This is a genomic window from Lysobacter antibioticus, assembly GCF_001442535.1.
Taxonomy (GTDB): Bacteria; Pseudomonadota; Gammaproteobacteria; order Xanthomonadales; family Xanthomonadaceae; genus Lysobacter; species Lysobacter antibioticus.
In genome coordinates this window covers 3,442,857-3,500,527 of the sequence record NZ_CP013141.1, presented here as the reverse complement: position 1 = coordinate 3,500,527, position 57,671 = coordinate 3,442,857, and the positions used below count along the sequence as shown (strand labels likewise).

The 57,671-nt window shown below is 67.3% G+C and carries 40 protein-coding genes and 8 tRNA genes (1 of these 48 only partly in view); 30 read left to right on the top strand and 18 right to left on the bottom strand.

Annotation, left to right across the window (positions count from 1 at the left end; all coding sequences use genetic code 11):
* Together GLA29479_RS14090 and GLA29479_RS14085 are read right to left on the bottom strand one after the other, a co-directional pair.
* Positions 1-187, bottom strand: partial view of a M13 family metallopeptidase gene (locus GLA29479_RS14090; RefSeq protein WP_057917424.1) — the beginning only. 1,829 nt of this gene lie to the left of the window's left edge; 187 of the gene's 2,016 nt are visible here — the first part of the coding sequence; it begins with the start codon at positions 185-187; its stop codon lies off the left edge, out of view.
* A gap of 307 nt (positions 188-494) precedes the next feature.
* A complete protein-coding gene (locus GLA29479_RS14085) occupies positions 495-2,603 on the bottom strand; it encodes a M13 family metallopeptidase (protein ID WP_057917425.1) in 2,109 nt (702 codons plus the stop codon).
* A gap of 329 nt (positions 2,604-2,932) precedes the next feature.
* Here GLA29479_RS14085 and GLA29479_RS14080 point away from each other — a divergent pair, with 329 nt between their 5' ends.
* Both GLA29479_RS14080 and GLA29479_RS14075 read left to right on the top strand, forming a co-directional pair.
* Complete coding sequence (locus GLA29479_RS14080) at positions 2,933-4,306, top strand: MBL fold metallo-hydrolase RNA specificity domain-containing protein (protein WP_057971967.1); 1,374 nt, start codon at positions 2,933-2,935, stop codon at positions 4,304-4,306.
* 586 nt (positions 4,307-4,892) lie between these two features.
* Positions 4,893-7,178, top strand: coding sequence for a prealbumin-like fold domain-containing protein (locus tag GLA29479_RS14075; protein WP_057971966.1), 2,286 nt, complete (start codon positions 4,893-4,895; stop codon positions 7,176-7,178).
* A 241-nt stretch (positions 7,179-7,419) separates the two neighbouring features.
* On the opposite strand, the gene GLA29479_RS14070 is transcribed toward GLA29479_RS14075, so the two are convergent.
* The 3 genes from GLA29479_RS14070 to GLA29479_RS14060 form a co-directional block, all read right to left on the bottom strand.
* A complete protein-coding gene (locus GLA29479_RS14070; protein ID WP_082638672.1) occupies positions 7,420-9,804 on the bottom strand; it encodes a prealbumin-like fold domain-containing protein in 2,385 nt (794 codons plus the stop codon).
* 1,026 nt (positions 9,805-10,830) lie between these two features.
* Positions 10,831-12,039, bottom strand: a complete 1,209-nt coding sequence (locus tag GLA29479_RS14065) for a low temperature requirement protein A (protein ID WP_057971964.1) — start codon at positions 12,037-12,039, stop codon at positions 10,831-10,833.
* Positions 12,040-12,067: 28 nt separating this feature from the next.
* Positions 12,068-12,340 carry a hypothetical protein gene (locus GLA29479_RS14060; protein ID WP_057971963.1) on the bottom strand — a complete coding sequence of 91 codons (273 nt, stop codon included), beginning with the start codon at positions 12,338-12,340 and terminating at the stop codon, positions 12,068-12,070.
* A gap of 283 nt (positions 12,341-12,623) precedes the next feature.
* On the opposite strand from GLA29479_RS14060, the gene GLA29479_RS14055 reads away from it, so the two are divergent.
* The 4 genes from GLA29479_RS14055 (at position 12,624) to GLA29479_RS25330 (ending at position 20,758) form a co-directional block, all read left to right on the top strand.
* Positions 12,624-13,520, top strand: a complete 897-nt coding sequence (locus GLA29479_RS14055) for an ABC transporter ATP-binding protein (protein ID WP_057971962.1) — start codon at positions 12,624-12,626, stop codon at positions 13,518-13,520.
* A gap of 13 nt (positions 13,521-13,533) precedes the next feature.
* Entirely contained in the window at positions 13,534-17,103 is a 3,570-nt protein-coding gene (locus tag GLA29479_RS14050; RefSeq protein WP_057971961.1) for an ABC transporter permease/M1 family aminopeptidase, read from the top strand.
* A gap of 1,322 nt (positions 17,104-18,425) precedes the next feature.
* Entirely contained in the window at positions 18,426-19,754 is a 1,329-nt protein-coding gene (locus tag GLA29479_RS14040; RefSeq protein ID WP_031372480.1) for a DEAD/DEAH box helicase, read from the top strand.
* A gap of 533 nt (positions 19,755-20,287) precedes the next feature.
* Positions 20,288-20,758, top strand: a complete 471-nt coding sequence (locus GLA29479_RS25330) for an avidin/streptavidin family protein (RefSeq protein WP_169795665.1) — start codon at positions 20,288-20,290, stop codon at positions 20,756-20,758.
* 175 nt (positions 20,759-20,933) lie between these two features.
* On the opposite strand, the gene GLA29479_RS14030 is transcribed toward GLA29479_RS25330, so the two are convergent.
* The 4 genes from GLA29479_RS14030 to GLA29479_RS14015 form a co-directional block, all read right to left on the bottom strand.
* Positions 20,934-22,568, bottom strand: coding sequence for a CHASE2 domain-containing protein (locus tag GLA29479_RS14030; protein ID WP_169795664.1), 1,635 nt, complete (start codon positions 22,566-22,568; stop codon positions 20,934-20,936).
* Between the two features lie 20 nt (positions 22,569-22,588).
* A complete protein-coding gene (locus GLA29479_RS14025) occupies positions 22,589-24,289 on the bottom strand; it encodes a FecR family protein (RefSeq protein WP_082638668.1) in 1,701 nt (566 codons plus the stop codon).
* Positions 24,290-24,778: 489 nt separating this feature from the next.
* A complete protein-coding gene (locus GLA29479_RS14020) occupies positions 24,779-26,641 on the bottom strand; it encodes a DUF885 domain-containing protein (RefSeq protein WP_057971958.1) in 1,863 nt (620 codons plus the stop codon).
* Between the two features lie 132 nt (positions 26,642-26,773).
* Positions 26,774-27,679, bottom strand: coding sequence for a TolB family protein (locus GLA29479_RS14015; RefSeq protein WP_057971957.1), 906 nt, complete (start codon positions 27,677-27,679; stop codon positions 26,774-26,776).
* 146 nt (positions 27,680-27,825) lie between these two features.
* On the opposite strand from GLA29479_RS14015, the gene GLA29479_RS14010 reads away from it, so the two are divergent.
* The gene (locus GLA29479_RS14010) at positions 27,826-28,902 is read left to right on the top strand and encodes a sensor histidine kinase (protein WP_057971956.1); all 1,077 of its coding nucleotides are present in this window, start codon (positions 27,826-27,828) and stop codon (positions 28,900-28,902) included.
* Complete coding sequence (locus tag GLA29479_RS14005; protein WP_057971955.1) at positions 28,899-29,669, top strand: LytR/AlgR family response regulator transcription factor; 771 nt, start codon at positions 28,899-28,901, stop codon at positions 29,667-29,669. The genes GLA29479_RS14010 and GLA29479_RS14005 overlap by 4 nt, the downstream gene beginning before the upstream one ends.
* 37 nt (positions 29,670-29,706) lie before the next feature.
* Here the strand turns inward: GLA29479_RS14005 and GLA29479_RS14000 are convergent, their stop codons facing one another.
* The 6 genes from GLA29479_RS14000 to GLA29479_RS13975 all read right to left on the bottom strand — a co-directional run bounded on the left by GLA29479_RS14000 (position 29,707) and on the right by GLA29479_RS13975 (position 36,373).
* Positions 29,707-30,531: a queuosine precursor transporter gene (locus GLA29479_RS14000; RefSeq protein ID WP_057971954.1), complete on the bottom strand. Its 825-nt coding sequence runs from the start codon at positions 30,529-30,531 to the stop codon at positions 29,707-29,709.
* Positions 30,528-31,718, bottom strand: a complete 1,191-nt coding sequence (locus GLA29479_RS13995) for a PQQ-dependent sugar dehydrogenase (RefSeq protein WP_144436523.1) — start codon at positions 31,716-31,718, stop codon at positions 30,528-30,530. Before GLA29479_RS13995 ends, GLA29479_RS14000 begins: the two co-directional genes overlap by 4 nt.
* Positions 31,715-32,398 (bottom strand): DUF502 domain-containing protein, encoded by a 684-nt coding sequence (locus GLA29479_RS13990; RefSeq protein WP_057971953.1) that lies wholly within the window; start codon positions 32,396-32,398, stop codon positions 31,715-31,717. Before GLA29479_RS13990 ends, GLA29479_RS13995 begins: the two co-directional genes overlap by 4 nt.
* 222 nt (positions 32,399-32,620) lie before the next feature.
* A complete protein-coding gene (locus GLA29479_RS13985) occupies positions 32,621-34,645 on the bottom strand; it encodes a bifunctional serine/threonine-protein kinase/formylglycine-generating enzyme family protein (protein ID WP_169795663.1) in 2,025 nt (674 codons plus the stop codon).
* A gap of 250 nt (positions 34,646-34,895) precedes the next feature.
* The gene (locus GLA29479_RS13980) at positions 34,896-35,372 is read right to left on the bottom strand and encodes a DUF4442 domain-containing protein (RefSeq protein ID WP_057971951.1); all 477 of its coding nucleotides are present in this window, start codon (positions 35,370-35,372) and stop codon (positions 34,896-34,898) included.
* A 131-nt stretch (positions 35,373-35,503) separates the two neighbouring features.
* A complete protein-coding gene (locus tag GLA29479_RS13975; protein WP_057971950.1) occupies positions 35,504-36,373 on the bottom strand; it encodes a tetratricopeptide repeat protein in 870 nt (289 codons plus the stop codon).
* A 100-nt stretch (positions 36,374-36,473) separates the two neighbouring features.
* Here GLA29479_RS13975 and GLA29479_RS13970 point away from each other — a divergent pair, with 100 nt between their 5' ends.
* A complete protein-coding gene (locus GLA29479_RS13970; RefSeq protein WP_248842735.1) occupies positions 36,474-37,148 on the top strand; it encodes a DUF998 domain-containing protein in 675 nt (224 codons plus the stop codon).
* A gap of 205 nt (positions 37,149-37,353) precedes the next feature.
* Here GLA29479_RS13970 and GLA29479_RS13965 read toward each other — a convergent pair whose 3' ends face one another.
* On the bottom strand, positions 37,354-37,653 hold the full coding sequence (locus GLA29479_RS13965) for a hypothetical protein (protein WP_057917444.1): 300 nt from the start codon (positions 37,651-37,653) through the stop codon (positions 37,354-37,356).
* Positions 37,654-37,929: 276 nt separating this feature from the next.
* Positions 37,930-39,231 (bottom strand): metal-dependent hydrolase family protein, encoded by a 1,302-nt coding sequence (locus GLA29479_RS13960; RefSeq protein ID WP_057971949.1) that lies wholly within the window; start codon positions 39,229-39,231, stop codon positions 37,930-37,932.
* Between the two features lie 181 nt (positions 39,232-39,412).
* On the opposite strand from GLA29479_RS13960, the gene GLA29479_RS13955 reads away from it, so the two are divergent.
* From GLA29479_RS13955 to rsfS, 7 genes are all read left to right on the top strand, one after another.
* Complete coding sequence (locus GLA29479_RS13955) at positions 39,413-39,610, top strand: hypothetical protein (RefSeq protein WP_031372497.1); 198 nt, start codon at positions 39,413-39,415, stop codon at positions 39,608-39,610.
* Positions 39,611-39,838: 228 nt separating this feature from the next.
* Positions 39,839-42,628, top strand: a complete 2,790-nt coding sequence (gene leuS / locus GLA29479_RS13950; protein WP_057971948.1) for a leucine--tRNA ligase — start codon at positions 39,839-39,841, stop codon at positions 42,626-42,628.
* Positions 42,629-42,972: 344 nt separating this feature from the next.
* Complete coding sequence (locus GLA29479_RS13945) at positions 42,973-43,626, top strand: glutathione S-transferase family protein (RefSeq protein ID WP_057971947.1); 654 nt, start codon at positions 42,973-42,975, stop codon at positions 43,624-43,626.
* 132 nt (positions 43,627-43,758) lie between these two features.
* The gene (locus GLA29479_RS13940) at positions 43,759-44,280 is read left to right on the top strand and encodes an LPS-assembly lipoprotein LptE (RefSeq protein ID WP_057917448.1); all 522 of its coding nucleotides are present in this window, start codon (positions 43,759-43,761) and stop codon (positions 44,278-44,280) included.
* Positions 44,281-44,308: 28 nt separating this feature from the next.
* Positions 44,309-45,355 carry a DNA polymerase III subunit delta gene (gene holA, locus GLA29479_RS13935; RefSeq protein ID WP_031372501.1) on the top strand — a complete coding sequence of 349 codons (1,047 nt, stop codon included), beginning with the start codon at positions 44,309-44,311 and terminating at the stop codon, positions 45,353-45,355.
* Positions 45,356-45,365: 10 nt separating this feature from the next.
* On the top strand, positions 45,366-46,019 hold the full coding sequence (gene nadD, locus GLA29479_RS13930) for a nicotinate-nucleotide adenylyltransferase (protein WP_057971946.1): 654 nt from the start codon (positions 45,366-45,368) through the stop codon (positions 46,017-46,019).
* A 37-nt stretch (positions 46,020-46,056) separates the two neighbouring features.
* Positions 46,057-46,491 (top strand): ribosome silencing factor, encoded by a 435-nt coding sequence (rsfS, locus tag GLA29479_RS13925; RefSeq protein WP_057917450.1) that lies wholly within the window; start codon positions 46,057-46,059, stop codon positions 46,489-46,491.
* 205 nt (positions 46,492-46,696) lie between these two features.
* Here rsfS and GLA29479_RS13920 read toward each other — a convergent pair whose 3' ends face one another.
* Positions 46,697-47,455, bottom strand: a complete 759-nt coding sequence (locus tag GLA29479_RS13920) for a Bax inhibitor-1/YccA family protein (protein ID WP_031372504.1) — start codon at positions 47,453-47,455, stop codon at positions 46,697-46,699.
* A gap of 187 nt (positions 47,456-47,642) precedes the next feature.
* Here GLA29479_RS13920 and GLA29479_RS13915 point away from each other — a divergent pair.
* The 14 genes from GLA29479_RS13915 (at position 47,643) to GLA29479_RS13850 (ending at position 57,565) form a co-directional block, all read left to right on the top strand.
* Positions 47,643-47,719, top strand: a tRNA-Pro gene (locus GLA29479_RS13915).
* A 40-nt stretch (positions 47,720-47,759) separates the two neighbouring features.
* Positions 47,760-47,836 (top strand) — tRNA-Arg (locus tag GLA29479_RS13910).
* 62 nt (positions 47,837-47,898) lie between these two features.
* Positions 47,899-47,975, top strand: a tRNA-His gene (locus tag GLA29479_RS13905).
* A gap of 51 nt (positions 47,976-48,026) precedes the next feature.
* Positions 48,027-48,102, top strand: a tRNA-Lys gene (locus GLA29479_RS13900).
* Positions 48,103-48,466: 364 nt separating this feature from the next.
* A tRNA-Leu gene (locus tag GLA29479_RS13895) sits at positions 48,467-48,552 on the top strand.
* A gap of 364 nt (positions 48,553-48,916) precedes the next feature.
* Positions 48,917-49,501 (top strand): hypothetical protein, encoded by a 585-nt coding sequence (locus GLA29479_RS13890; RefSeq protein WP_248842734.1) that lies wholly within the window; start codon positions 48,917-48,919, stop codon positions 49,499-49,501.
* A gap of 532 nt (positions 49,502-50,033) precedes the next feature.
* Positions 50,034-51,335 (top strand): trigger factor, encoded by a 1,302-nt coding sequence (gene tig, locus GLA29479_RS13885; protein ID WP_057971945.1) that lies wholly within the window; start codon positions 50,034-50,036, stop codon positions 51,333-51,335.
* 155 nt (positions 51,336-51,490) lie between these two features.
* Complete coding sequence (gene clpP, locus GLA29479_RS13880; RefSeq protein ID WP_031372506.1) at positions 51,491-52,117, top strand: ATP-dependent Clp endopeptidase proteolytic subunit ClpP; 627 nt, start codon at positions 51,491-51,493, stop codon at positions 52,115-52,117.
* Between the two features lie 179 nt (positions 52,118-52,296).
* Positions 52,297-53,586 (top strand): ATP-dependent Clp protease ATP-binding subunit ClpX, encoded by a 1,290-nt coding sequence (gene clpX, locus GLA29479_RS13875; RefSeq protein WP_031372507.1) that lies wholly within the window; start codon positions 52,297-52,299, stop codon positions 53,584-53,586.
* Between the two features lie 580 nt (positions 53,587-54,166).
* Positions 54,167-56,599, top strand: coding sequence for an endopeptidase La (gene lon, locus GLA29479_RS13870; protein WP_057971944.1), 2,433 nt, complete (start codon positions 54,167-54,169; stop codon positions 56,597-56,599).
* A 220-nt stretch (positions 56,600-56,819) separates the two neighbouring features.
* A complete protein-coding gene (locus GLA29479_RS13865) occupies positions 56,820-57,092 on the top strand; it encodes an HU family DNA-binding protein (protein WP_031372509.1) in 273 nt (90 codons plus the stop codon).
* A gap of 51 nt (positions 57,093-57,143) precedes the next feature.
* Positions 57,144-57,218 (top strand) — tRNA-Val (locus GLA29479_RS13860).
* 91 nt (positions 57,219-57,309) lie between these two features.
* A tRNA-Asp gene (locus tag GLA29479_RS13855) sits at positions 57,310-57,386 on the top strand.
* A gap of 102 nt (positions 57,387-57,488) precedes the next feature.
* Positions 57,489-57,565, top strand: a tRNA-Asp gene (locus tag GLA29479_RS13850).
* Positions 57,566-57,671: the final 106 nt, after the last annotated feature.

Here is a 57,671-nt window from a genome sequence, read left to right as displayed (position 1 = left end):
CGGACAAGGGGTTGCTGCGCAGCCAGTCGCCGTTGGCGCTGGCATAGAAGTCGCTGCAGGCCGATGCGGCGGCGGGCGCCTTGGGCTTGGCGGCGGCCTTCTTCTTGGCGGCATCGGCGGTCGGCGAGGCCAGGCCGGCAATCAGGCTGAGGGCGAGGGCGCAGGCAAGCGGGCGTAGGGTCGACATCGCGTATTCCATCCTGGGGATGCGGGAGTTTAACAACTGCGTCGGTGACGGCGATGAACGGGTTTGGCGGTTGGGAGGACTGGCCGATGGCCCTCACCCCCCACCTGTGCCTTGGCCCGAACGCCTCGCGTTCGCGAGCGCGCGGGCCGATGGCTCGCGAGCGGCCTCCGCTCACCCGTTTGCCGGAGCCGGAGAAGGTGGCCGCAGGCCGGATGAGGGCTTCAGCCAAGAAAAAAGGCCCGGGAATCCCGGGCCTTTCGTTCCGCATCTCGGTTGCGGCGCGGCCCTCGGGCCGCGCCGCGATGGATCACCAGATCACCACCTGCTTGTCGCCCTCGCGGACCATCGGCTGGCCCGGCTTGCACGAGAACGCGGCGGCGAAGGCCGGCAGGTTCGACGGCGCGCCGATCGCGCGGAAGTTGGCCAGGGCGTGTTCGTCGGTCTGCAGACGCACCTTCATCTCTTCGGCGGTGAAGTTGCGGCGCCACACCGTCGCCCAGTTGAGGAAGAAGCGCTGGTCGCGGGTGAAACCGTCGGTCTTCGGGTCCGGGGTGTCGCCGGCGGCCTTCTTCATCGCGTCGTAGGCCGTGGCCAGGCCGCCGAGGTCGGCGATGTTCTCGCCGAGGGTGTGCTTGCCGTTGACGTGCTGGCCCGGGGCGGCTTCATAGGCGTTGAACTGCTGGATCAGCTTGTCGGTCAGGCCCGAGAACGCCTTGGCGTCGCTCGGCGCCCACCACACTTCCATATTGCCGGTGGGTCCGAAACGCGAACCCTGGTCGTCGTAACCGTGGGTCATCTCGTGGCCGATCACCGCGCCGATGCCGCCGTAGTTGGTGGCGTCGTCGGCCTTCGGATCGAAGAACGGCGGCTGCAGGATCGCGGCCGGGAACACGATCTCGTTCTGCAGCGGGTTGTAGTAGGCGTTGACCATCTGCGGCGGCATGCCCCATTCGGTCTTGTCGACCGGCTTGCCGATCTTGCCCAGGTTCCACTTGTAGTTGAACTCGTTGGCCGCCTTGACGTTGGCGTAGTAGCTGTCGCGGCTGGTCGCCAGGCCGTTCCAGTCGCGCCACTTGTCCGGGTAACCGATCTTGGGCGTGAAGCTGGCCCACTTCTCGATCGCCTTCTTCTTGGTGTCGGCGCTCATCCAGGCCAGGTTCTCGATGCGCACCTTGAGGGCTTCGCTGAGGTTCTTGACCAGGGTCTGCATGCGCTCCTTGGATTCCGGAGTGAAGGCCACCTTGACGTACATCTGGCCCAGCGCTTCGCCGGCCTGGCCTTCGATGGTGTCGAGCACGCGCTTGCCGCGTTCCTTCAGTTCCTTCTGGCCGCGCAGGGTCTTGCTGTAGAAGTTGAAGTTCTCTTCGACGAAGGCGTCCGACAGGTACGGCGAGGCGCCATCGATGGCGTGGAAGCGCAGGTAGGCCTTCCACTGTTCGGCCGGGACTTCGCCGATCATCTTGCTGACTTCCTGGTGGAAGGCCGGCACCGCGAGCGAGAACATCTTCGGCAGGGCCACGCCCTGCGACTCGAAGAACTTGGTCCAGGAGAAGTTCGGCGTCAGCTTGTCGGCGTCGGCCGGGCTGACCGGGTTGTAGTACAGCGAGACGTCGCGCGACAGCTCTTCGCGCGACTTCGAGGCCTTGGCCAGGCGGGTCTCGAACGAGATCACGTCCTTGGCCTGCTTGGCGGCGTCGGCCGCCGGCGTGCCGCCGAGCTCGAGTACCTTGGCGATGTGGGCCTCGTACGCGGCGAGCTTGTCCTTGTGCTTGGCGTCGGAGTAGTACGGCGTGTCCGGCAGGCCCAGGCCGCCCTGCGATGCGTAAGCGATGTTGTTGGCCGAATCCTTGAAGTCGGCTTCGGCGCCGAAGCCGAACAGCGGGTTGTCGCCGGTGGCGGCGGAGCTGCGCAGGTAGTCGGCGATCTTCTCGGCGCTGTCGAGCGTGTCGATCTTGGCCAGGTCGCCCTTCAGCGGCTCCAGGCCCTGGGCGTTGATCTTGGCCGCGTCCATGCCGGTCGACCACAGGTCGCCGACGATCTTCTCCACGCCGGTGGCCTTGCTGTCCGCCGCCGCTTGTTCGGCGATCTGGCGCTGCACCGCGGTGGAACGCTCATCGAGCATTTCGAAAGCGCCCCACGAAGTGCGGTCGCCCGGGATGGCGTTGGCGGCGAGCCACTTGCCGTTGACGTATCCGCCGAAGTCGGTGCAGGCGTCCTTGGCGGTGTCCAGGTCGGCGACGACGAAGCGGTTGACCGGCGGCAGCTTGCTCTCGTCGAGCTTCAGCGCGCTGGTTTCGGCCGGCTTGTCGGCGGCGGCCGGCGCGGTCGGGGCAGGGGTTTCCTGCTTGCCGCAGGCGGCCACGACCGTGGCGATAGCGAGGGACAACAGCAGGACTTGCGGTTTTTTGAAGGTCACAGCGGACTCCAGCCGGAAAGGCGTTGGCGAAATACGAATCGGGAGTGTGGCGGATTTCGGACCGGCGCTGCACGGTCTTGCCCGGATCACGGGCGGACGATAGTCCCGTTCCGGGGCCGGGAAGGGTGTCGAAGGTCATGTGGGGTGGCGCGAATTCGTTCAGTTTTGCCCGGTTTGTGTGGCCGCTGCGCCGAGTCCAGCGATTCGAGCCCAGGACGGCGATCCGCGGCGATCCGCCGGATGCGGTGCTTGCGTGCAGATCGCAGGCAGGGACCTTCGCAGGGGCCGTGCTAGCGTTCGCCTTTGTCGATAGCTGCGGAGCCCATTGCATGCGAGTCCATTTCCACGGCGCGGCCGGCGAAGTCACCGGTTCCCTGCACGAGGTCGAGGCCGGCGGCCATCGCATCTTGCTCGACTGCGGCATGATCCAGGGCAGCCCCGAAGCCGAGCGCCGCAACTTCGACCCCTTCGCTTTCGACGTCGCCGCGTTGGACGCGCTGGTGATCAGCCACGCCCACATCGACCACATTGGCCGCGTGCCCTTGCTGGTGCGGCGGGGTTTCCGCGGGCCGATCTATGCCCAGGCCGCGACCGCCGACTTGATGCGCATCATGCTGCTGGATTCGGCGTCCATCGCCGAAAGCGAAACCGAGCGCAGCAACCGCCGGCGCGCGCAGGGACAGCCCGAAGCGTTGCCGCTGTATACGCGCGAAGACGTCGAGGCGACCATGCAGCGGGTCGAATCCTTGCCCTACGACAGCCCGCGCACGATCCTGCCCGGCATCGAGATCGCATTCCGCGAGGCCGGGCATATCCTCGGTTCCTCCGCGGTCGAGTTGCGAGCCGACGGACGGACCCTGGTGTTCTCCGGCGACATCGGGCCGAAGGGCACGCCGATCCTGCGCGACCCCGCGCCGATCGCGCAGGCCGACCTGGTGCTGATGGAATCGACCTACGGCGACCGCCTGCACAAAGACCGCGCCGAAACCATCCTCGAACTCGGCCGCATCCTCGAACAGGCCTGGAACGATGGCGGCAACGTGTTGATCCCGGCGTTCGCGGTGGGCCGCAGCCAGGAGCTGCTGTACTGGTTCGCCAAGTACTGGGACGAGTGGAACCTGTCGCGCTGGCAGATCTTTCTCGACAGCCCGATGGCGGCCAAGGTGGTCGGTGTCTACGACCGCCATGCCCAGTTGTTCGACGAAGACGCGCTGCAAGTGTGGAAGGACAAACCCAACCCGTTCCAGCTGCCGAACCTGCGCCTGACCGCGAGCGCCGAAGAATCGATGGCGATCAACCGCATCGAACGCGGCGCCATCGTCATCGCCGGTTCCGGCATGGCCAACGCCGGCCGCATCCTGCATCACTTCAAGCACAACCTCGGCAAGCCGCAGACCCATGTGGTGTTCGTCGGCTATCAAGCCGAAGGCACGATCGGCCGGCGCCTAGTAGACGGCGCGCCGTGGGTGCGCATCCACGGCAAGGATGTCCGCGCCAACGCGCAGCGCCACACCATCGGCGGGCTGTCGGCGCACACCGACCAAAAGGGCCTGATCGAGTGGTACGGCCAGATCGGCGGCCGCCCGCAACTGGCCCTGGTCCACGGCGAAGACAAGGCGCGCGAAGCGCTGGCCGGCGAGATAGGCGAGCGCTACGGCATCGAGGTGCAACTGGCGCGGCCGGGGATGACCCTGGAGGTCTGAGCCAGGCGCCGCACCGCCTGGGGCCGCCAGGCTCGATGGACCCGATGGACCCGATGGACTCAATCGAGCCGACTGCCGATGCCGGCAGGCGGGTCACTGCGCCCGGAGCAGGCCGGATCCGTCCCTGAATACCCAAGCAGACATTGACGCTGTGCGTCAGCGATCTGCCCTGCACGTCAAATACATGCCTCTCCGGCCAAACCTCCGCGCCCGTCTTGACTGGGCTTCGGGTTTGGCATGATATTTGTGATGCATATCACATATATGCGGAATCTGGCGGCGCCCGGGGAGGGCGTGCATTCAGCGGAATGGGGATACATCGCCCGGGAACAGCCGGTGCGGAGCAAGCCTGTGCGGCCATCGCCGGTCGCGCCAGGGACCGCTGCGGGCTGAAGCAAAGGATCGCCTGATCGCTCCGGGCCGGACAACGACGTCCCGAACCCCATGCCGCACGCCTGCGTCATCCGTCTGCGCGACGTCGAATGCGGCAACGAGGTGGGTCATGAGAACGGCAAGCGTCGAACGATGTGCATTGGCACGAGGCTCCCGGGGTTCGCTGGCACCGCGCGGACGCTGGAGGCGCTCTGTGCTCACTGTGTTGGCCTCGGTGCTGTTGTGGGGCGGGGCCGGTACCGGCGCGTTCGCCGCCGAAAGCAACGGCGTGCCCACGGGGTTCGGCAGCAATACCGCGTTTCCCTCCGGGGTCACGGTGAATGTCACCGCAGCCGGTACCGGGCCGACCACCTTCAACGGCACCGGCGCGCACCTCGCCACGACCAATAGCTACTTCGATCCGCCGATCAGCATCGCCCAGGTCAGCTATCGGCTGTTGACCCCCGGTTCGGCGGTGGTCGCGGTCGGCGGCGAGCAGGCGGCCGGCACCTTGACCTTCACCTTCAGCCGCCCGGTGACCAACCCGCGCTTCCATGTCAGCGAGTGGGCCGCCGCGACCGGAAACTCCCGCAACACCACTGCCTGGACCATCGACACCGCGGTAGCGCCGGGAGCGACCCTGACCGCGCTCGGTCCAGGTGCCGGCACCCGGCTGATCGTCGCCCCCGCGCCGGTGGGCGTGCCGGGCGCGGGCATGCCGCGCGTGCGCAGCGGCTTCAACGCCGGCGGCGTCGACTGCCTCAACAACGCTACCGCCGGCTGCGGCACGTTCCAGGTCAACGGCACTTACCGAGTGATCACGTTCTTCGTCGCCAATCGCATGAATCAGGTCGGCGGCAACGGCACCAATAACCTCACCCCGGACGGCTACGGTCTGTCGATCACCCTCGATGAGGATGTCAGCGACGCGCCCGGCAGCTACGGCGCCGCGCAACACACGGTCGGCGGCTTGTTCCTCGGTTCCACCACGACGCCGGCGGCCGGAGCGCATGCGGCCGAAGCCGATGCGGTGAACACCGTGCATACGACGACGGCGTTGCTGGACGCGTCCAATCCGCTGACCAGCGCGAATGCAGGCGGCGACAGCGACAATGCCTTCGCTTCGCTGCCGCCGGTCGGTGTCGGCACCTACACGCTGTCGGTACCCGTGGCAGGTTTCCAGACCGTGCCCGGGGCGTCGCCGCAGTTGTGCGGCTGGATCGACTTCAATCGCAACGGCAGCTTCGAGACCGCCGAGCGCGCCTGCGCGACACCGAGCGGGAGTGGCAATCTGCCGCTCAACTGGACCATTCCGACCGGCGCGACGTATGTAGCCGGCGAAAGCTACGCACGGCTGCGCGTGGGCTACACCAGCGGCGAGGTGCAGATCCCGACCGCGTCGGCCGACAGCGGCGAGGTCGAGGATTACCCGATCACTCTGTTGCCGCGCGTGCGCCTGAGCAAGGCGCTGGTGCCGACGTCGGACCCGGGCTTGTTCAATCTGTCGGTCGTGCCGCCGTCGGCGAGCGCGGTGCAGACCAACACCGGCGCCGTCGCGAACGTCGGCCACGGCGGCACCACCGATTGGGTGCCGGCGCCGCTCGGTACGCTCATCACCGTCAGCGAGACCGCCGGCACCGGCACTAGTCTCAGCAATTACAGCTCGAGCATCGCCTGTACCGACCGCTCCGGTGCTGCGGTGACGCTTGGCGCCGCCGGCACCACCCGCACCTTCTTCAGCCTGATCAGCGCACCGGTCGGGCCGCCGACCACGCCGAACACCGCCAACGCCAACCTCAGCGAGATCAGCTGCATCGCGACCAATGCGCGGCTGCCTACGTTGCAGGTGGTGAAAGTGACCCAGAACGGCGTCGGCACGTTTTCGTTCGGCGGTAGCAACGGCATCGCCAATCACGACATCACCACCGTCACCGCGGGTACCGGTGTGGCCGGCCCGGTGCAGGTGTTGACCGCCGCGAGCACCGCGACCACCGTTACCGAGGCGCCGCTGCCGGTCGGCTATTTGCTCGGCGGTATTTCCTGCAGCGGACTCGGTGCCGGCGGCAACGCCAGCGTCGACCTGCCGAACCGCAGCGTGACGCTCGATGCCGCGGCGACCGCCGCCGGCAGCGCCATCGTCTGCACCTTCACCAACATCGCTCAGGTCGCCGACCTCGTCATCACCAAGACCAACACGCCCTTGGCCGGCGACAACGACCAGGCCAACGACACCCTGGTGCGCGGCGCCATCACGCAATACACCTTGCGTGTCACCAACAACGGGCCGGTGTCGGTGACCGGTGCGGTGGTGCGCGACACACCGGGCGGGGGCTTGAACTGCCCGGCCGGCAATGTGGTGAGCTGCAGCAGTGCCACCGCCGGCGCGTGCCCGGCCGCTCCGAGTCCGATCCTGATGAGCGATCTGACGGCCGGTGTGGCGCTGGGTACCTTACCGCTGGGCGCGGTGGTAACGCTCAGCTTCTCGTGCACGGTGCTGTAGCGGGCCGGCGCAACGGGCGCTGCGCGCAACTGGGTGATCGGACCTCACGGCGGGTCCGGCCAGACACGGCCAAGCACGGCCATGAGGTTCGCGCAGCGACGGCGCTGCGCGATAGCGAAATACAGAGCCGGCGAATCCATCGCTGCTGACGAACGCAGGGCCGATCGCGCGAGCTGGCCCTGCGATCGCAAATCCAGCGGGGAAATCTAGCAGGCGGGGCGGAAGCGGTTCCGCCGCCCCGTCATAGCACGGTGCACGAAAACGTCAGGGTCGCTACCGTGCCGACCGACAGCGTGCCCAGCGGTACGCCCGCGGTCAGGTCGCTCATCAGGATCGGGCTCGGTGCGCCCGGGCAGGCGCCGGCAGGCACGCTGCTGCAGCTCACCAGGTTGCCGCTCGGGCAGTTCAAGCCCGCGCCGGGCGTGTCGCGCACCACTGCACCGGTCACCGATACCGGGCCGTTGTTGGTGACGCGCAAGGTGTATTGCGTGGTGGCGCCGCGCACGAGGGTGTCGTTGGCCTGGTCGTTGTCGCCGGCCAAGGGCGTGTTGGTCTTGGTGATGGCGAGGTCGGCGACCTGGGCGATGTTGGTGAAGGTGCAGACGATGGCGCTGCCCGATGCGGTCGCGGCGGCGTCGAGGTTCACGCTGCGGTTCGGCAGGTCGACGGTCGCATTGCCGCCGGCGCCGAGTCCGCTGCAGGAAATGCCGCCGAGCAGATAACCGGCCGGCAGCGGCGCCTCGGTAACGGTGGTCGCGGTGCTCGCGGCGGTCAGCACCTGCACCGGACCGGCCACACCGGTACCCGCGGTGACGGTGGTGATGTCGTGATTGGCGATGCCGTTGCTGCCGCCGAACGAAAACGTGCCGACGCCGTTCTGGGTCACTTTCACCACCTGCAACGTAGGCAGCCGCGCATTGGTCGCGATGCAGCTGATCTCGCTGAGATTGGCGTTGGCGGTGTTCGGCGTGGTCGGCGGCCCGACCGGTGCGCTGACCATGCTGGAGAAAGTGCGGGTGGTGCCGGCGGCGCCGAGCGTCACCGTGGCGCCGGAGCGGTCGGTACAGGCGATGCTGGAGGTGTAATTGCTCAGGCTGGTGCCGGTGCCGGCGGTTTCGCTGACGGTGATGAGCGTACCGAGCGGCGCCGGCACCCAATCGGTGGTGCCGCCGTGGCCGACGTTCGCGACGGCGCCGGTGTTGGTCTGCACCGCGCTCGCCGACGGCGGCACGACCGACAGATTGAACAAGCCCGGGTCCGACGTCGGCACCAGCGCCTTGCTCAGGCGCACGCGCGGCAACAGAGTGATCGGGTAATCCTCGACCTCGCCGCTGTCGGCCAAGCCGGTCGCGCTTTGCACCTGCGAGGTCGTGTAACCCAGGCGCAGGCGCGCATAGCTCTCGCCGGCGACATAGGTCGCGCCGGTCGGGATCGTCCAGTTCAAGGCGACGTTGCCGTTGCCGGTCACGCCGGCGCAAGCGCGCTCGCCGGTTTCGAAGCTGCCGTTGCGGTTGAAGTCGATCCAGCCGCATAGCTGCGGCGTAGCGCCGGCGACGGTCTGGAAGCCGGCCACCGGCACCGACAGGCTGTAGCTGCCGACGCCGACGATCGGCAAGGACGCGAAGGCGTTGTCGGTATCGCCGGCGGCGTTGGTGCTGGCGCGCGGGCTGGTCGCCGGCGGCGTGGCGATGTAAGCCGTGCCGTTCGGAATCGTCAACGGCAGGGTCGGGTCGATGCTCAGGCTGGCGCCGAGGGTAAGGCCCGAATTGACGTGGCCGGCCATGCCGTAGCTGGTCGGCGCATCGCTGAAGTCTTCGTCGACGGTGATGGTTACCCCATAGCCGTCCGCGGTTATGGTGCCGGTGAACGTGGTCGGGTTGCCGAGGCCGATGTTGAGCGCGACCGAAGTGAAGCTACCGTTGAGCTGGGCGGTGCCGCAGCCCGAGGTCGAGGCCGGGTCGGTGCAGGTCACCGACGGGGCGGTCGAGGAAGCGCGCAGGCGCGTGTTGCCCAGGGTCGTCGACAAGGCGCCGCCGATGACGGTCCAGGTCGCGCCGCCGGTCGCGGTCAGGAAGGTCGTGCTGTTGCCTGCGCTGCCGCCGGTGCCGCCCAGGCGAGCGAAGTGGAAGCGCGGGTTGACCACCGGCCGGCTGAAATTGAAGGTCAGCGAACCGGCCGCTTCCTGGCCGCCGCCGACGACGTTGACCGTGGAGCCCGAGGGCGAGGGCGTCATGAAATTGAAGGTGTTCGAGCCGAGATTGATGCGCGGGTCGTAGGCGGTCGGCGGATTGCCGTCGAACGCGGCCGCGCCGACGTTGGTCGAGGTCGTGCCCGGCGTGCCGCCGCTACTGACCGCTGTGACCGTGAGCAGCGAGGCATAGCTGACGCGGTTCAAGGCGGTGTCGACGGCGTCGTTCTGTTCCGACGCCGAAACCGGCAGGGCGCCGCCCAGCACCAGCAGGGCCGACAGCCAGGCCAGTGCGCGCGGAGCGAAGCGGGGGCCGGGGCCGATGCGCAGGCGTCCGATCGAGGAAATGGTCGCGCCATCCTGGCCGGCAGCGAAAACGATGGCATGAGCGTGCTCGCCGAGCCGCTGACGCGGCACGGTGTTTTGCTGACTTCGCATACGGTCCCCTGTAGGTCATCGCCTCAGGCCGGCTCCGGGTAGATCGGGCGCCGGCTCTCACCATATCTGTGACTCAAGTCACATTGGCCGGCGCAAATTATCCGGACGCGGCGACGATGTCAAAGCTTTCGTGCGGTCTTTGCGCAAAACATCCATTCCGGGCGACCGTGGCCGGAATCGCGGCCGCTTGGCGTGGGGCGGCCGCCTGGGGCCGCGGAGGCGGCGCCCGTGGCCTGCGACGGTTCAATCGAAGGGTTCCGTCGCGATTTCGGCGCTGCGTCAGGCGATGCGTAGAAGTCGCGATGTCAACGCCGACGTGGCCTGTCGAGGCGGCGTACTTTCGCGAGGGTAGGAGCAGCGCGAGCCGCGACCGCGGTGGGCCGGTCTTGCGTCGTTTCTTACAAGCAAGAGCAAAGCTTCCGTCCGCTGACGCGGCGTTGCTGTTGCTGTGCGTCGCCTCGCACTAGCGAAGGCAATCGAAGACCCGGAGGGCGGCGCGCAGGGATGCGCGCCGTTTTTCATCGGGACAAGGATGTCCCGTATGAAAAATCCCTGCGTCGGCATCGGCCGTGCGGGCCTGTGATTCAAAGAAAAGCATTTTTCTTTGGTTAGCTTTGACCGAAGGGAATCCAGGCGGACTTTTGTTGCTTATGACAAAAGAAAGTAACCCGCCGCTTTAGTGGCGGAAGCTTTTGGCGTTTGATCCTGATCCTGATCTTGCTTGAGCGCCGCGCCGCAACACCGAAGCAACGCGGTCGCGGCTCGCGCCGCTCCTACCCTCGCGAACGTACGCCGCTTCGATTGGTGACGACGGCGGTGTGTGCACTGCGCGTCCAGCTTGGCGGAGGAAGCTCTTGGCGTTTGATCCTGATCCTGAGCTTGCTTGAGCGATGCGCCGCAAGACCGCAACGCCGCGGTCGCGGCTCGCGCCGCTCCTACCCCTCGCGACGGCACGCCGCTTCGATCGGCGACGACGGCAATGTGTGCGCTGCGCGTCCAGTTTCGCGCGCCGAGAGGTCCTGCCGATCAATGCGCCGCCGGAGCCGCCGGCAACAGCCCCCGCCGCAGCGCGATGGTTTCCCAGGCGGCGACGATCATCAGGATGGCGCTGGTCGCCGCACCCAACAGCAGCGGCGACAGATGCAGCGGCGCGCTCGCCAACGCCAGTGCGGCCAGCATCAGCAGGCCGGCGCAGTGCGAAAACGGCGGGAACACGCGGGTATTGGTAACCCACTTGAACAAGGCGCAACCCAGTAGATACAGAGCCGGCCCGCCGATGATCGCGGCGATGCCGGCGCCGTCGGCGTGGTCGGGATGGACCAGCACCAGTTCGTCGGCGACCGCGCACACCACGATCCCGCCGACGATCAGCAGATGCAGATAGGTGTAGGCATTGCGCGCCTGGCGCGCCTGCCGGGTCTGGTCGGTCTGCTGCAGCATGCGGTGGGTCGCGCGCTCGGCGCCGGTGTCGAAGTAGATCCACCACATCGCCACACTGCCGAGGAAGGCGATGCAGAACGCGGCGACCGTGCTCGGGTTCCATTCCAGCTTGGCGAAGGTGGCGCCGGTGATGAGGATGGATTCGCCCAGGGCGATGATGATGAACAAGCCGCAGCGCTCGGACAGATGCGCGCCTTCGACGTCCCAGTCCGACAGCGAGGAACGGCCCAGGCCGGGCACGCGGAAGTAGGCGAGCGGGCCGAGGTATTCGATCGCCACCGCGACCAGCCACCAGACGATCCGCGACTCCGGTTCGGCCAGGCCGCCGAGCACCCAGAACACCGCCGATACCGACAGCCAGATCAGGATGCGCACGAAATTGCGGAAATTGCCCGGGCTGCGCCCGCCGCGCAGCGCCCACAGCATGAACGCGGTGCGCCCGACCTGCATCGCCGCGAACACCAGGCCATAGACGAGGCCGCGTTCGGCGAAGGCCTGCGGCAGCGACGACGACAACAGCAATCCGCCGAACATCAACGCGAAGATCATCAGCCGCACCGGCACCTTGTCCGGGTCGAGCCAGTTGGTGACCCAGGAGGTGAAGATCCATAGCCACCACACGCCCAGGAACAGTAGGGCGGTGCGCAGCGCGCCGAGCGTGCTGAGGTTTTCGAGCAGGGTGTGGGACAGCTGGGTGATCGCGAACACGAACACCAGGTCGAAGAACAATTCGCTGAAACCGACCTTGGCGTGGCCTTCGCGGATGCGCAGCAGGGTGGTGCGGGCGGGAGTCATGGCGGCGTCTGCTATTCGGCCGTGCAGCTTAGCCGCGCGACAGCTTCCACCATAGCAACAGGGCGACCGCGGCCGGCCCGCCGAACACCGCCAGGAAGATCGGCAGTTCCTCGGCCACGCTGTACCCGGCGCGCGACACCCCGACCCAGAGGTTGATCGCCGCGCCGACGAACCACAGCGGCAGGAACAGCTGTACCGCGGTCAGCATCGGTCCGGGGCCCAGGCCGCCGAGCAGCCGCGCGGCCAGCAGGCACAGCACCAACAGGGCCAGGCCGCCGAGTATCACCATCACCGTATGCATCGCGCCTCCCTTGTGAGTGCCGCCGTTCGCGTCCCTGTCCTCGCCGCCGCGCCAGCGCGCGGCAGGGCCTCGTCGGTCCATGGTTAGCGGCAGCGCGTGCAGGCGACGTGCAGGCCGTCGCCGTGCCGTCGGGCGCAGCGGCCGTCGGGAACCGCTGCCCCTGCCATCGGTCATGCCGACGAAACGCCCATGGGTGTAAGCGCTCGGGTCGATAGCATCGATCCTGTCAGGAAAGGCCCGGCGATCCGCGCCGCGCCGTCTTCCCTCCGCACGGGACCCATCGATGCTCAGCATTCGCGACCTCACCAAGACCTATGCCAACGGCGTACGCGCGCTGGACGGCATCTCGCTCGACATCCCGCGCGGCATGTTCGGCCTGCTCGGCCCGAACGGCGCCGGCAAGTCCTCATTGATGCGCACCCTGGCGACCCTGCAGGAAGCCGACGCCGGCAGCGCCACCCTCGAAGGCGCCGACGGCCGCCCGATCGACGTGTTGCGCGACAAGGACACGGTGCGGCGCCAACTGGGCTATCTGCCGCAGGATTTCGGCGTGTACCCGAAGGTCAGCGCCGAGGACCTGCTCGAACATTTCGCCGTGCTCAAGGGCCTGACCCAGCGCAAACAACGGCGCGAAGTCGTCGACGGCCTGCTGCACCAGGTCAATCTGTGGGCGGCGCGCAAGCAGAAGCTCGGCACCTTTTCCGGCGGCATGCGCCAGCGCTTCGGCATCGCCCAGGCGCTGCTCGGCGACCCGCGCCTGGTGATCGTCGACGAGCCCACCGCCGGCCTCGACCCCGAGGAACGCAATCGGTTCCTGAATCTGTTGGCCGAGATCGGCGAGAACGTCGCGGTGATCCTGTCGACCCACATCGTCGAGGACGTGACCGACCTCTGCCCGACCATGGCCATCGTCAACAAGGGCAAGGTGTTGCTGACCGGCGAGCCGAACGCGGCGATCGCCGCGGTGGCCAACCAGGTGTGGCGCAAGCAGGTCACCAAGGCCAGCTTGGCCAGCTACGAAACGCGTTACATCGTGTTGTCGACGCGCCTGGTCGCCGGACAGCCGGTGATCCATGTGTTCAGCCAGGACCACCCGGGGGAGGGCTTCGAGCCGGTCGCGCCGGACCTGGAAGACGTGTACTTCCAGCGCCTGCGCCACCATTCGCGCGTCGCGGCTTGAGCGGGGCGCGCCGATGATCGCCGAATTCTTCCGTTTCGAATTGCGCCAGCAGTTGCGCGCGCCGCTGCTGTGGCTTATTTCCCTGTTGTTCGGACTGCTCGCTTTCGCGATGACCAGCTCCGATGCGGTGCAGATCGGCGGTGCCATCGGCAACGTCAACCGCAATGCGCCGTCCACCGTGATCATGGCGCTGAGCTATTTCAGCCTGCTCGGCCTGTTCGCCATCGCCAGCTTCATCGCCGGCGCGCTGCTGCGCGATTTCGAGCTCGGCACCGCCGACCTGTTCTTCTCCAGCCCGATGCGCAAGCGCGACTTCCTGATCGGCCGCTTCTCCGCGGCCCTGGTCGCCTGCCTGCTGGTGTTCGCGATGGTCGCCGCCGGGCTGATGATCGCGCCGCTGATGCCGTGGATCGACCCGGAACGGCTCGGGCCGTTCTCGCTGATGCCGTATCTGTGGGGCCTGTGCGTGGTGGTGCTGCCGAACCTGTTGTTCGTCGGCGCGCTGCTGGCCTTGCTCGCGGTGACCGCGCGCAACCTGCTGGTGGTCTACCTCGGGGTGATCGCGTTCTTCATCCTGTACCGCGTCGGCCGCGGCCTGGCCACCGACCTCGACAACGAGTGGCTGGCGGTGATGGTCGATCCGTTCGGCATCACCGCGTTGCGGCGCACCCTGCGTTATTGGTCCTCGGCCGAACTCAATACCGCGATCCCGACCCTCGACCGTTTCCTGCTGGCCAATCGCCTGGTCTGGAGCGGCATCGGCCTGATCCTGGCCGCGACCGCCTTCGTCCTGTTCAAACCGCAGCGCAGCGCGACCGGCAAGGGCTGGTTCCGGCGTAAAAAACGCTCCGCGCCGGTGGCGACGACGCCCTCGGCCGTGGTTGCGCCGCGGGTCAAGCCTGTCTTCGGCACCGGCACCGCCGTCGCCCAGTTCCTGCATGCCTTGCGCTTCGACACCGTCGGCGTGCTCAAGAGCGTGCCGTTCCTGATCATGCTGGCGTTCGCGGTCGCCAACCTGCTCGGCAGCGCCGGCGCCATGCGCAGCCTGTTCGGCACCGAAACCTATCCGACCACCTCGGTGATGATCGGCGCCCTGCAGGACACCTTCGGCTTCATGGTCGTGTTCATCGTGATGTTCTACGCCGGCGACCTGGTGTTCAAGGAACGCGCGGTCAAGCTGGCCGAGGTCACCGATGCGATGTCGGTGCCGAACTGGGTGCCGCTGTTGAGCAAGGCCGCGACCCTGGTGTTGGTGGTGGTGATCTTCCAGGCCATCGGCAGCCTCGGCGCGATCGGCTACCAACTCGCCAAGGGCTATCACCAACTCGAACCGCTGTTGTACGCGAAAGCCTTGTTGCTCGATTCGATTCCCTTCGTGTTGATGGGCGGCCTGGCCCTGGTGCTGCAGGTGCTGACCAACAACAAGTTCATCGGCTACGGCGCGCTGATCCTGGTGGTGGTGCTGCAGACCGCGTTCGGCCTGCTGCATTTCGAGCACAACCTGTACAACTTCAGCCGCGCCCCCGAAGCGCCGTATTCGGACATGAACGGTTACGGCCAGTTCCTCGGCGCACGCCTGTGGTACCAGGCGTACTGGGGCCTGTTCGTGGCGGCCTTGTTGACCCTCGCCGCGGCGTTCTGGGTGCGCGGCGTCTCGCCGAGCCTGCGCGACCGCATCGCCCTGGCGCGCAGCCGCCTGCGCGGCGCGCCCGGCATCGTCCTGGCGGCGTTCGCCCTGGCCTGGGTCGGTGCCGGCAGCTACATCTTCTGGAACACCAACCTGCTCAACCGTTACACGCCCTCGGACGTGGCGATGGACGAGCAGGTGCGCTACGAGAAGGACTACCGCAAGTACAAGGGCCTCGCCCAGCCGCGGATCCTCGCCGTCGAGGTCGACGTCGACCTGCATCCGGAAAGCCTGAGCGTGTCCAGCGAGGGCCGCTACCGCATCGTCAACCCACATGCGCAGCCGATCGGCGAGTTCCACATCACGGTCGATCCCGAGCAGCGCATCACCGCCCTGGAGTTCGGCGGCGCCAAGCTGAGCCACGACGACCAGCGCCTGGGCTATCGCATCTACAAGCTGGACCGGCCGATGCAGCCCGGCGAACAGCGCGAACTGCGTTTCGCCCAGTCGTATGCGCAGCGCGGTTTCAGCAACGAGCCCGACAACAAGGCCATCGTCGCCAACGGCAGCTTCTTCAACTCCGCCGCCTTCCCGCACTTCGGCTACAACGAGAACCGCCAGCTCGCCGACCGCAACGAGCGCCGCAAGCGCGGGGTCGCCGAGGTGCAGCGCATGGCCAAACTCGAGGACCGGGCGGCGCGCGGCAACCACTACATCGGCGGCGATGCCGACTGGATCGACTTCAAGACCACGGTCTGCACTGCGCCGGACCAGATCGCGCTGGCCCCGGGCTATCTCAAGCGCGAGTACCGCCGCGAGGGACGCCGTTGCTTCGACTATGCGATGGACCAGCCGATGCTGCCGTTCTACGCCTATCTGTCGGCGAAGTGGCAGGTCAAGCGCGTCGAACACGGCGGCATCCCGGTCGAGGTCTACTACGACCCGAAACACGCCTACAACGTCGATCGGATGATCGATGGGGTCAAGCAGTCGCTGGATTATTTCCAGGCCCAATTCACGCCCTACCAGCATCGCCAGGTGCGCATCATCGAGTTCCCCGGCTATGCCCGCTTCGCCCAGAGCTTCGCCAACACGATTCCGTTCTCCGAATCGATCGGCTTCATCGCCGACCTGCGCGACACCAGCGCGATCGACTACGTGTTCTACGTGACCGCGCACGAAGTCGCGCACCAGTGGTGGGCGCACCAGGTGATCGGCGCCGACCTGCAGGGTTCGACGATGCTGTCGGAATCGCTGTCGCAGTACTCGGCGCTGATGGTGATGGAGAAGGCCTACGGCCGCGCCAAGATGCGCCGTTTCCTCAAGTACGAACTGGATAACTACCTGTCCGAGCGCAGCGCCGAGCGGGTCGAGGAACTGCCGCTGTATCGGGTCGAGAACCAACCCTACGTGCATTACCGCAAGGGTTCGCTGGTGTTTTACCGTCTGCGCGAAGAGCTCGGCGAAGCGGCGGTCAACCGCGCGCTGAAGCGCTTCCTGCAGGACAAGGGCTACCAACAGCCGCCGTACACCACCTCGGCCGAACTGCTGGATTACCTGCGCGCCGAAGCCAAGCCCGAGCAGCAAGCGCTGATCACCGACCTGTTCGAGAAGATCACCTTCTACGACAACCGCGTGGCGAGCGCGAGCAGCGCCCAGCGCGCCGACGGCAAATACGAAGTGACGATGCAGTTGCATACCGGCAAGGTCTATGTCGACGGCAAAGGCAAGGAAAGCCCAGCCCGGCTCGACGATTGGATCGAGATCGGCGTGTTCGCACGCGGTCTCTCGGGCGAGGAAGCCGACGAGAAACCGCTGCTGCTGGAGCGCCGCCGCATCACCGAGGGCGAATCGACGATCAAGGTGGTCGTCGACGAAGCGCCGTATGAGGTGGGGTTCGATCCCTACAACAAGTTGATCGACCGAGTGTCGGCGGACAATCGCCAGCGGTTGTAGGTGGTAGGTGAGGGTAGGTGGCTGTTGCCGTTGCCGTTGCTGTGCGCTCTTGCTCTCGCCCTGGTTGTTGCTGTGCGCCGATTCGCACTCGCGAAGGCTGAAGTAGACCCGGAGGGCGGCCCGCATGGATGCGGGCCGTTTTTCATCGGGACAGGGATGTCCCGTATGAAAAATCCCCGCGGAGGCACCGCTCGTGCGGGCTGGTGATTCAAAGAAAAGCAACTTCTTTGGTTAGCTTTCTTTTGTTGCTTATGACAAAAGAAAGTAACCCGCCGCTTTAGTGGCGGAAGCTTTTGGCGTTTGATCTTGTTTTCAAAGAAGCTTCAAGCAAGTGCAAAGCTTCCGTCCGCTAACGCGGCCGGGTTACTTTCTTTTGCTAAGCCCAAAAGAAAGGTAACCAAAGAAAAGGGCTCTCCTTGCAAGGGCACAGGCCACGAGTGCGATGCTGTCGCCGGGATTTTTCGATAAGACGTCCCTGTCTTATCGAAAAACGGCGCACGTCCTGTGCGCCGCCCTCCGGGTCTCCACTTGACCGGTAAAGCGGCAAAGCAGATCAAAATCTCGGCAACGGCAACGGCAACGGCAACGGCAACGGCAACGGCAACGGCAACGGCAACGGCAACGGCAACGGCAGGCGCAACGCTGCTGCCAGGGTGGAGCGGCGCGAGCCGCGACCGCACAACCGCCTGTCCGCGACGAAAATCGAAAGCACCCCGGCTTTCCCCAGGATGACCGTGCGGGCAGAGCGGAAGCGAAATGCAACTTCGAGTGTCGATCCGGGCTGAACGCAACTCAAAATGGACGAGGCCCGCAGCCCATCCACCCTGAACCCCACGGGCAGACCCGACCAACCCCTGCCGAGCCCCGACCCGACCCCAGCCACCCCGGCCACCCCGGCCACCCCGGCCACCCCGGCCACCCCGGCCACCCCGGCCACCCCGGCCACCCCCAAACCCACCCACGGCAGGGCCTCCGCCCCCCAGCACATGACCGCCCGCTGACACCCTCCGTGGAACCCAGCTGGCGGTTTCACGGGGTTTCGAGTAGAGTTCGCCCCGTTCAGCGCACGGCTGCCTCCCCGCAAGGGTACGTTTCCCAGGTTGCCTGTCGCCCCGCACCGAGTTCTCGGATTCGCCGGCGCGACTTTTTATCCCGCACGTCTTTCGTAGCGCAGACACGGCCCGGAGCATCCGGCGCCGTCAAATCAGATACTCGCAGCGCGGTTCAAGGGAACGCTGGGGTCATCACGCGATCGTCTCGATCGTGCGCCCGTTTCGACGGGCGCCGGGTGAGGCCGCATCGCGAACCACTGGAGTTCCAACATGACGTTTGAATCGCTCGGGCTTGCGCCCGCGTTGCTGCGCGCCCTTTCCGAACAGAACTACACCACGCCGACCCCGATCCAGAGCGAAGCCATTCCGCTCGCATTGGCCGGCCACGACCTGCTCGGCGGCGCTCAAACCGGTACCGGCAAGACGGCGGCCTTCGGCCTGCCGCTGCTGCACCGCCTCGCCACCACCCAGGGCAACACCCAGCGCAAGCCGCGCGTGCTGATCCTCGCGCCGACCCGCGAACTGGCGCTGCAGGTCAGCGACAGCCTGCGCGGTTACGCCAAGTACCTGCGCCTCAACATCCACGCCATCTTCGGCGGCGCCGGCATGGGCCCGCAGCTCGATGCGCTGCGCCGCGGCGTCGACGTGCTCGTCGCCACGCCGGGCCGCCTGATCGACCACCTCGAGCGCGGCAGCGCCAAGCTCGACGGCGTCGAGATGCTGATCATGGACGAAGCCGACCGCATGCTCGACATGGGCTTCCTGCCGGCGATCAAGCGCATCCTCGGCCGCCTGCCGCAGTCGCGCCAGACCCTGCTGTTCTCGGCCACGTTCGAAACCCAGATCAAGCAGCTCGCGCTGGAATTCATGCGCAACCCGCAGCAGGTGCAGATCGCCGCCAACAGCCTGGTCGCCGAAGCCATCACCCATCGCGTGCATCCGGTCGACGGCGGCCGCAAGCGCGATCTGCTGATCGACATCCTGGCCAAGCGTCCGAACGATCAGGTGATCGTGTTCGGCCGTACCAAGCACGGTTGCAACCGTCTGGCCGAGCAGTTGGAAGAGGCCGGCCTGAAGTCGGTCGCGATCCACGGCAACAAGAGCCAGGCACAGCGCCAGAAAGCCCTGCGCGATTTCAAGGCGAACAAGGCCCGCGTGCTGGTCGCCACCGACGTCGCCGCGCGCGGTCTCGACATCCCCAGCCTGCCGCTGGTGATCAACTTCGACCTGCCGATGGTCGCCGAAGACTACGTGCACCGCATCGGCCGTACCGGCCGCAACGGCGCCACCGGTGAAGCGCTGTCGTTGGTCTCGCCGGACGAAGGCGGCCTGCTGCGCCAGATCCAGCGCATCCTCAAGGACGACATCGAGATGGTGACGGTGCCCGGCTACGAGCCGTCGCGTCCGATCCGCATGGGTTCGGATGCGCCGGGCGCGCGCAGCCCGGGCGGCAACAACCGCGGCAACAACGGACCGCGCAAGCCGGCGCATCGTCCGCACGGCAAGCCGGCCCCGCGTCACGCGCATGCCGGTCCGAAGCAGCACCGCGGCGGCGCAGGCGCGCAGCCGGGCCAGCGTCGCGACCGCAACGCCGGTTGATCGATCCGCTTAGCGGGTTCGTCATCGATGAACAAAAGGGCCGGCATTGCCGGCCCTTTTCGTTGTGGGCGCTCCTGACGATTCGTGCGCATCCGGTAGCGGAGATCTTCGTTCGAAGCGTCGATGATTCGCGACGGCGATCACGTTGCGTGCCAGCGAAGCAGGCGCAGACGCGCGGCCCGCTCGCGTCGTTCACTTCGGTAACGGCAAAGCGTGTGCGCAATCGCGTTTCGGCCGCCGCCGGGTTAGCGAGCGTAGTAGCAGCCCAGCGGTGGTTCGCGTTCGATGCGAGCGAAGCGGGGGCGCGATCGCGGTGGTCCGCCGGCCGTCTGGTTCGGTCGGGTCCAGGCAGCGGAGACTTCGCCGGACATCACGCCGAACACTTCGCACGGCAACGGCCGCCCGAGGGCGCCGCGATTGCATCCGCGAACGCTTCGACGCCATCGCACTCGGCGACCGGCTCGGGATTGGTCGATGCGATTCGAAATCGCTTGAAAATCGCGGCGCACTCGCCGCCTATGACAGGAGGCAACATGGAACGTGCAGGAGCAGTTCTCGTTCTTCTCGGCTTGTTCGCCATCAACGGCAGCGTGTCGGCGAAAGAACCGCAGAAGGAAGCGGCCGGCGCCGCGGCGGTGGTGCGTTGCGGCAACCCGGTGGGCTTGTGGCGCAACCAGATGGGCTCGGAGATGAGGATCACCTCGTTCAACCCGAGCACCGGGGCGATCCAGGGCCAGTACCGCACCAACGGCGGCGCGCCCGGTTTCTATCCGCTGATCGGTTGGGTCAATTCGGCGCCGCCGGCACCGGGCGCGAACAATGCGGTCACCATCGCCTTCAGCGTGCGCTGGGGCCAGATCGGCAGCATCACCGCCTGGACCGGCACCTGCAGCGACACGTCCGCGGGCGCGGGCTTGCGCACGCTGTGGCATCTGTCGCGGCCGAACTCGCAGTTTGACTGGGATCACATCCTCGCCGGTGCCGACACCTTTACTTCGATGTAGAGGCGGCGATCGAAAGGCAGAAGCGAATCCCCCCGCGCCTTTTTCAAAGGGGCGGGGTGGTCCGTGGAGGGTTATGCGGTAAACGGGTGCGCCCCGCCTCGATCGGGAGGCGGTGCGGCCACGACGACCTGTCGCCATCGCCCTGGCGACAGGCGTCGCCGGGATTCGCTGCCGCTCAGACTTCGCCGAACCGGGTGGCTTCGCGGCGGTCGCGGCCGTTTTCCTTGGCCCGGTACAGCGCCGAATCGGCGCCGTCGAACAAGGTGCGCACGTGGGTGTGGACGCCGGGCACGCAGGTGTACAGGCCGATGCTGAGGCTGACGCGCTGGTCGGCATGGCCTTCGCCGTAACGCGCGTCGAGTTTGCGCATGTCTTCCAGGATGCCGTCGGCGACGCGGGCGGCGCCTTCGACGTGGGTATCGGGCAGGATCACCGCGAACTCGTCGCCGCCGAAACGGGCGGCCAGGTCGCGCGGACGGCGCGCATGCGAGGCGATGATCTCGGCGATTTGGCGCAGCAGCTTGTCGCCGGCGCGGTGGCCTTCGGAGTCGTTGTAGGCCTTGAAGAAGTCGACGTCGACCAGCGCCAGCGACAGCGGCGTGCGGGTGCGCCGGGCGCTGGCCAGTTCGTTTTGCAGCACATGATCGAAGCGGCGGCGGTTGCCGAGCCGGGTCAAGGTGTCGAGATTGGCCTCGCGGCGCCAGTGGCGCAGGTGGGCGATCATCCACAGCAGATAGGCCAGCGCGATCATCGCGATGGTGGTGGCCGGCGCGAACCAGACATTGCCCAGGCGCAGCAGGGCGACGCTGCCGAACGCGGTCAGCAAGGCGGCCAGGCTGGTCACCAGCAGCGGGCGCTGGAAGCGCGGATGCAGCATCAACAGCACCACCGCGAACAGCATGGTCGCGGCGAGCAGCGCCTGCCAGACCGGCCGCATCGGCACGATGGTGCGGTCGTGCAGCAGCATCTCGATGACGTTGGCCTGGTACTCGGCGCCGTCCATGCGCACCACGTCGGACATCGGCGTGAGATAGCTCGGGGCGAGGCCGCTGGCGGTCACGCCGACCACGACCCAGCGGCCGCGCAACAGCTCGGCCGGCACTTCGCCGTCGAGCACGTCCGAGTACGAGACTTGGCCGAAGGTGCCCGGCGGCCCGGCGAAGCGGATGCGCACCCGGTGATCGCGGGTCTGCTGGTACGGCGAGCCGCGTTCGGAGGCGGGGCGGCGTAGGCCGGGCAGGGGATGCGGCACGGTGTTCGGTTCCAGCCCGATCAGGGCCAGGCCGAGCGCCGACCAGCGCGATTCGCCCAGGCCGGCCTGCAGGTACATCTCGCGGGCGGTGCCTTCGGAGTCGAGCTCGATGTCGGTGTGGCCGAGCGTGGTCGCGGCGGTCGCGATCAGCGGGGTCGGCAACACTTCCACCAGCGGCCCGTTCTGGCGCAGCGGCGCGGTGGTCACCGGCAGGGCGACGCGGCCGACGCGGCGCATCGAGGCGGCCAGGGCGGCGTCGTGGCCGTCGCCGGTGCGGTCGGGCTCGGCCAGCACCAGGTCGAGGGCGACGCCGCGCACGCCGGCGTAGCCGAGGCGGTCGAGCATCTGCGCGTGAATGTCGCGCGGCCACGGCCACTGCCCCAGTTCGTTGAGGCTGCGGTCGTCGATGGCGACGATGACGACGTCGTCGTCAGGCGCGTAGCCCCAGTTCGACAGATGCAGGTCGTAGAACACGTCGTCCAGGCGCGAAGCCGCGCCGGTGACGGTCAACAGCGCAGCCAGGCCGGCGGCGAGCAGGGCTGCGCCGCCTCGTAACAACCTGGACCGGGCCGTTGGGGTCATAAGCTCAGCAACAGCAGCAAGGCGCCGGCGGCGCCCGCGCCATAGCAGACGCGGCAGGGCAGGCGGATTTGCTGCGGCGGGCCGTACGGCGCGGCGTAGCCGTCGTCCTCGATGGTCTGCACGCGGACGTGCCAGGTGCCGCCGCCGGGACGCTTGAGTTCGATCTGCGGCACGTCCACCACCTCTTCGAGCAGCAGCTTGGAGAAGTCCGGTTCGCGCGCGATCTGGACGCGATAGCGCTGGCCCGGTTCGCCCTTCTGCCAGCGCAGGGTCAGCATGCCCTTCGCCGCCTGCGGCGCTTCCAGGCCGGGATCGACCGGCGCATCGCTGATTTCAAACGGCAAGACGTTGCCGTAGCGGCCGGCATGACCCTTGCCGTCGCGCGAAGCCACGCGCCAGTAGTACTTGCCGGGCGCGAGCGATTCGGACGGGCGGAAACGCTGGCCGGCGACTTCGGTGTCGATCAGCGGCTGGCCGAAGTGTTCGTCGGCGGCGACCTGCAGGCGGGTACGCTCGGCGCCTTCGGCGTGGGTCCACTCGAAGCGCGGACGCGGCAGGTTGAGGCGTTGCCCGTCGAGCGGGCTGATCGTCAGCGGCGGCGCCGGCTGATCGTTGACGGTGAAGACCTGGCTGCTGTCGCGGCCGCCGAGGCCGTTGGCGGCGACGGCGCGCACCTGCACGCGGTGGCGGCCGGCCGGCAGGTCGTCGATGCGCTGGCGGGTGTCGCTGGTGCGGGCCTCGAACAGCAACACTTCGGGGGCGTCGTCGCGCACCACTTCGACGCGGTACGCGACCGCGCCTTCGACCGGCGACCAGGCGATGGTCGCGGGCAGCTGTTCGGGCGGCGCGGCGCTCAAGGCCGGCGCCGGCAGCAACCGGATCGGCGCCGACGGTGCGGCGCCGGCGGCGGCGACCGTGCCGTAGCCCGGGCGCAGCATCACCTCGGTGCGTTGATTGCCGACCGCGACCTTGCCTTCCAGCACTTCGGTCGCGTCGGGCGCGCCCTCGTCGCCGGCGCTGACGCGGAAGTGGGTGCCGCGCACGCTGGAGGTCGCCGACGGCGTGTCGATGATGTAGCGCGAGGCCGGGCCCTTGGCCGGGATCACCCGGTTCAAGGTGCGGCCGCGCTGCAGGCGCATGCGCGTATCGACCATGCCGGTGCTGCCGTAGCTGCTGAGCTCGTCGAAGGAGATGCGGCTGTTGTCCTGGATCATCAGGCGCGAGCCGTCGGCGAACTCGAGCGTGGCGCTGGCGCCGGGGCCGGTCTCGACGCGGCTGCCGATGCCGATGCGCATGCCTTCGACGACCAGTGCGGCGGCGGCCTTCTCGGAAGTCAGCAGATTGACCGCGCCGCGCACGGCGATGACGCGCGCCTTGGCCGGTTCGATGCGCAGCCAGCCGACCGGGAACAACATGCGCGTGCCCGGCGGCAGGTGATAGGGGTCGGCGATGCGATTGTGTTCCTGCAAGCGGCGCCAGTTGATGCCGTTCTTGAGGTGCTTTGCGCCGAGGTCCCAGAGGGTGTCGCCGGGACGCACGCGATAGCTCCAGTCCTGCGCCTGGGCCAGGCCGGTGCAGGCGAACAACAGCACGAGCGACAGCGCGGCGAAACGAAGGCGGGTGAAAGCCAAGGCGGCAAGGCTGCGCGACGCGGCACGCGCGGCGGCGAAGGATTGGGGCGCTGGAATGTGGGACATCCGTATTCCGAGGCTGGGTGGGACGGCGGGCACCGTGGACGGCGAGGCACAACAACCGCTAATTATGCGGTGTTAGTCACACTTTTTCTGCTGTCGACCGGTTCGACCGCCGCTTCCGGCCCGACCGGAGAGGCGGCCCGGGCCGCCCTGCATCGATGCATCCGGCCGGCCGCTCGGGGCCTGGACGAAGCCGGCGGGGCATGCGGGGAAGCCCACAGGGGCTGGGCTCATGAAGGCGGTAGTGGGGTTCGGCAGGCAGTGCGATCCAGGTGGGCCGGTCCTCATCCTGCCCGAAAGGCGGCCCAAGGGGGAAGCCGGGAATGGGCCGCGCAGATGAATAGAAACCTAGTGAGTTAGAAAGCACATTAGTGCGATGCGGCGCCGTTGCCCGCGTGGCTCAGGTCGCCGGCGATCCCGGCTTCCCGTGGTGGCGGGAGGCCGGGGCGTGGGTCCGGGAGCTCCGGACCCGGTTCGTTCCCCCTTGCTTGCTCAACCTTGTTTCGATTGGATCCAGCGATCGATCTTGCGGTCGAGCACGTCCAGCGGCACCGAGCCGTCCTTCAGCACTTCGGCGTGGAACTCGCGGATGTCGAAGCGCGCGCCGAGCCGGCTTTGCGCGCGCTTGCGCAGCTCCATGATCTTGAGCTCGCCGATCTTGTAGGCCAGCGCCTGGCCGGGAATGGCCATGTAGCGTTCGGCCTCGGCGGTGGACTGGGTTTCGCTCTCGGCCGAGTTCTCCAGCATGTAGGCGATCACCTGCTCGCGGGTCCAGGCCTTGCTGTGCAGGCCGGTGTCGACGACCAGGCGGATCGCGCGCCACAACTCGTTCTGCAGATAGCCGAAGTAGTCGTAGGGCGTGGCGTACACGCCGAGTTCCTTGCCCAGCGATTCGGCGTACAGGCCCCAGCCTTCGCTGAAGGCGGTTTCGCCGCCGAAGCGGCGGAACTTCGGCAGGCCGGTCAGTTCCTGCTGCAAGGCGAGTTGGAAGTGATGGCCGGGGATGGCTTCGTGCAGGTACAGGTCTTCGGCGTCCCAGGTCTTGCGGGTCGGCAGGTCGTAGGTGTTGACGTAGAAAATGCCCGGACGCGTGCCGTCCTCGCTCGGACGCATGTAGGAACCGCCGGCGGCGGACTGGGCGCGGAAGGCCTCGACCGGACGGATCTCGAACGGCGCCTTCGGCGTCAGCGAGAACAACTGCGGAATCTTCTTGTCGATGCGCGCTTCCAGGCCGCGGTAGTGCGCGAGCAGGGCCGGCTCGTCCTTGAAGGTGAAACGCGGATCGGTCTGCATGAACTTGAAGAAGTCCTGCAGCGAACCCTGGAATTTCACTTCGCCGCGGATTTTGCCGATCTCGCCGTGGATGCGCGCGACTTCGTCCAGGCCGATCTGGTGGATTTCAGCCGGGGTCATCGTGGTAGTGGTCGAACGGCGCGCATTGAACGCATACCAGGCTTCGCCGCCGGGCAGGGCGCCGAGCCCGGCGCTGTCGCGCGCATGCGGCAGGTAATCGTTGGCGATGTACTCGCGCAGGCGCCGGTAGGCCGGCATCAGCTCGGTCTGGATCATCTGCCGGTAGTCCGCGCTCAGGCGCGCCTTGTCGGCCTCGGAGATGCCGGCCGGCCAGTCCGTCACCGGTTTCCAGAACAAGGTCGCGGTGGGATCGTCCTTGATCAGCGCATCCAGTTGCGGCAATACCTTGGTCATTAAGGCCTTCGGCTGCACCACGCCGCGCTTGACGCCTTCGCGGCTGTTGGCGATGAGCTGGTCGAACACCGCCGGCACCTTCGCCGCGCGCTTGCGCCAGTTGTCGTAGTCGGCGGCGGTCTTGAACGGTTGCGAGCCGGTGCCGGAACCGAGCTGGGCGATGCTGGCGGCGAAGTTGTAGAACTGGTTGACCGGTTGCAGCCAGGACGGATGCCGGTCCGATTCCAGGTTGATCTTCATTTCGCGCACGAAGATCTCGTAGCTCAGCAAGTCCTGGTCGGACAGGCCCTGCGAGCCGACCGATTCGATGGTTTTGAGCCAGCGTTCGGAGAATTCGTGCGACTGCTTGCGGAACTCGGCGCTGAGGAAGTTCGGCAGTTGGTCGTTGTAGCGCGGGTCGCCCTGGGAGGTGGCGCGCAGCGGGTTGAGCTTGAGGTTCTCTTCCCAGTACTGCTCGTACAGGCGGTTGAGCTTTTCGCCCTTGGTCTGGACGGTGACTTTGCGCGGCGCGGTTGCGGCCGGATCGGCCGATGCGGATGCGGGCGCGGCGGTGACAGGCAGGGCGAGGCATAGCGCCGCGGCGAGCGCGACGGACAGGGCGATGCGGACCGGGCGCGGGCCCGGACGGCGGAACGGAAGCGAGGTCATGGCATGGCCGATGCGGACGGACGGACCCGCAGGCTCTCGCGCATGCCCGGCGGAGGCATGAGCCGAAGGTCATGCGCGAGCGCGATCGCACTCGCGCAGCCTTGGTTGCGCCCGCCGGTTGCCGCCGCGCTTTCAACCCTCGAGATCGGGCAATTGCAGGCGGGTGTAGTAGAAATCGCTGGGGCGGCCGATGTCGCGCGCATAGAACAGCAGGCCGCGTTCCCACAGCACGGTCGGGTGGAACTCGTCCCAGACGGTGTTGACGCAGGGGCCGAGGTTCTTGGCGGTGCCGAAGCGGCCGTCCTGGTAGCGGGCGGCATGCAGGTCGCCGTAGCCGTAGCCCAGGTCCGGCAGCGGGTCGTTGGGGAAATCCAGGCGGGTGAACAACAGGATGCGGCCGTCGGGAGAGATCTCCGGATTGAACTCCCAGCGTTCGACGGTGTTGACGCCGCCTTCGAGCTTGCGCGCCGGCGCGTAGTCGCCGTTGCGCAGGCGCTCGCTGCGGTAGATGTCGAACTCGCCGTCGCGATCGCTGGCGAAATACACGTTGCCGCGCAGATCGGTACTGGGATAAAGCTCGTCGCCGGCGCTGTTGACGGCGGCGCCGAGGTGGCGCGGTTCGCCCCAGCCGCGCAGGCCGCGCTTGGCGATCCACAGGTCCATCTTCGCCGCCTGGCCGTCGGGGCGCGGCCGTTCCGAGGAGAACACCAGATAACGCCCGTCCGGCGACACCGTCGGGTCCATGTCGCTGTGCACGCCGGAGAACGGCGCGACCTGCGGCGCGCTCCAGCCCGAGGGCCGCCATTGCGAAGTCATGATCGTCGCGCGTTCGCGCGTGCCCGGCCACCAGCCCTTGCTGGTCGACCAATACGCGCGCAGGCGGCTCGGAGTGAAGCTCAGGCGCCATTCCCATTGCGGCGTGGAGATGACCCCGTCGGCGAATTTCCGTACCGGCGGACAGGTGTCGGCAGCCGCGGCCGGCAGGGCGACGGCAGCGAGAGCGGCGAGGGCGATCGAAAGACGCGAAAGACGGCGCATGGCGGCGATTCACGAAAGGGAGGTGGCCGCAGCCTGCGCGGGCGCGACGGCGTTCGGGGCTGGGCCGGGACGAATCGGCCGGATCGCGGGACGAACCCCGCGCCGGCGATTGCAAGCGCCGCGGCGCGGGTCCAGCATCGTCTTCCATGCGCAATCGACTGCCGCTGTTGGTGTTGCTGGTGCTGGGCTGGTGGACCCTCAACGGTTTCGTTTGGGTCGGCCAGGTCGTGACCATGCATCAAGCCGCCGGCCAACCCGCCGATTGGCCGAACACCTTGCGCCAGCACCTCGCCAGCGCCTGGCTATGGGTGCCGATCACCCTGGCGTTGTTCGCCTGGGTCGGGCGTCATCCGATCGAACGCGGCCGGGCAATGGCGGCGCTGTCGATGCAAGGCCTCGCGGTCGTCGTGGTGATCGGGTTGCGCGCCGCGGCGGTGGCCGCGCTCAACGGCTGGATCGGTTGGTACGAACGCCTGCCGCCGCTGAGCGAATTGCTTGCCGCGAGCGTGCTCAACAACCTGCTGACGAGTTGGCTGATCGTCGGCGTGGCGCATGCGCTGGTCTATGCCGAACGCGCGCGCCGCCGCGAACGCCAGGCGATGGAGCTCGAAGCGCGGCTGGCGCGGGCGCGGCTCGATGCGCTGTCGGCGCAGCTCAATCCGCATTTCCTGTTCAACGCGCTCAATTCGATCGCCGAGATGGTGCATCGCGACCCCGACGGCGCCGACCGCATGCTGGTCGACCTCGGCGCGCTGCTGCGCCACAGCCTCGACCGCTCGCATCGCCAGGAGATCGCCTTGCGCGACGAACTGGTCGCGCTGGACCATTACATCGGCATCGAGAAGATCCGCCTCGGCGAACGCCTGCGCGTGCATTGGGCGATCGACTCGGCGCTGCTCGATGCGCAGGTGCCGCAGTTACTGCTGCAGCCGCTGGTCGAAAACGCGATCCACCATGCGGTGGCGATGCGGACCACGCCCGGCGAAGTGTCGGTGCGGGCCGAGCGCCGCGAGGATCGCCTGATCCTCGAAGTCAGCGACGACGGCGGCACCGGCGAGGCGGTGCACGGCGCCGGCATCGGCCTGCGCAATACCCGCGCGCGCCTGCAAGGCCTGTACGGCGACGACCATCGCTTCGACATCGGCGCGCGCGCCGACGGCGGCACCAGCGTGCGCCTGCAACTGCCGTACCGGCGCTGGCAGCCGCTGGAGGCCGCGGCATGAGCCTGCTCGCGCCGGCGCGGCTGCGCGCGGTGGTGGTCGACGACGAGGCGATGTCGCGCGCGCGCCTGTGCCGCTTGCTCGGCCTGGAGGCGGATGTGGAAGTGATCGCCGAGTGCGCCGACGGCGACAGCGCGGTCGCGGCCTTGCGTCGTTTGCCGGCCGACGTGGTGTTTCTCGACATCCGCCTGCCCGACCTCAACGGCTTCGGCGTGCTACAGGCGCTGCCGGCGGCGCGCCGGCCGCAAGTGGTGTTCGTGACCGCGCATGCCGAGCACGCCCTGCGCGCCTTCGATGCCGACGCCGTCGACTATCTGCTCAAACCCTATTCGGCCGAACGCCTCGGCGCGGCGCTGGCGCGGGTGCGGCGCGCACGTGCAGGTCATACGCCACGCCCGTCGAGTGCGGGCGCGGCCGGCGAGGGCGCGCGCGAAGCTTATCCGCAGCGCCTGGCGGTGCCGATCGGCGCGCGTCTGCGGCTGTTGCCGGTGGAGGAAATCGAATCGGTCATTGCGCAGAGCAATTACGTCGAGCTGCATGCCGGCGGCCAGGCCTATCTGCTGCGCGAGACCCTGAACGGCATCGAGGCGCGGCTGGACCCGAGCCGCTTCGTGCGCATCCATCGCTCGCGCATCGTCCAGTTGCAGGCGGTGCGCGACATCGAGCAGCTCGACGGCGGCCGTTATCTGTTGCGTCTGGTCAACGGCCAGCGCCTGGGCAGCGGCGCCAGCTATCGCGAGCGGATACGCGAGGCGATGGGGCTGGGCTGAGCGGCTGGGCTGACCTTGGGCACCCGTGCTGCGGCGATCAGTCCGCCGCCGCCTCGTCGCGCAACTGGCGGGCGCGCGCTTCGCCGAGGTAACTGTGAATCCACATGCGCAACAGATAGATCAGCGGGATCATCGCGAACGCGGCCAGCATCTTGTAGACGTAGTTGACCGAGCCGATGGCGAGGAACTGCGGGATCGGCCAGTGCTGCGGGCCGAGCACGAAGGCGATATAGAGCACCACGAAGCTGTCGACCAACTGCGAGACCGCGGTCGAGCCGGTCGCGCGCAGCCAGATGTGTTTCTCGCCGGTGAGGCTGCGGATGCGGTGGAACACGCCGACATCGATCAGCTGGCCGATCATGAAAGCGATCAGCGAGCCGCCGATGCTCCACAGGCCCTGGCCGAAGATCGCCGCGAACGCGGCCTGGTAGTCGGGCACGCCCTGGGCCTGCGCCGCCTGCACCCACCACGCCGCCGGCGCCAACGCGATCGCGGCGAAGGCGAACACGAAGCCGTAGGCGATCAACATGGCGGCGAGCCACGAGATCAGGCGCACGCCGCGGCGGCCGAAGAACTCGTTGATGACGTCGGTCATCAGGAACACCACCGGCCATAGCAGGGTGCCGGCGGTGAAGTTCAGCGAGCCGGTCTGGCCGAACAGATTCCATTGCAGCGGGGCGATGCCGAGGGTGTCCTCGAGGGCGAAGATCTTGACCCCGATGAACTCGGCCAGCGCTGCGTTGACGCAGAAAAACGCCGACAGGACGATGAACAGACGCAGCGCACGGTCCTGCAGGGTGCGCGTGCCTTCGCCGCCGGCGCTGGCGATCGCGGCCGCGGTCTCTATCCCGGAGGCGCTCATCGCTTGGGCCTCACGTAATAGATCACGCCGCTTTTGTCGTCGCTGAAGAAGAAGCTGTCGCGGCCGTTGCGCAGCACGTCGCAGGGACGGCCGTGCACCTTGCCCTTGGCGAGGAAACCGTTGACCAGCTCGCCGCCGCTGCGGCCGTCGGCGCCGACCCGGACGATGCGGTAGCCGTGATCGAGGCTGAGCTTGCTGCCGCCGTGCAGGGCGACCAGGTATTCGTTGCGCAGCAGCGCGCCGTCGGCGGGCGGGAACCAGCTCAGACCGAGCGCTGAGGCATGCGAGGGGAAGGACGCGAACGGCTTGGGCACCGCCGTGCAGCCGGGTTTGCGCGGGAACTTCGGATCGGTCAGGGTGCGGCCCTTGCTGTGATAGCAGAACGGCCAGCCGTAATCGGCGCCGTCGCGCACCGCGAACATGGTTTCGTCGGGTTTCTGGTCGCCGAGGTGATCGGCGCCCTGGTTGGTCGCATACAACTGGCCGTCGCGAAACAACAGGCCGACCGCGTTGCGCAGGCCCTGCGCATAGATGCGGCGCTCGCTGCCGTCGGGGTTCATCTGCAATATCGCCGCGCGCACGTCTTCTTTCTCGATGCAGGCATTGCAGCTGCTGCCGACCGAGACGTAGAGCTTGCCGTCGCCGAAGGCGAGGGTGCGGGTCAGGTGCCAACCGCCGTACTTGTAGCTCAGGCCGTAGTCGGGAAAGCTCGCCAGCGTCTCGGGTTCCGACGAAGGCTTGAGGTCGCCGTTGCGATAGCGATAACGCTGCAACTTGTCGGTGTTGGCGACGTACAGCCAGGAGCGGCCCTGCGCATCGGTGTGGAAGGCGACGCTGTTGGGATTGCGCTGTTTGTCGAGATAGACCGAGACCTTGCCGAACCGCGCGCGCTGCTCGTCCCAATCGTCGAGCGCGTAGACGCGGCCGCGACGGTTGTCGCTGAGGTCGTGCATGTCGGTGACGAACAAGCGGCCGTCCGGGCTGCGGGCGAAGAACCGCACGCGCTTGAGGCCTTGCACCGCCGGGACGATCTCCAGCTCGGCCGGCAGGTTGAGGCTGAAGCTGCGGCCGTCGTCGAGGGCGATGCGGTGCGGCGTCAATGCCGCGGGCGCGGCGCCGGCGGCGCCGGCGAAGCCGATGCAGGCGAGCAGGGACGCGGCCAGGCGCAGCAAGTGGCGTGGCTTCATGCTTGCGCTTCCCCCGGGTTCGGCGCTGCCGCCGGCGACGGCACCGAGAATGGAATCGATTCGGGCGAGACCGCGCCGCCGGAGATGATGAAGCTCATCGCCTGGTCGACGGTCCAGTCGGTCGGGGTGATCTTTTCCACCGGCACGATCTCCAGATAACCCGAGGTCGGGTTGGGCGTGGTCGGCACGTACACCGCGGCCAGTTCGCGGCCGGTGCCTTGCTCGCGCATGACCCGGGTGACGAAGCCGATCGACTTCATCTCGTTGTGCGGGAAGTCGATCAGCACCACGCGCTGGGTGCCGTCGGGCTTGGTCTGCAGGATGTCGAGCAATTGTCGCGCGCTGCCATAGATGGTGCTGGCCAGCGGGATGCGCTTGATCAACGACTCGAACCAGCGCAGCACGGTCTGGCCGATCACCCGCCGGGTCATCACCCCCGACAGCAGGATCACTCCGAGCGTGGCGATCAGGCCGATCGCGGTTTGTACCCACGGATCGTTCAACCAGCCCAGCGTGTGCGGGTAGCCGAGGGCGAGGTTGTTGAGCAGCGGGCCGATCAGCGGACGGCTGGTGTCGGACAGCAGCACGAACACGAACTTGACCACGACCCAGGTCAGCCAGATCGGCAGCAGGGTCAACAGGCCGGTGAGAAACAAGCGTTGCAGGTTGGACATGCGCATGGCGCGGATTGTAGGCGACGGCGGCGGCGAACACGCGGCCCGCGCCGCTGCTGGCTGCTGGGGGCCTGATGGCCTGCGCTGTGCTTATGGGGTGGCGCCCATCGAAAGTTCGCCCCCTTTGCAAAGGGGGCAGCGCCCTGCGTTGCTTGAAGTTGAGGGGGCCGGCTGGCGCGGGGGATTTGGCTTAGATCGCGACGATCGTCGTGCCTCGGCCTCAGCGGCTCAGCGTTCGCGCACCAGGCGGAAGCCGACGTCGTCGTAGCCGCGGGTGGCGTTGAGCGGACGCAGGGCCGAGCCGCTGCGCCAGGAACTGCCGCCGACCTGGCGTTGCTGGCAGGTGCGGCCGCAATCGCCGGACCAGATCGACAGCGCGCGACCGCCGCCGCCCGACATGCGCTGGGCTTCGTCGGCGGTTGGCAGGCGATAGTGGCGGCCGGTCTGCTGGCTGTACCAGCGCGCATAGGCCTCGGCGTCGGAGGTCGACACGCAGACCACCGGTTCGGTCTCGGTCTGGTCGAAGCCCGGGGCCTTCCAGTCCTTCGGCGCGATCACGCGCAGCAGGGACGCGCGCTCGCGGCACAGCGCCGGTGCGCGCTGGTTGGCGCTGACGAAACGTGCGTATTCGCCGCGGCTGACCGGACGCGGGTTAAAACTCACCGCGACGCTGCTGGCCGGTGCGGCCGCGCCGACCGTGGCCACGCCGCGCGCGACCGTGCCGTCGCCGGCGACGCCGCGCGCCTGCGCGATCAAACGGGTGGAAACGGTGCGCGGCAGGCCGAACTCTTCGGCCAGCGCGATCACGCGCCCGGCGTCGGCACCGTCGCCGCGGCGCGCGGCCTGTTCCAGGCGGGTTTCCAGGGCTTGCGCGGCTTTCTCGCGCAGGCTGCGTTGCGCGGCCGAGTCGGCGGTGCCGGTCTGCTGGCCGAGCGCGGTGGCGTTGACCAAGTGCTCGCGCGCACGCTGGTCGCGGCCTTCGCGCAGATCGCTGGCCATGGCATCGCCGAAGGCCTGGGTGAGTTCGCCGACCACCACGCCGACTTCGGGACTGGTGCTGTCCAGATGCCAGGCGGTGAGCAGGCTGTTGTAGGCGTTGGCGTCGGCCGGCGAGGCCAGGCGGCCCTGGGCGATGTAGGTGCGGGCGTTCTGCAGCGACTCCTGCAGCGGCGCCTGCGGCAGCGGCGCCATCATCGCCTGGGTCGGGTCGTTGTCGATCCGGGTCGCACCGCTCTTGTTCGCGCTGGGCAGTTCGGCACGGAAGAAACCGTCCTTCTCGACCCGGTTGAGGGCGAAGGCGATGCTGACCACGGCGATCGCGACCACCGCCAGGCCGGCCCAGGCCGGGGTCACCCAGCGCTTGAGCGGACGCAGTTGCGCGGCCACCCGGCCGAAACGCGAGAGCTCGCCGCGGTGCTTGATCTCGCTGACCGCCTCGGCCATTTCGGCGGCGTCGCTGAAACGCTGGTCGGGCTGCTTGGCCAGGGCGCGGTTCATGAAACGCTGCCAGTGCTTGAGCGGCGGCGGCAGTTTCGGGATCGGGTTCTGCGCGTGCATGACCGCCATCGACAGCGCGTCCTGCGCCTCGAACGGCAGCCGGCCGGTCAGCATTTCCCAGCACAGCACGCCGAGGCTGTAGAGATCGGCGCGGCCGTCGACTTCTTCGCCGCGCGCCTGCTCCGGCGCCATGTAGGCGGTGCTGCCCACGGCCAGGCCGGTCGCGGTCATGCGCGCGCCGAAACCGCGGCGCAGGGCGATGCCGAAATCGGCCAGCAGCGGCCGTTCGGTGATGTCGAACAGGACGTTCTCGGCCTTGACGTCGCGATGCACGACGCCGCGCGAGTGCGCGTACTCGAGCGCCGACAGCAGCGGCTCGACGATCGAGATCACCTCGGCTTCGCCGCGCGAGAAACCCTGCTCGATGCGCTTGCCCAGATGGCCGCGCGGCAGGAACGGCATGGCGTAGTAGGGCAGGCCCTCGCGGGTGCGGCCGACTTCGTGGATACCGACGACGTGGGGATGTTCCAGGCGCGCGATCGTGCGGACTTCGTTCTCGAAGCGACGGCGGCTGACTTCGTCGGCCAGCGCGTGCGGCAGCATGATCTTGATGGCGACTTCGCGGCCAAGCGCGACTTGCTCGCCCAGGTAGACCGTGGACAAGCCGCCGTGGTTGATGATCTGGCGCAGTCGATAGCCGGCAATCTCCGGCATCGGCGCGCTGGGTTCATCGGATTGCGTTGTGATGATCGACATTCGCGGCCCCGTGTCGCGACTGCACAGCATACGCTGTCGCAGTGCCCGCGTAAGAGCCTAGTGTGCTGCTTGGCAGGCTGGCGTGACAAGTAGAGGGGCGCTGGACCTTGGTCCACTGGCGGCGCCGTCGGCCGGTCTGTTCGATGGCGCTGTCGACCGTCCGGAGATGAGCAATCGGTCAACAATTGCCGCATTTGGCGGCATTGCGACCGCACCATACCTGCGCGCAGCAGGCGGAATGGCGCGGGAATCAGCGGTCGTCGGTGCGGTCCGGACTGCGCTTGTCGCGCTTGCGCCGCACGTACAGCTGTTTGCGGATCTTGGCGACTACTTCGCCGCTGGCGTCGACCACGTCGGTGTCGAACCAGTGCAGGTACTTGTCGCCGTTGGCGGTGGCCTTGCGCAGTTCGTCGAGCACGTCGTCGTCGAGACGGAAGTCGGCGCGCACCGTGCCGCGCCCGGGTTTGACGAACTCGATCGAACCGGCGCGATCCCAGACGATGTACTCGCGGCCGAGGGCGTTCATCGCCAGCAGCATCCAGAACGGGTCGGTCATCGAGAACAGGCTGCCGCCGAAATGGGTGCCGACGTAGTTGCGATTCCAGGGGCGCATGCGCAGCTCGACCGTGGCCTGGCGGTAGTCCGGGGCGATCGCGGCGACGTGGATGCCGGAAAACAGGAACGGCGGCCACAGATTGAGGCCGTGGCGCAGGGTGCGGGCTTTCATGGGGGCAAGGGTGGCGAAGGCCGGTCTAGCCTGCCATACGGATGCGTATAGTCAAGTCTTCGCCTGGTCGGGGCCGGCGGGCTAGCCTCGGCCGCCCGCAGATCCCCGCGCACCGGCCCGGCTCAGACCGCTCAGAACAGCAGCGAGGCCATCTTGCGGCGGTACTGGCCGACCAGGTCCTGGTCCTCGATCACCTTGAAGGCGTCGATCAGGGCTTTGCGGGGCAGGCCGTCCTGATAGGCGCGGTCGCGGCGCAGCAGTTCGATGAAGTGCTCGAGCGCGGCTTGGTCGTGACCGGCAGCGAGCAGGCGTGCGCCGAGCAGGTAGCGGGCTTGCAGGTCTTCGGGCTGGGCGGCGATGGCGGCCTCCAGCGTCTGCACCGGCGGCGCGTCCTTGCTCACGGCCAGGAAGCCGAGGCGGGCGCGGGCGCGCAGGCTGCGGTCGTCGGTGGCGAGGTTGGCCGGCAGGGCGTCGAGCAACTGCTCCGACTCCTGCGCCGCGCCGGTGGCGAGCAGGGCCAGGGCCAGGTCGAGCTTGAGTTCGGCCTTGTCGGGCTGTTCGGCGACTTCGTGGCGCAAGCGCACGACTTCGTCGTGCGGATCGACCGCCGCCGGCTCGGCGATGGCCTCTTCGGCCGGCGCGGCCTCGGCCGGCTCGATGCCGTGGTGCTTGAGGAATTCGCGCACCGCGCTTTCCGGCAGGGCCTCGGCGAAGCCGTCGACCAACTGGCCGCCCTTGACCAGGAACACGGTCGGGATCGAGCGGATCTGGAACGCGGCGCCGAGCTGCTGTTCGGCTTCGACGTCGACCTTGGCCAGCTCGAAGGCGCCGTTGTAGTCGGCCGCCAGCTTTTCCAGGATCGGGCCCAAGGTCTTGCACGGCTGGCACCATTCGGCCCAGAAATCGATCAGGACCGGCACCTGCAGGGATTTTTGCAGCACCTCTTCCTGGAAGCGATCGGCGGTGGCGTCGAAGACGTGGGGCTTGGCGGTTGCGGTCATCGTCTGGCTCGTCTGCGTGGTGCTCGGGTTGGAACCCGAAGTGGGGGCGATCGGGCGCAAGGCAAGCGCGCGCCGCGGGTGCGCACGCTAGCATGACGCGATGAAGCGCTCATCGAACCCGAACACCGGCCCGGCGGTCGCGGCCGACACCGACGCAGCCAACACCGGCGCAGGCAAGCGCCGCGGCCGCATGCAGGCGCTCGCATTGGCGGCGGCGCTGTGCTGCCTGGGCGCCTTGCTCGGTTTCGGCGCGGCGCTCGAAGGTTATTCGCATCGCCTGCATCCGCCGGGCCTGCTCGGTGCCGACGGCATCGCCCATGCGGCCGCCTTCAATCTGCTCGGCTTCATGGTGCCGGGGCTGCTGTTGGCGGTAGTGGCCTGGCGGCTGCGCGAACGCTTGCGCAGCGCCGGCGCGATGGCGCGCATCGGTGCCTGGCTGTGGTGCCTGTCGGCCCTGGCCTGGGCGGCGCAGGGCGGGCTCGCGCTGGATTCGACCGACCTGGATGCGCCGGCCAGTCGTCTGCATGCGACCGCCTGGATGCTGTGGTGGCTGGCCTTCGTGGCCGGCGCGGCCTTGCTCGCGATCGGTGCGCGCGGCCTGCAGGCGTGGCGCGGCCTGATCTCGGTCGAAGTGTTGTCCGGTGCTCTGGTGCTGGTCGCGGTGCTCGGCGCCGACATCGGCGTATTGCCGGCGCCGATCGCCCAGCGGCTCGCCTTGCTGATCTGGTTGGTGGCTTATGTGGCCACGGCGCGCGGCGAACGCCCCGGAAACTGATACCGAGCGGCGCAATGTCGATGCTGCGCACACGACCGCGAATGCGCGCCGCGCGCATTCGCTTCGATGACAGGTGCCGACGCCGCAGCAAGGTCGATCGTATTCGGCGCCTGCCGCGGACGCGACGTCCGCGGCCGACCTTGCTGCGGCGACGGCGGTCCTGGAGCGCGCGGCGTCGGAGGTGCCGAGCCGCGCGGCGAGGAACTCAGCGCGCGCCTTGCCGCGTGTCGACGATGCGCGCGGCTTCTACCGGTGAGGCCAGGTCGCGTTCGCGCGGCAGCAGCGCGTCGTTCGCGGTGGCGGTGAATTCGCAATAGGTCGCGCGGCAGTCGTCGTATTCGAGCTCGCAGGCCAGTTGCTGTTCCGCAGTGACGGCGCTGCGGATGCAGGCGCGGTAGGGATAGAAACATTCCGGGCACGGCGGGGCCGCGAGTGCCTGGGTCATCGAAAGCAGGCTGCCGAGGGCAGTCGCGCAGACCGCGGCGGCGAGCAAGGGCGATTTCATTCGAACTCCCTTTCGGTGAAGCGTGGGCCGGGAGGCGCGAGCGGCCTCGATGTACTGCGGCGTTTGAATGTCCTGTGCCGGATGCTGGCCCGGCACCGTGCTTATGCCACGCACGCGGCGGGCCCGCCGTGACTCAGTTCACGGGCACGGCGGTGCTGGCGCCGCAGGCAGCGCACAGGCAGCTTTTCTGTGAACTGGAACTGGAACTGGGCCGGAGCAGGCAGGCGGCTGCGAACGCCGACGCACGCCGGCGTTCGCAGCGATCCGGCGCGGCGCTTACAAGGCCTGCTTGAAGATCTGTCCGTCCTTCATCACGAAATCGACCTTCATTACCGCATTGATGTCCTCGAGCGGGTTGCCCGGCACGGCGACGATATCGGCGCGCTTGCCGGCTTCGATCACGCCCTGATCGTCGACGCCGAGCACTTCGGCGGCGCGGATGGTCGCGGCTTGCAGCGCCACCGCGGCGGGAATGCCGGCTTCGACCATGTAGAGGAATTCGCGCGCGTTGTCGCCGTGCGGGCCGACGCCCATGTCGGTGCCGAAGGCGATCTTGACGCCGTTCTTGTAGGCCTTGGCCGCGGTCTGCTGGATCAGCGAACCGATCCTCGCCGCCTTCGGCCGCACCACCTCGGGGAAGTAGCCGTCGATCTTGGCCTTGTCGGCGACGAAGCGCCCGGCATAGATGGTCGGCACGTACCAGGTGCCTTTCTGCTTCATCAGCGACATGACTTCGTCGGTCATGTAGGTGCCGTGCTCGATCGAAGTCACCCCGCCGAGCACCGCGCGCTTCATGCCTTCGGTGCCGTGCGCATGCGCGGCGACCCGATAACCGTAGTCCTTGGCGGCGTCGACGATGGCCTTGACCTCGTCGACGGTGAACTGCGGCGCGTCGCCGGACTTGGCGTAGGACAGCACGCCGCCGGTGGCGGTGATCTTGATCACGTCGCTGCCGTCCTTGTAACGCTGGCGCACCGCCTGGCGCGCCTCGTCGACCGAATTGATCACGCCTTCGGTCGGGCCCGGCGGGCCGAGCAGGTGCGAGAGCGTGGCGTTATAGCCGTTGGTCGGGTCGGCATGGCCGCCGGTGGTGGCGATCGACTTGCCCGCGGCCCAGACGCGCGGGCCGGCGACCAGGCCCTGATTGATCGCGTCGCGCAGATGCGGGCTCACTTCGCCGCCGAGGTCGCGCACGCTGGTGAACCCGGCCATCAGGGTCTTGTTGGCGTAGCCGACCGAGCGGAAGGCGAAGTCGACCGGGTCTAGGCGGAAGTCTTCCTCGTAGCTCTTCGGGCTGGACTGGTCGCCCAGGTGCACGTGCAGGTCGGTCCAGCCGGGGGTGCAGGTGTGGCCGGACAGGTCGACCGTGCGCGTGCCCGGCGCCTCGGCGCGGCCGTCGAGGACCTGCTCGACCTTGCCGTCGCGCACCACCACGGTGCGCGCTTCCAGCAACTTGCCGCTGCGCGCGTCGAACAAGCGGCCGCATTGCAACGCCATCGGTTCGGCCGCGGCGGCGGGGGCGGCATAGGCCGGGGCGGCGGACAGGACGGCGATGACGGCGACGGCGAGACGGGTCATATGCGGATTCCGGGACGAAGTTGGCCGATCTTAGCCGCCGATTCGGCCGCGCACCGTTGCCAAGGGTCATGCATGACTGCAACTTGGGGGCCGATGCGGGCCGGCCGGACCGGAGGCCCGCATCGGCCGCACAGGCCCTTCGTCGGCATCCATCCGGTTCGTCCAGAACGAGTCGACCGTCATGATCAAGCTGTCGCTGTTGCTCGCCGCCGTACTGTTGTCCGGGGCCGTCCAGGCCACCGATGTCCGCACCGCACCGGCTCCCGACCGTACCCGGGGCGGAGTCATCGGCAACCTGCCGAAGTTCTGCCCGATGGGGAAAACCGTCCGTCCGATCTACAACGAGAAGGGGCAGGTCGTCGCGTTCGAGTGCGTTTGAGCGCACGCCGGCGCCTGCGCCGGAGCGCTGCACCCTGGTCGCAGGCGTGAAAACCGAAGGCCGGTCCGCGAGGGCCGGCCTTCTTCGCAGATGCCGGGCAGGGCCGGCCAAGGCGGGCAGGACGGCCTGTCGCGGGTCTTGCGGCCGCAGCCGCGGCCGTCCGCGCATGGCGGGCCTTGGTGCGCTGCGGTAGGCTTGCCGGTCCTGTCCTTCCGCTCATGCCCGCCTGTGTCTACCGACGTCCCCCACGCCCCGCACGACCCCAAGAGTGAAACCAAGGCCTTCGACCCGAGCAGCGTCGAAACCGCCGCCCAAGGCTATTGGGACGCCACCCGCGCGTTCGAGGTCGACGAAACGTCGGACAAGCCCAAGTACTACTGCCTGTCGATGCTGCCGTACCCCTCGGGCGCGCTGCACATGGGCCATGTGCGCAACTACACCATCGGCGACGTGATCTCGCGCTACAAGCGCATGACCGGCTTCAACGTGCTGCAGCCGATGGGCTGGGACGCATTCGGCCTGCCGGCCGAGAACGCCGCGATCAAGAACAAGACCGCGCCGGCCAAGTGGACCTACGCCAACATCGCCCACATGAAGGCGCAGCTCAAGACCATGGGCTATGCCATCGACTGGTCGCGCGAGTTCGCCACCTGCACGCCGGACTATTACGTCCACGAGCAGCGCATGTTCGTGCGGTTGATGAAGCAGGGCCTGGCCTACCGCAAGAACTCGGTGGTCAACTGGGATCCGGTCGACCAGACCGTGCTCGCCAACGAGCAGGTGATCGACGGCCGCGGCTGGCGCACCGGCGCCCTGGTCGAGAAGCGCGAAATCCCGCAGTGGTTCCTCAAGATCACCGACTACGCCCAGGAGCTGCTCGACGGCCTGGACACGCTGCCGGGCTGGCCGGAAGCGGTCAAGACCATGCAGCGCAACTGGATCGGTCGCAGCGAAGGCCTGGAGATCCGCTTCGACGTGCGCGACGAGAACGGCGCCGCGGTCGAACCCTTGAACGTGTTCACCACCCGCCCCGACACCTTGATGGGCGTGACCTTCGTATCGATCGCCGCCGAGCACCCGCTGGCCGCGCTCGCCGCGCAAAGCGACAGCGACCTGGCCGAGTTCATCGCCGAGCTGCGCCAGGGCGGCGTGTCCGAGGCCGAACTGGAAACCCAGGAAAAGCGCGGCCGCGACACCGGTCTGCGCGCGCTGCATCCGGTCACCGGCGAAGCGCTGCCGGTGTTCGTCGCCAACTTCGTGCTGATGAACTACGGCACCGGCGCGGTCATGGCCGTGCCCGGTCACGACCAGCGCGACTGGGAGTTCGCCAAGCGCTATCAGTTGCCGATCAAGACCGTGATCGTGCCCGACGCGGTGCGCGATGCGCTCGCCGAGATCGGCGAGGACGTCGCCACCCAGCACAAGGACCCGATGCGCAGCGCCCTGGGCGGCGCGGCCTCGGTCGACGTCTACGGCACCACCGCCGCGGTGCAGGTGGTCCAGGAATTCCAGAGCGGCATCGACGAGCAGGGCGCCTGGACCGAGCGCGGCTGGCTGGTCAACTCCGGCGACCTCGACGGCCTGGATTTCCAGCAGGCGCTCGATGCGTTGGCGAGCAAGCTGGAGGCCGAAGGCCGCGGTGCGCGCCGGGTCAACTACCGCCTGCGCGACTGGGGCGTGAGCCGCCAGCGCTATTGGGGCTGCCCGATTCCGGTGATCCTGTGCCCGAGCTGCGGCGACGTGCCGGTGCCGGAAAACCAGTTGCCGGTAGTGCTGCCGGAAGACGTGGCGGATGCCTACGCCAAGGCCGGCGCCATCACCTCGCCGATCAAGGCCGACCCGGAATGGCGCAAGACCACCTGCCCGCAGTGCGGCGGCGCGGCCGAGCGCGAAACCGACACCTTCGACACCTTCATGGAGTCGAGCTGGTACTACGCGCGCTACACCTCGCCGGGCGCCTCCGAGCAGGTCGACGGCCGCGCCAACTACTGGCTGCCGGTCGACCAGTACATCGGCGGCATCGAGCACGCGATCCTGCACCTGATGTATTTCCGCTTCTATCACAAGCTGTTGCGCGACCAGGGCCTGGTCAACAGCGACGAGCCGGCGACCAACCTGCTGACCCAGGGCATGGTCATCGCCGACACCTTCTATCGCGACAACGGCGACGGCTCGAAGGATTGGATCAATCCCGCCGACGTCGAGATCGTGCGCGACGAACGCGGCCGCATCACCGGCGCCGCGCTCAAGGCCGACGGCCAGCCGGTGCAGATCGGCGGCACCGAGAAGATGTCGAAGTCGAAGAACAACGGCGTCGACCCGCAGTTGATGGTCGGTAAGTTCGGCGCCGATACCGTGCGTCTGTTCTCGATGTTCGCCGCGCCGCCGGACCAGTCGCTGGAATGGAACGAAGCCGGCGTCGAAGGCATGGCGCGTTTCCTGCGCCGCCTGTGGACCATGGTCCATCGCCACGCGGCCGACGGCGCCGCGCCGGCGCTCGATATCGCCAGCCTGGACGCCGCGCAGAAGACTCTGCGCCGGCAGTTGCACGAGTGCATCCAGAAGGTCGGCGACGACTACGGCCGTCGCCACAGTTTCAACACCGCCATCGCCGCGGTCATGGAACTGCTCAATCACCTGGGCAAGTTCGACGATGCCAGCGCCAACGGCCGTGCCCTGCGCCAGGAAGCGCTGGCGGCGATCGTGCTGTTGCTCAACCCGATCACCCCGCACGCCAGCCACGCGCTGTGGCAGGTGCTGGGCCATGACGAGACCCTGCTCGAAGATCTGCCGTTCCCCGCGGTCGACACCTCGGCGCTGGCGCGCGACGTGGTGACCCTGGCGGTGCAGGTCAACGGCAAGCTGCGCGGCACCATCGAAGTGCCGGTCAACGTCGCCAAGGAAGACGCCGAGCGTTTGGCCTTGGCCGAACCGAACGTGGTCAAGTTCATGGAAGGCCTGACCGTGCGCAAGGTGATCGTGGTGCCGGGCAAGATCGTCAATATCGTCGCGAGCTGAGTTCGCCGCGTCGGTAGTCGGGCTGATAAGAGCGGACAGCAACAGCAACAGCAAATCCCTCCTGGCCCCCCTTTTCCAAAGGGGGGACTAGTCGGCCGGCCGCGTCGTTGTCGTTGCAGCTGCAATCGCAATCGCAATCGCAGCCGTAGTCCCAGCCGCAGCGGCAGCAGTAGCAGCCGCAGCGGCGCGCTCATGGTTGCCGCCGTCGCCGCTGCTGCGGGGCACCGTCGTCACCGCTGTCGCTGTTCCCCCCTTTGGAAAAGGGGGGCAGGGGGGATTTGCTTTTAGTTCCCAAGCTATCGAGCCTTCAGCCCTTACCTTCCAACACCCGCGAACCCGCCCCCATGACCCCCATCCTCTACTGCCACCCCGACTCCGGTTTCAGCTACAAGGTCGCCCTGGCCCTGCGCCTGCTCGGGATCGAGTTCGAGCAGCGCCACGTCGACATCCGCAGCCCGCGCGATCGGCGGTCGCAGGAGTTCCGCGAACTCGCCGTGCACGGCGAGGTGCCGGTGTTGCGCATCGACGATCTGGTGCTGTGCCAGTCGAACGTGATCCTCGACTACCTGGCCACTCGCGCCGGCGCGCTCGACGGCCAGACCGTCGAACAGCGCCTGCACGTGCGCGAATGGCTGTCGTGGGAAGCCAACCGGGTCAGCCTCAACGTCGCCCACTCGCGCTACGGCCGCCAGTTCGGCCACTACGACCCGGCCGTGCTGGCCTGGTACGACCGCCGCTCGCTCGCCGATCTCGACCGGCTGCAGGCGCAACTGGCCCAGACGCCGTGGCTGGCGGGCGAGGCGCCGAGCATCGCCGACGTCGCCTGCAGCGGCTATCTGTTCTTCACCATCGAGCCCTGGGCCGAAGCCGCCGGTTTCGCGATGAGCACCTGGCCGGAGCGCTGGCCGGCGGTGCAGGCCTGGCTCGACCGGCTCATGGCGCTGCCGGGTGCGCAGACGCCGCAGGCGCTGTTCGCCGGGCACGCGATCCGCTACTGAGCGCCGACGGATCGGCGCGCCGCCGGTTTCCGAACGCCGGCGCAGACGCAGCCACGGCTGCGACCGCTTCGGCGCCAATGCGGTTCAGGCTTCCTATTGATGCCCGAAGCCGCCTCGTCCAGACTTCGCCACATGACGCCTCGCACCCCCTTTCTCCGCGCGACTGCCCGCACCTCGCTGGCGGTCCTCGTGCTGGCCTTGTCGGCCTGCGGTTTCCAGTTGCGCCAGGCCCTGACCCTGCCGCCGGACCTCGGTCCGGTGCGGGTGGTCTCCGCCGACCGCTACAGCCCGCTCGCCGAATCCCTGGCCCAGGCGCTGACCCGCGCCGGCGCGGTGCCGGCGACCGCCGATTCCAGCGAAGTGGCGGTGCTCGATCTGTTGTCCGAGCGTTGGGGCGACACCCCGGCCGCGCTCGACGAACTCGGCCGCGTCCAGGAATACAGCCTGCGCTACGCCGTCGCCTTCGAACTGCGCAAGGCCGACGGCACCGCCCTGGTGCCGCGCCAGAGCATCGAGCTGGCGCGCGACTACGTCTCCAACCCGGTCAACGCGATCGGTACCGAAGGCGAACGCGAAATCCTGATGCGCGAAATGCGTCGCGAGATGAGCGCCGCGGTGCTTCGCCGCATCGGCGCCGTCACCGAACGCCGTTGATCCTCGCTCACGGCCTGCGTCGGCGACCATGGAACTGACGCCCGAGCGTCTGCTCGCCCAACTCGACAGCGAAGCCCTGCGGCCGGTCTATCTGATCGCCGGGCCCGAGCCCTTGCGCGTGCTCGAAGCCGCCGATGCGGTGCGCGCCGCCGCGCGCAAGCAGGGCATCGACGAACGCGAGGTGTACGAGGCCGAAGGCAATCAACGCGAACCCGACTGGAACGCGTTGTCCGGCGCCTTCCGCGCGCCGAGCCTGTTCGCCAGCCGACGCCTGATCGAGCTGCGCCTGCCTAGCGGCAAGCCCGGCAAGGAAGGCGCCGAAGTGATTTCCGATTTCTGCGCCGACCCGCCGCACGACGTCAACCTGCTGATCACCGCGGGCGAATGGAGCAAGCAGCACGGCGGCAAGTGGAGCGAAGCAGTGGGCCGCGTCGGCCACATCGCCGTGGCCTGGGCGATCAAGCCGCACGAACTGCCGGAATGGATCGAGCGCCGCCTGCGCGCGCGCGGCCTGCGCGCCGATCGCGACGCGGTGCAGAGCCTGGCCGAGCGCGTCGAGGGCAATCTGCTTGCGGCCGCGCAGGAAGTCGACAAGCTCGCCCTGTTGTCCGACGGCGAGACCATCGACCTCGAACGCATGCAGACTCTGGTCGCCGATGCCGCGCGCTTCGACGTGTTCCGCGTGCTCGACGCGGCCATGAACGGGCAGGGTGGGCAGGTCTCGCGCATGCTCGCCGGCCTGCGCGCCGAAGGCGAGGCGGTGCCGGCCTTGCTCGGCATGGTGGTGATGGAATTGCAGCGCACCGCCGCCCTGGCGCGGGTTAACGCGCGCGGCGGCAACATCAACGCCGAATTCAAGGCGCAGCGGATCTGGGACTCGAAACAACCCATGTACCGCCGCGCCCTGCAGCGTCACGACGCCCGCCGCTGGGAGGCCTTGCTGGCCCAGGCCGGCCGCGTCGACCGCATGGCCAAGGGCCGCGAAAGCGGCGACGCCTGGGTCGCCCTGGAACGCCTGTTGCTGGCCGTCGCCGAGCCGCGTGCGCTGCGCCTGCTCGCGGTGTCCGGCGCCTGAGTTGCCGCCCATGGGCTTGCTGGTCTTCTACGGCGGCACCTTCGATCCGATCCACGACGGTCATCTGGCGATCGCCCGCGCCGCGCGCGACACGTTGCGCGCGCAGGTGCGGCTGATGCCCGCGGCCGACCCGCCGCACCGCGCCTTGCCCGGCGCCAGCGCCGAGCACCGCGCCCGCATGCTCGACCTGGCCGCCGCCGGCGAAGACGAACTCATGGTCGACCGACGCGAACTGCGCCGCGAGGGTCGCTCCTATACGGTCGAGACCCTGCGCGAGGTCCGCGCCGAGGTCGGCCCGGAGCAGCCGCTGGCGCTGTTGGTCGGCGCCGACAGTTTTCTCGATTTGCCGAAATGGAAAGAGTGGCAGTCGCTGTTCGACCTGGCCCACTTCGTGGTCGCCGAGCGCCCCGGCAGCCCCCTCGAAGCCGGGCGCATCGCATTCGCAGCAGGGCGCGAGACGGCCGAGGTCGAGGCCTTGAGGCAGGCCCCGGCCGGGCGGGTTTTCCGCTTGAACCAGCCGCTCCATGCCGAATCGGCCAGCCAGGTACGTTCGCTGATCGCCGCCGGAGAACCCTGGCGCGAGTACGTTCCGGCGGCCGTCGCGGGCTATATAGAACGCCATGGTCTGTACGGCGTGCGAGCCCTGCGCGGCGCTTCGGTATAATCCCGCCACAACCCCGTCACGCAGAGCCGATTTCCCCTTGACCAGCCAAGCCCAAGTCATCAAGACCCAGCTGCCGAACCCGCCGCCGCCGACCGCGTTGTTGCTCAAGACGGTCCACGCCGCGGTCGAAGAACTCAAGGCCAAGGATGTCGTCGAAATCGATGTGCGCGGCAAGAGCAGCGTCACCGATTACATGGTGATCGCCTCCGGCACCTCGACCCGTCACGTCAAATCGATCGCCAACGAAGTCGTCAAGTTCGCCAAGAACCTCGACGTCATGCCGCTGGGCGTCGAAGGCGAGCGCGAGGCCGAGTGGGTGCTGGTCGATCTCGGCGACGTCGTCGTCCACGTCATGCTGCCGCGCGTGCGCGAGTTCTACGCCCTGGAGCGCCTGTGGACGGTCGGCGATCAGCCGCCGCCGCCGGAAGGCTACGAAGGCAAGTTCGAGACCGACGACGAAGACCGCTTCTGATAAGGCCGCACCTGATCCGAAGGTTTCGCAGCGAAGCAACGACGGCGCCCGAGGGCGCCGTCGTCGTTTCCGGGGCATGTGTTCGCATCGCGCTTCGAAGTTGCGGTGCAGGCGAGAGCCATCGCTCCTACCCGGACGCGCCCCAAAATCCAGGCAAAGAAAAGGGCGCCCGAAGGCGCCCTTTGCAAAACACGAACCGCCCGTATCAGTTGCGCGACTGCAGCTTCGACAGCAGGCGCAGGAACTCGATGTACAGCCACACCAGGGTGACCATCAGGCCGAACGCGCCGTACCACTCCATGTACTTCGGCGCGCCTTGCTCGACGCCGGTCTCGATGAAGTCGAAATCCAGCACCAGGTTCATCGCCGCGACCACCACCACGAACAGGCTGAAGCCGATGCCGATCAGGCCCGATTCGTGGATGTAGGGGATGTTGATGTTGAACAGGCCCAGCACCATCGTGGCCAGGTAGATCAGGAAGATGCCGCCGGTGGCCGCGGCCACGCCGAGCTTGAAGTTCTCGGTCGCCTTGATCAGGCCCGAGCGATACGCGAACAGCAGCGCGAACAGGGTGCCGAAGGTCAGCATGACCGCCTGGATCACGATGCCCGGGAACTTGGCCTCGAAGATCGACGAGATCGCGCCGAGGAAGAAGCCCTCGACCAGCGCGTACAGCGGCGCGGTGACCGGCGCCCAGGTCTTCTTGAAGGTGGTGACCAGGGCCAGGATCAGGCCGCCGATCGCGCCGCCCCAGACATAGGGGCCGGCGCCGATCGCGCCGAGCTCGGTGATCTGGACCTGGCTCCAGGCGAAGGACGCGGTGATGACGGTCAGCAGCAACAACACGCCGGTCTTGTTGACCGTACCGTTCAGGGTCATCACCTGGTCGCCGCCGCGCACGACCGAGCCGGTGCCGAGGTCGAGGAAGGTCGAGTCCTTCAATGCGGGATTGCCGCTGCGCATGGTCTTGCTCCTTGGAAAAACGCGGTTTCGAGAATGGATACTAGATAGGGTCGAAGCATACATCGCACAAGCGGCGCCGGCTCGGGCAGGGCGGCGCGGCGCCGGCAACGCACGATTGACAGGGAACAAAGCGCCGCCCACACTATGCGGCCTTTCGCGGTCTTGGCGTGTCGCGGGAGTCCCGGCTCGGGGTATAGCTCAGCCTGGTAGAGCGCCAGCTTTGGGAGCTGGATGTCGTGGGTTCGAATCCCTCTGCCCCGACCATCCATCGAGCAAGCTCGGCCGTCAGTTAAGATGTAATCTGGCGCCCGTAGCTCAACCGGATAGAGCACCGGCCTTCTAAGCCGGTGGTTGTGGGTTCGAGTCCCGCCGGGCGCGCCAAAAAAGTTTTCGTAAACGTGCGTTCGTGTTTCAATAACGTGCGTTGCAGTAGCAGGTTTATGGTGGATGTAGCTCAGTTGGTTAGAGCACCGGATTGTGATTCCGGGGGTCGCGGGTTCAAATCCCGTCTTCCACCCCAGTTGTTGTGCGGTACTGATTTTTTCTGTATAGTTCCGCACCTAGTTTCACCGGGCTGTTAGCTCAGTTGGTAGAGCAGTTGACTCTTAATCAATAGGTCCAAGGTTCGAATCCTTGACAGCCCACCAAAATCGAAAGGCAGCTGGAGCGATCCAGCTGCCTTTTTCTTTGCCCGCGATTTTTGCCTGTAAGACCTGCAATAGACGCCAGGCCATTCGTCGCCGCCGAGCGGCGCGCGAACGCGGATGACGGTGATCGGCGATTGGCTATCGCCTTGCATCCACAGATAGTTGATCGAGTCCGCCTCGTCGTCGGTGCGCATCGGCATGGTCTGCCGCCGAGGCGCAGGACTTCCCAACTGCATGCGAAGTCGGGCCGGCTGCGCGTGCCCGGGTCATCCTTGGGTAGGGCACGATGGCTTGGGCGCCAGGCGCTTTTTTCCGGCGCGGCGGCTAGAATGCGCCGGCCGCATCCATGCGATGCCGGCCCTGGGCGAAAGTGGCGGAATTGGTAGACGCACTGGATTTAGGTTCCAGCGGGTAACCCCCGTGCGGGTTCGAGTCCCGCCTTTCGCACCATCTAACATATTGATTGTATTGCTCATTACGTTCGGTTCTGGGGTGTCCCTGTCACGGATATCGCCCTGGATCGGAATGCAAGGGCGCCAATTCCCCGACTGCATTGCCGCCTGCTTGAGCGCCGAGTGCCTTGCCGTGCCTCGCTTCTTCGCTGCTCGAGCCGGGTAGCCGGACTGGATGCCATTCCAGGGCTGCGCTGGTCCATTGCGATTGGTGGAATAGGGGGGGGCGCAGACCGCACGCCATTGCCGCTCGTTCCTGCTGCCAGTGGGATGTCGCTCGCAGGCGAACGTTTGATGTCTTGGGGCAGTCGCGATGCTGTGCATAATTCAATGCACTTGACGGACGTTGGACTGGATGCCCGATGAGCGAGATGGAGATCACGCGGGAGGATGTGGCCGGGCGGGCGCGTGCCGGAAAACTCGCGCCACTTGATATCGGCCGTTCTCTGGAGACGGCGCGCGGCATCAAACATCCGTGGTATCGGTGTCAGGCCCTGGCGACAACTGCTGAGTACATGACTGGCCGCGACCAGGAGCGCGTTCTATCGGAGTCGCTTGCGGCTGCGCACGAGCAAGATGAGACCAATCGGGTCGTCACGGTATCCTCCTGGCCCATTCGTGTGCTCGCAAAGATTCGGCCCGAGCTTGCCGCCAAGTACGTCGAGGATCTGGTCGCGCTTGCCGAGACCGAGCCGCACAACCTGAGACGATCCCACGCCCTCCAGTCCTTGGCTTACTCGGTGAGTGGGCACCCCGGGCTCCTCGGGCGAGTGGTGCCTGCATTGGTGGAGTCGTTGATCGGAGGGCATGGGCCTCGCATCGACCGTTGCATCCGCGACACGTTTGAACTGGTGCTCTCCGCGCGGCCGGATTTGGCCTGGACGGTCGCAATGCACCACAAGCCCAATAATCTGCAGTCGAGGCTGCTTGCGGCCATCCCTGGGTAAGCCTGGCGCGGCGCCCGCGTCGCCTCCGTCACAAATGTCACCCCTGGCGTCACCCAGTCGCATAAGTTGGCGTCCCCGAAGCCGAACCCCAAAATTTAGGTTCTAGCGGTAACCCCCGTGCGGGTTCGGGTCCCGCCTTTCGCACCAAGCCGTCGGGTCGGCAGCCAGCCGGCGCGACTGCAGAAACCTCCGGCCGGGTTCCGGCTCAAGCTCTTGGCCGGCTCGGTCGGGTCGTCCGCGCGGTTCGCCAGCCGGTCCGGCCACCGCCGGACCCCGCCCCGCGGCAGCCCGCCCCGCGGCAGCCCGCACCAGCCCCCAAACCGCCCCGGCTGCGACCCAAGTCGCGAAAACCGCCGTTTTCGGCCCTTCGACCCCGTCCAGGCGGCCTTTCGGGCGTGCGACGCTGGCAGCCCGGCCCGTAATCGGCCAAACTAGCAAGTTCCGCTGGCCGGCGAGGGTCTCGTCGATAACGGCGGCCGGACAAGATCATCAACATCGTGCTGCGGCGAGTGCCGTGGTCGCAGGAGTGGATATGCAAGTTTCGCTCGAATCGCTGGGCTCGCTCGAACGCCGACTGACCTTCAGCCTCCCGGCCGAGAACCTGGAAAACCAGGTCGGCGGCCGCCTGCGCGAAATCGCGCGTGGCGCCAAGATCAAGGGCTTCCGCCCCGGCAAGGTGCCGACCAAGGTCATCGAGCAGCGTTTCGGCGCGCAGGTGCGGGCCGAAATCCTCGACGGCATGCTGCGCGAAAGCTTCGGCAACGCGATCCGCGAGGAAAAGCTGCAGATCGCCGGTAACCCGCGCATCGAGCCGGCCAACGAAGGCGGCGAGACGCTGTCCTACGTGGCGACCTTCGAGGTCGTGCCGGACTTCGGCGACATCGACGTGGCCAAGCTCAACATCGTCCGTCACGTCGCCGAAGTCGCCGACGCCGACATCGACGCGATGATCGAAAACCTGCGCCTGCAGCGCCGCACCCTGAAGTCGGTCGATCGCGCCGCCCAGCAGGGCGACGTGGTCGAGCTGGAGACCTGGACCCAGGTCGGCGAGGAGCGTCTGCCGGCCGAAGGCGCCGAGCACGGCAGCACCGTGATCGGTTCGGAATCCATGTTCAAGCCGCTCGAGGACGCCCTGGTCGGCCTCAAGGCCGGCGAGGAAACCGTCGCCGAGGTCGAATTCCCGGCCGAATGGCGCGCCCCGCAGCTCGCCGGCCAAAAGGCCAGCGTGCACCTGAAGCTGAACCACGTTTCCGAGCCGGTCCTGCCGGAAGTCGACGCCGAGTTCATCAAGAGCTTCGGCGTGAAGAGCGGCGATGCCGAGCAGTTCCGTAACGACATCCGCACCAACCTGGAGCGCGAGCTCAAGGGCGCGCTGATGACCCGCCTGCGCCGCGAAGTCGGCGAGCAGCTGATCGCCGCCTACGAGTCGGTCGAAATGCCGCCGAAGCTGGTCGAGAACGAAGCCCGCGACATGGTCTGGCAGACCGTCGAGCAGGCCCGTCGCCAGGGCCGCCAGATCGAAGCCCCGGCCGACGCCCACCTGAACTACATGGACGCGGCGCGCAAGCGCGTGCTGGTCGGCCTGCTGGTCGGCGAGATCGCCCGCCGTCACGAGCTGCGCCTGGAGCCCAAGCGCGTCAACGAGACCCTGCGCCTGATCGCCTCGACCTACGAGGAGCCGCAGCAGGTGATCGACCTGTACCGCAACGACCAGCAGCTGATGGCCGGTCTGCAGAACCGGGTGATGGAGGAGCAGGTGATCGATTGGATCGCCGAGCGCGCCCAGCACACCGAGCAGCCGCTGTCGTTCAGCGAAGCGATCCGCCCGGCCTGATCGGCGGCTTTCGAGCTTTCCCGATCGGGCGTGCTTGGCGGTAATACCGCTTTTAGCAATCGCGCCTCTTGCGCTGCGGTCCGGCCGGCCCCAAGTTGGCCGGACCGCGCTTGCATTACAAGCGCACTCCACGTCAGCCAATAGGTGCCGTTGAAATGGACAACCGAACCAAAGCATTGAATCTGGTGCCGATGGTGGTCGAACAGACCAGCCGCGGCGAACGCGCCTACGACATCTATTCGCGCCTGCTCAAAGAGCGCGTGATCTTCCTCGTCGGCGGCGTCGACGACCATGTCGCCAACGTGATCGTGGCCCAGATGCTGTTCCTGGAGGCCGAGAATCCCGAAAAGGACATCAGCCTCTACATCAACTCGCCGGGCGGCGTGGTCACCGCCGGCATGGCGATCTACGACACCATGCAGTACATCAAGCCGGACGTGAGCACGATCTGCGTCGGCCAGGCCGCCAGCATGGGCGCGCTGCTGCTCGCCGCGGGCGCCAAGGGCAAGCGTTACGCCCTGCCGAACTCGCGCGTGATGATCCACCAGCCGCTCGGCGGCTTCCAGGGTCAGGCGACCGACATCGACATCCACGCCCGCGAGATCCTGACCCTGCGTCAGCGCCTCAACGAGATCCTGTCCAAGCACACCGGCCAGGCGCTGGAGACGATCGCGCGCGATACCGAGCGCGACAACTTCAAGAGCGCCGAAGCCGCGCGCGAATACGGCCTGATCGATCAGGTCCTCGAGCGCCGTCCGGACGACTCGGTCCAGGCCGCCTGACCGTTCGTCCTGACGCGCAAACCCTTGATCGCACTGGGTAACCGCCGCCAGTCCCGCCCGCAGGGCGGGGCCGGGGGGTGTGTTATTCTCGGGCTGCGATAGCCGAACGGCCATTTTGGCGCTTGCCGAGATGGCCAATCGGGAATATGAGTACGATTCGAGCACCAACGGGCCAAAGCATGACCGACGATCGACAAGGACGCAGCACGGGCGACAGCAACAAGATCCTGTATTGCTCGTTCTGCGGTAAAAGCCAGCATGAAGTCCGCAAGCTGATTGCGGGCCCGAGCGTCTTCATCTGCGATGAATGCGTCGAGCTGTGCAACGACATCATCCGCGAGGAGCTCGAGGAGAAGGCGCAGTCGGCCCGCAGCCATCTGCCGAAGCCGCGCGAGATTCTCGAAGTGCTCGACCAATACGTGATCGGCCAGCAGCGCGCCAAGCGCACCCTGGCGGTGGCCGTATACAACCATTACAAGCGCATCGAGAGCCGGCAGAAGAACGACGACGTCGAATTGTCGAAGTCGAACATCCTGCTGGTCGGCCCGACCGGTTCGGGCAAGACGCTGCTGGCCGAAACGCTGGCGCGCCTGCTCAACGTGCCGTTCACGATCGCCGACGCGACCACCCTGACCGAAGCCGGTTACGTGGGCGAAGACGTCGAGAACATCATCCAGAAGCTGCTGCAGAAGTGCGACTACGACGTCGAAAAAGCGCAGCAGGGCATCGTCTACATCGACGAAATCGACAAGATTTCGCGCAAGAGCGACAACCCGTCGATCACCCGCGACGTTTCCGGCGAAGGCGTGCAGCAGGCGCTGCTGAAGCTGATCGAAGGCACCATCGCCAGCGTGCCGCCGCAAGGCGGGCGCAAGCATCCGCAGCAGGAATTCCTGCAGGTCGACACGCGCAACATCCTGTTCGTGGTGGGCGGCGCGTTCGCCGGTCTGGACAAGATCATCCAGCAGCGCAGCACCGAGGCCGGCGGCATCGGCTTCGGCGCCAAGGTCAAGAGCAGCGAGCGCAAGATCGACATCGGCCGCATCCTGGCCGAGGTCGAGCCGGAAGACCTGATCAAGTTCGGCCTGATCCCCGAGTTCGTCGGCCGCCTGCCGGTGGTCGCCACGCTCGAGGAACTCGACGAAGCGGCGCTGATCTCGATCCTCACCGAGCCGAAGAACGCGATCACCAAGCAGTTCCGCAAGCTGTTCGAGATGGAGAGCGTCGAGCTCGAATTCCGTCCCGACGCGCTGGCGGCGATCGCCCGTCGCGCGCTCAAGCGCAAGACCGGCGCGCGCGGCCTGCGCACCATCGTCGAGTCGGTCCTGCTGGACACGATGTACGAACTGCCTTCGCTGGAGAACGTCAGCAAGGTGGTCGTCGACGAGTCGGTGATCGAGCACAAGTCCGAGCCGTATCTGATCTATCAGACGCCGCCGGCGCAGCCGAAAGTCGCCGCGGCCGAGTGAACCCCGAACGCCCCGGCCCTGCCGGGGCGTTTGCCATCCGGGGTCGGCAACGCCGATCCGGCGGCGCATCGAGGCTGGGGAGCTTCGGTTCGCTCAGGTGCGATCCGCCCGGGCCGCACCAAGCGCCTGCCTGCGTCGCGGACCAGGCTCAGGGCCCCGCGAGCGCCGCTCGCCTGCTCTCGCCTTGTCCGCGGCCATCCCCGCCAGGCCATCCCGCCGGGCTGCGCAGGCCGCCTCCCAGGACCTCCTTTGTCCGATCCGGCCCTCGGCCGGCGTCTGATCCGGTAAGGAGCCGCGCCATCGTGGCCCGGGGAGGGCAGTCGTCAGCGCAAGCGGTTGGAACCGGCCGCGGCGGCCGGTTCCGTGCGCCCGGGCCGACTTCAGATGTCAGTACGCGGTGATACTGAACACTTGGCTGGAACATTGAGTGCCGTAATCGCCTCAATGTCTTGATTGGCAAGGGTTTGGCGCATGCTGGCGGCGTTGGGACCAATGTCGTGCTTGCATCGTTCGGGCGCCAACCCCATAAATCGGGCGTGGCCGCCGTAGTGGCTGCCTAACGCATACATCTGGAGTCCGCATGTCCGACCGTACCGAACACGAAATCCTGCAACTGCCGGTGCTGCCGCTGCGCGACGTGGTCGTGTTTCCGCACATGGTGATCCCGCTGTTCGTCGGCCGCGACAAGTCGATCCGCGCCCTCGACCTGGCGATGGAATCCGACAAGCGCATCCTGCTGGTCGCGCAGAAATCCGCCGAGACCGACGATCCGGTCGCCGAGGATCTGTACGAGATCGGCACGCTCGCGCAGGTGCTGCAGTTGCTCAAGCTGCCCGACGGCACCATCAAGGTGCTCGTCGAGGGCGTGTCGCGGGTCAAGGTCGGCGACGTCCTCGAACGCGACGGCGCGCTGTCCGGCCAGGCCGACATGGTCGAGCCGGTGATCGACCGCGAAGAACGCGAAGTCGAGGCGATCGCGCGCTCGCTGATGGGTTTGTTCGAGCAGTACGTCAAGACCAATCGCAAGTTGCCGCCGGAGCTGATGCAGACCCTGGCCGGCATCGACGAGCCCGGCCGTCTCGCCGACACCGTCGCCGCGCACCTGGGCGTGCGCATCGGCGACAAGCAGAAGCTGCTTGAGACCCACGCCATCGGCGCGCGCCTGGAACAGCTGGTCGGCCTGGTCGACGGCGAAATCGACGTGCAGCAGCTGGAGAAGCGCATCCGCGGCCGGGTCAAGTCGCAGATGGAGAAGAGCCAGCGCGAGTACTACCTCAACGAGCAGATGAAGGCGATCCAGAAGGAGCTCGGCGAGATCGACGATGCCCCCAACGACGTCGACGAGCTCGCGCGCAAGATCGCCGAGGCCGGCATGCCCAAGCCGGTGGAAACCAAGGCCAAGGCCGAGCTCAACAAGCTCAAGCAGATGTCGCCGATGTCGGCCGAGGCCGCGGTCGTGCGCAACTATCTCGACTGGTTGCTCGGCGTGCCGTGGAAGAAGCGCAGCAAGATCCGCAAGGACCTCAAGGCCGCGCAGGACGTCCTCGACGCCGACCACTTCGGTCTGGAAAAGGTCAAGGAGCGCATCCTCGAATACCTCGCCGTGCAGACGCGGGTGAAGAACATGAAGGGAGCGATCCTGTGCCTGGTCGGTCCGCCGGGCGTGGGCAAGACTTCGCTGGGGCAGAGCATCGCCAAGGCGACCAACCGCAAGTTCGTGCGCATGTCGCTCGGCGGTGTGCGCGACGAAGCCGAGATCCGCGGCCACCGCCGTACCTACGTCGGTTCGATGCCGGGCCGCATCGTCCAGAACCTCAACAAGGTCGGCAGCAAGAACCCGCTGTTCGTGCTCGACGAAATCGACAAGATGTCGATGGACTTCCGTGGCGACCCGTCTTCGGCGCTGCTGGAAGTGCTCGATCCGGAACAGAACAATTCCTTCAACGATCACTACCTCGAAGTCGACCTCGATCTCAGCGAAGTGATGTTCGTGGCGACCTCGAACTCGCTCAACATTCCCGGCCCGCTGCTGGACCGCATGGAAGTGATCCGGATCCCGGGTTACACCGAGGAAGAGAAGCTCAACATCGCCATGCGCTACCTGCTGCCCAAGCAGATCAAGGCCAATGGTTTGAAAGTCGAGGAAATCAAGATCGCCGAATCGGCGGTGCGCGACATCGTGCGTTACTACACGCGCGAATCCGGCGTGCGCAACCTCGAGCGCGAGATCTCCAAGATCTGCCGCAAGGTGGTCAAGGAAATCGCCCTGGCCGGCCCGAAGCTGAAGAAGGACAAGGACGGCGCGATGAGCGTCGGCTCGAAGAATCTCGAGAAGTACCTGGGCGTGCGCCGTTTCGATTTCGGCCGCGCCGAAGAGCAGAACGAGATCGGCCTGGTCACCGGCCTGGCCTGGACCGAAGTCGGCGGCGACCTGCTCCAGGTCGAAGCCACCCTGGTGCCGGGCAAGGGTCAGCTGATCCTGACCGGCCAGCTCGGCGACGTCATGAAAGAATCCGCATCGGCGGCCTTGTCGGTGGTGCGCGCGCGCGCCGAACGGCTCGGCATCGACGTCGAGTTCCTGCAGAAGCACGACGTGCACGTGCACGTGCCCGAAGGCGCGACGCCGAAGGACGGCCCGAGCGCGGGCATCGGCATCGCCACCGCATTGGTGTCGATGTTGACCAAGAACGCGGTCAAGGCCGACGTCGCGATGACCGGCGAAATCACCTTGCGCGGACGCGTGCTGCCGATCGGCGGGCTCAAGGAAAAACTGCTCGCGGCGCTGCGCGGCGGCATCCGCACCGTGATCATTCCCGAGGAGAACCGCAAGGATCTCTCCGACCTGCCCAAGAGCGTGATGCAGGGCCTCAAGATCGTGCCGGCGCGTTGGATCGACGAGGTGCTCGACCTGGCGCTGGAACGTCCTATCGCACCGACGCCGCCCTCCGGCGAGGGTGAGCTGGCGGTGCGCGACGGCGGCAAGACGGCTGCGCAGCCCGACGTCAAGCATTAAGTCGGGCCGTCGGTCGGAAACCCGAAAAAAGCGCTGAAAGCCGCGTCGCTGCTAGCTTTCACGCTTGCGCCCCCAAAATGCCGCTGGTATAACGACCGCAACCGCGCTGCAGGAAATCCTGCTTCTGCAGCGCGGCACGCTTGATCGGGACGTACGCCTGCATGGCGTAGATCCGATTCTCAGAACACGCGGTCCAATCCGCACAGGAGTCAAGAAAATAATGAACAAGGCCGATCTCGTAGGGGCAGTTGCCGAAACCGCCGAGCTGTCGAAGACCGACGCTACCGCCGCCGTCGATGCATTGATCGACGTCGTCACCAAGGCGCTCAAGAAGGGCGACACTGTTACGCTCGTAGGCTTCGGTACCTTCCAGGTGCGCGCGCGCGCCGCCCGCCAGGGTCGCAATCCGAAGACCGGCGAAACGATCAAGATCGCAGCGTCGAAGAATCCTTCCTTCAAGGCTGGCAAGGCGCTGAAGGATGCTGTAAACTAAGCAGCTCGCCGGCGGTGCCTGGGGCATCGCCAAGCAGAATCCGATGCACTCGGGTGCTTAGCTCAGCGGTAGAGCGTCTCCTTTACACGGAGAGGGTCGGGGGTTCGAAACCCTCAGCACCCACCAGTCTCGCTGGTCTTTCTGCCAAGACGTCATCCGAAAGATGAAGTCAGGCAAGACACACGAGTCAGGATTCGGTTGAAAGAGTTCAAAACGCGGAGTGGTAGTTCAGTCGGTTAGAATGCTGGCCTGTCACGCCGGAGGTCGCGGGTTCGAGTCCCGTCCACTCCGCCAGTTTTGCCAAAGGCGCCGGGAACGGCGCCTTTGTTTTATATAAGTGAGAGCATTCGTTTTTTGCGCGATCGCGGCGCGGCGGATGCGGAAGTTTCAAAACGCGGAGTGGTAGTTCAGTCGGTTAGAATGCTGGCCTGTCACGCCGGAGGTCGCGGGTTCGAGTCCCGTCCACTCCGCCAGTTTTGCGAAGGCGCCGGAAACGGCGCCTTTTTTTATGCCTGCGATTCGGGCGCAGGCCGCGGCCGCGGCCCAGCCGCCGGCGTCGCCGCCATGGCCGGCTCCGCC

Excerpts from the sequence above, each read along its gene's own strand:
- GLA29479_RS14080 (WP_057971967.1), top strand. The coding sequence starts at position 2,933 with ATGCGAGTCCATTTCCACGGCGCGGCCGGCGAAGTCACCGGTTCCCTG.
- GLA29479_RS14070 (WP_082638672.1), bottom strand. The coding sequence starts at position 9,804 with ATGCGAAGTCAGCAAAACACCGTGCCGCGTCAGCGGCTCGGCGAGCAC.
- GLA29479_RS14065 (WP_057971964.1), bottom strand. The coding sequence starts at position 12,039 with ATGACTCCCGCCCGCACCACCCTGCTGCGCATCCGCGAAGGCCACGCC.
- GLA29479_RS14060 (WP_057971963.1), bottom strand. The coding sequence starts at position 12,340 with ATGCATACGGTGATGGTGATACTCGGCGGCCTGGCCCTGTTGGTGCTG.
- GLA29479_RS14055 (WP_057971962.1), top strand. The coding sequence starts at position 12,624 with ATGCTCAGCATTCGCGACCTCACCAAGACCTATGCCAACGGCGTACGC.
- GLA29479_RS14050 (WP_057971961.1), top strand. The coding sequence starts at position 13,534 with ATGATCGCCGAATTCTTCCGTTTCGAATTGCGCCAGCAGTTGCGCGCG.
- GLA29479_RS14040 (WP_031372480.1), top strand. The coding sequence starts at position 18,426 with ATGACGTTTGAATCGCTCGGGCTTGCGCCCGCGTTGCTGCGCGCCCTT.
- GLA29479_RS25330 (WP_169795665.1), top strand. The coding sequence starts at position 20,288 with ATGGAACGTGCAGGAGCAGTTCTCGTTCTTCTCGGCTTGTTCGCCATC.
- GLA29479_RS14025 (WP_082638668.1), bottom strand. The coding sequence starts at position 24,289 with ATGTCCCACATTCCAGCGCCCCAATCCTTCGCCGCCGCGCGTGCCGCG.
- GLA29479_RS14020 (WP_057971958.1), bottom strand. The coding sequence starts at position 26,641 with ATGACCTCGCTTCCGTTCCGCCGTCCGGGCCCGCGCCCGGTCCGCATC.
- GLA29479_RS14015 (WP_057971957.1), bottom strand. The coding sequence starts at position 27,679 with ATGCGCCGTCTTTCGCGTCTTTCGATCGCCCTCGCCGCTCTCGCTGCC.
- GLA29479_RS14010 (WP_057971956.1), top strand. The coding sequence starts at position 27,826 with ATGCGCAATCGACTGCCGCTGTTGGTGTTGCTGGTGCTGGGCTGGTGG.
- GLA29479_RS14005 (WP_057971955.1), top strand. The coding sequence starts at position 28,899 with ATGAGCCTGCTCGCGCCGGCGCGGCTGCGCGCGGTGGTGGTCGACGAC.
- GLA29479_RS14000 (WP_057971954.1), bottom strand. The coding sequence starts at position 30,531 with ATGAGCGCCTCCGGGATAGAGACCGCGGCCGCGATCGCCAGCGCCGGC.
- GLA29479_RS13995 (WP_144436523.1), bottom strand. The coding sequence starts at position 31,718 with ATGAAGCCACGCCACTTGCTGCGCCTGGCCGCGTCCCTGCTCGCCTGC.
- GLA29479_RS13990 (WP_057971953.1), bottom strand. The coding sequence starts at position 32,398 with ATGCGCATGTCCAACCTGCAACGCTTGTTTCTCACCGGCCTGTTGACC.
- GLA29479_RS13985 (WP_169795663.1), bottom strand. The coding sequence starts at position 34,645 with ATGTCGATCATCACAACGCAATCCGATGAACCCAGCGCGCCGATGCCG.
- GLA29479_RS13980 (WP_057971951.1), bottom strand. The coding sequence starts at position 35,372 with ATGAAAGCCCGCACCCTGCGCCACGGCCTCAATCTGTGGCCGCCGTTC.
- GLA29479_RS13975 (WP_057971950.1), bottom strand. The coding sequence starts at position 36,373 with ATGACCGCAACCGCCAAGCCCCACGTCTTCGACGCCACCGCCGATCGC.
- GLA29479_RS13970 (WP_248842735.1), top strand. The coding sequence starts at position 36,474 with ATGAAGCGCTCATCGAACCCGAACACCGGCCCGGCGGTCGCGGCCGAC.
- GLA29479_RS13965 (WP_057917444.1), bottom strand. The coding sequence starts at position 37,653 with ATGAAATCGCCCTTGCTCGCCGCCGCGGTCTGCGCGACTGCCCTCGGC.
- GLA29479_RS13960 (WP_057971949.1), bottom strand. The coding sequence starts at position 39,231 with ATGACCCGTCTCGCCGTCGCCGTCATCGCCGTCCTGTCCGCCGCCCCG.
- GLA29479_RS13955 (WP_031372497.1), top strand. The coding sequence starts at position 39,413 with ATGATCAAGCTGTCGCTGTTGCTCGCCGCCGTACTGTTGTCCGGGGCC.
- GLA29479_RS13945 (WP_057971947.1), top strand. The coding sequence starts at position 42,973 with ATGACCCCCATCCTCTACTGCCACCCCGACTCCGGTTTCAGCTACAAG.
- GLA29479_RS13940 (WP_057917448.1), top strand. The coding sequence starts at position 43,759 with ATGACGCCTCGCACCCCCTTTCTCCGCGCGACTGCCCGCACCTCGCTG.
- holA (WP_031372501.1), top strand. The coding sequence starts at position 44,309 with ATGGAACTGACGCCCGAGCGTCTGCTCGCCCAACTCGACAGCGAAGCC.
- nadD (WP_057971946.1), top strand. The coding sequence starts at position 45,366 with ATGGGCTTGCTGGTCTTCTACGGCGGCACCTTCGATCCGATCCACGAC.
- GLA29479_RS13920 (WP_031372504.1), bottom strand. The coding sequence starts at position 47,455 with ATGCGCAGCGGCAATCCCGCATTGAAGGACTCGACCTTCCTCGACCTC.
- GLA29479_RS13890 (WP_248842734.1), top strand. The coding sequence starts at position 48,917 with ATGAGCGAGATGGAGATCACGCGGGAGGATGTGGCCGGGCGGGCGCGT.
- tig (WP_057971945.1), top strand. The coding sequence starts at position 50,034 with ATGCAAGTTTCGCTCGAATCGCTGGGCTCGCTCGAACGCCGACTGACC.
- clpP (WP_031372506.1), top strand. The coding sequence starts at position 51,491 with ATGGACAACCGAACCAAAGCATTGAATCTGGTGCCGATGGTGGTCGAA.
- clpX (WP_031372507.1), top strand. The coding sequence starts at position 52,297 with ATGACCGACGATCGACAAGGACGCAGCACGGGCGACAGCAACAAGATC.
- lon (WP_057971944.1), top strand. The coding sequence starts at position 54,167 with ATGTCCGACCGTACCGAACACGAAATCCTGCAACTGCCGGTGCTGCCG.
- GLA29479_RS13865 (WP_031372509.1), top strand. The coding sequence starts at position 56,820 with ATGAACAAGGCCGATCTCGTAGGGGCAGTTGCCGAAACCGCCGAGCTG.